This window comes from Ureibacillus sp. GCM10028918 (genome assembly GCF_042666115.1).
Lineage (GTDB): Bacteria > Bacillota > Bacilli > Bacillales_A > Planococcaceae > Ureibacillus.
Genome location: NZ_JBHTFK010000005.1, coordinates 634,385 through 692,055, shown reverse-complemented (window position 1 = coordinate 692,055; position 57,671 = coordinate 634,385). Strand labels below are relative to the sequence as shown.

The window sequence follows — 57,671 nt, the reverse complement described above, 5'->3', positions numbered from 1 at the left end:
TAGCTTTATTTCGAAAGTACAAACCATCTCATTAACAAATCAAAAATTCCCATTCTATATACCAAAGCCTATAACTAAAAATGAATTCGAGCAATTTTGGCTAATTTATCAACAAGTGAAACATAACTATCTACAAGCGAGAGTATTATTTAGGAGAAGTGGTGTTAATGATATTCTTCTAAGAAGTGCCTATGAGCTGCGTATGAATTTGCACTCCTTACCAAAATATATTGGGATTCCTCTTAAAGGAAGCGAAGAATTAAAAGTATTTTCAGTTGACTGGCAATTAGCTCTATTTTATTTTATTCATACGAATAAGATTGAACTCTGCCATATGAAAGGCCAAACGATCTATTACTTTTTAAAATGGGCAAGGATGCCAGAAACAAAAATTGCCTATGAAGTTGTTTCTAATTATTGCACTTTCCTTGAAAAAACATCGATTCAGCATTCCTATCAATCTATTCAAGATGATAAGTTATTAGCGATATTATATAACCAATTTCTTGCAATGTAGACGAAATATTGAGAAAATAAACGTGTTGTTCGAATTTCGAAATAATTGGTATCGGAGGTTTTTTAAATGGCAAAAGAAATTTTAACCCGTGAAGAAGTACCTGTTGAATTAACATGGAATTTAGAAGGGATTTTCCCGTCTGATGATGAATGGGAACTAGAATTTAAGGAGATCGAAAAGCTCATTCCAGAGGCAGAAAAGTTTAAAGGCAAAGTTGCCCAAGGAGCTAAAGATTTATTTGATACATTACAATTTAGCGATAAATTATCAGAACGCTTTGGCAGGCTATACGTATATACCCACCTGAAACATGATCAGGACACAACAAACGGCAAGTATCAAGCTATGGATAGCAGAGTACGATCATTAGCAGCAAAATTTTCTGCTGCTTGGTCATTTGTTACACCAGAAATACTATCAATCGATGAGGAAAAAATCAAAAACTATATTAGCGAGTACGAACCATTAAGCTTGTACAATCAAATGTTAACGGAGTTAAATTTACAACGCCCTCATGTTTTAACTGCTGATAAAGAAGAGTTGCTTGCACAATTCTCGGAAGTGACAGGAGCATCAGGCAATACATTCAGTGCATTAAATAATGCAGACCTCGAATTCCCAAAAATTAAAAATGACAAAGGGGAAGAAATTCAGTTAACGCACGGGAACTATGTTACTTTCTTAGAAAGTGACAACCGAGAAGTGAGAGAAAGTGCATTTAAAGCAATGTACCAAACTTACGGCAAATTCCAAAATACATTTGCTACTACATTAACAGGTAACGTAAAAGCTCATAATGTAAGGGCGAAAATTCGCAAATATGATTCAGCGCGTCAAAGTGCCATGAGTAATAACTATATTCCTGAAAAAGTTTACGATCAACTGATTTCAACAATCCATGAATTTTTACCAGTATTGCACCGATACATTTCACTGCGTAAAAAGGTTTTAGGTCTGGATGAATTACACATGTATGATTTGTTTACACCTCTAGTAAAAGAAGTAAAAATCGATATGCCTTACGAGAAAGCTAAAGAAATTATGGTGAAAAGCTTTGAGCCACTCGGTGAAGAGTATCAAGAGATTGTACAAAAAGGGTTAGACAGCCGTTGGGTAGATGTATTGGAAAACAAAGGAAAACGCAGTGGTGCTTATTCATCAGGTACATTTGGGACAAACCCATTTATTCTAATGAACTGGCAAAATAACTTAAATAATCTTTTTACATTAGCACACGAATTTGGTCATAGCATGCATAGCTACTATACTCGTCAAAATCAACCATATCCCTATGCAAGCTATTCCATTTTCGTAGCTGAAGTTGCCTCAACATGCAACGAGGAATTATTATTTGATTATCTATTAAAAACAACTGAGGATGCTCAGCAAAAAATCTACTTATTAAACCACTGGTTAGATGGATTCCGCAGTACCGTATTCCGTCAAACAATGTTCGCTGAATTTGAGCATATTATTCATGAACTAGACCGTAACGGGGAAGCACTAACGTCAGAACGTTTAACAGAAATCTACTACGATTTAAATAAACAATACTTCGGTGAGGAAATGACGGTAGACACGGAAATTGGGTTAGAATGGGCTAGAATCCCTCATTTCTATTACAATTACTATGTATACCAATACGCTACCGGCCAAAGTGCAGCTACAGCTTTAAGCAAGCAAATTCTAGAAGAAGGCCAACCATCTGTGGAACGTTATCTAAATAACTTCTTAAAGGCTGGATGCTCGAACTTCCCAATCGAAGTATTAAAAGCTGCTGGAGTGGATATGGAATCACCTGCACCAATCCAAGAAGCATGCAAGGTCTTTGAAGAGAAATTAAATGAACTTGAAGCATTATTATTAAAATAAGCTATAATGTTAGATGCCCCACAGTTGACTTTGAACTGGGGGCATTTTTTTGTTTTAACTGTATTGATCCGGTTAAGATACATAAATTGAAGTTGTGAAAAATAGAGGGGAGGGGGTTATGCTAGTAGAATTTGAGATTGGTTCATGAATCTCGTAGAGCATAGGAGAGGAAAAGAGAAGCAACCAGTCCGCGAAAGGGTTCGTGGATTACAGAATGGGAAAGCGGTGTTATTAATCTGCGAGAAGTGATCTCACGGACAATAGAATGGGATAAGCGGTGTTGCTAGTCCACGAGAAGTGGTCTCGTGGACAATAGAACGAGAAAAGTGATGTTCCAAGTCCGCGAGAAGTGATCTGGTAGACAACAGAATGAGAAAAGTGATGTTCCAAGTCCGCGAGAAGCGGTCTCGTGGACAATAGAACGAGAAAAGTGAGGTTCCAAGTCCGCGAGAAGCGGTCTCGTGGACAATAGAACGTGAAAAGTGATGTTCCAAGTCCGCGAGAAGAGGTCTCATAGACAATAGAGGTGGAAAATCACGTTGCGAGTACATGAGGATAATTCAATCTAGTTGCAAAACAAAATATAACGTAAACAAACCTTACCAATAGTTTATAATAGCCTAAAGCATTTGAATCGAAGCCCTCTAATCCGTTGTTATAAATACAATAGCAATTTTGTATTCAATTTTATTTAATCTTTTCACAATCTCAACTTTGTTGGAAGGATTCTATATATAATTAATCTGTGTAAATACTAATAATTAAACTATTAGTGAAAACGGTTACTATTTGACGAATTTGTGAAACTATTTTCATATTGTTGCATAGATAATTATTCCGTGATAAATTAAATACGTGAAATAAATCACATAACAAACATACACCCCTTTGTTTGAACGTGAACATTTCTCCCATCCCCTTTGTAAGAGGCGTCAGTCGATGACGCCTCTTTTTTATTATCGATAGAAGATTAAGTTTCTCCAAAGTCTACGTACTGTGAAAACGATCACTTAACACATCCTGCCTTCATACTCCGCATTTATTAAAAAATACTATGCTGTTTCCCTGGAATCGCAGTATTAGCTCAAACTTCCCTTGAAAATTTACTATAAAAAAAGACAAAGTCAATTTGACTTTGTCTACTAGAATTATAGTAAGGTAATAGATTTGATTTTAAAATATAAGTGCCGATTAATTAATCTTGCGACGCCAAAGTGTAACTTCATCACAATGCAGACGTTCGATTTTTTGTTGAAGCATGCGTTTTTTTAATTCGCGTTCTGCTTCTTGTATGGATATTGAATAGATTTCTGCTACTTCACTTGTAGCTAACGTTTGGAATCGTAAGAATAATTCATCAAAAGTAGGAAGGGGTTTACAAATGATTTCTTCTTCCATCATCTCTTGCAGTATTTGGACATACACTTCATAGGTATACATTCCGCTTACTTTTAATCCCTCGTCTTCGATACATTCATTAAAGAAAACGATGCTGGGAACTTCTTCGATTTCCATTTCACGCGTGATATGTAAATCACATTGAAAAGCACGGGCAGCTTCTTTTGATCCAAAATCGGAAATAAATTCATCTATATCAATATTGGATTCCTTGGCAATTTCAATGAGTGCGGAATAAGAGGTAACTTCCTTCGTCTTTAGCAACGCATGCTCTTGTAATTTTAACAAAAAGCGGGCTGATGCACGTTTACCTTGTAATTCCGCTGCTTTAACCGCAATTGAAGGAAGTGCGGGATGAGTAATATCTAATTCGGTTCCCGTCATACATCCTTTTGTTCGGCGTCCTAATGTATTGAGAGAGGCGAGCTTTGTACTTAATATATAACGCCAAGTAAAATAATGATCATATTCCAATTGAAGCTTACGCAGCACCGTTTGCATTGTTAAGGCTTTTTTACAAAGCGGATCAATAAAAATATATAATTCTATTGGTTTAGTAGTAGATGCTGGGGCAGGTTTCGACAATAATTGAACATTATTCACTATGAACCCTCCTCATCTTCATTTGGCGAGTTAATCATATGATTCGCTGTCAAGACAAGACGTTGGTAGTATATTTCACGGAAATTCCCCTCAAGTCCTACCTCATCCATTGCTTCTTTCATACATTCTAACCAGGCCTGGGCATGATCAGGTGTAATTTTAAATGGAATATGGCGAGCTCTTAGCATCGGATGTCCATGTTCTTCTGTATATATATTTGGCCCACCTAAGTACTGGGTCTGAAATTGAATTTGTCTTCTTGTAGTTTCAGTTAAATCTTCTGGAAAAATGGGTTTTAACTGTGGATGTCTCCCAACACGTTCATAAAAAGCGTGAAGGAGCTCAGAAAGTTTTTCAGCACCAATTTCCTCGTAAGGAATCGTGTATTTTCGATTCATAGGTGTACTCCTTTACTTCTTTTAGTATACACGCAAGAAAATCCATGTATTGTATACTGTTTAGTCTATAACCCCTGTTTAAAAGTTATGTGATAAATACATTCTAACAACGTATTACCTTTTTCTCAAACAAATAGCATAACCGAGTCGTAGGATCATCATAAAAATCATACAGAAGAAGGATGAAAATGCCTCTATAAATCAAGCATTGTAATAATCAAGTACTTTATTCACATAGTTTTTTGTCTCAGTAAATGGAGGAATTCCGCCATATTTTGAAACATTTCCTGGACCTGCATTGTACGCTGCTAATGCCAATTCGACATTTTGACCAAATTTATTAAGCATTTGGCTTATATATTTTGTGCCGCCCATTATATTTTGCACAGGATCTTTTGGGTCATGTACACCAAGGTATTTTGCCGTCCCTGGCATTAGCTGCATTAAACCTGTAGCACCAGCAGAGCTTACTGCGTGTTCATTATAGTTTGATTCCTGTTTCATGATTGCAGCAATCAGCTTCCCTGGCACACCATATTTTTGGGAGGCTTGTTCGATAATATCACTATATGCATTTGCACCTTCTAATACGTTTGTATATCCATCACTATTTATATAATCTTTATTTATGTGATTTGAGAAAACATTTTCTCCAGTTTGCAGCAATTCATTATAGTAGGAATTAGGTAATTTATTACCTTCTCCGGTATAGGCAAAAGATGATAAGTAATTAGTGTCTATAGAATTAGAAGATGTATTATCGAGATTTGAGTAATACCCAAGTAAATTTTCAGTATCTGTCAAAGAAGAAGTAGATGAGCTCATCATTTCTTCGAGTAGCGCAGTAAAAACAGACGGTTCACTCGATACCGATTGAACGCTCTGTTGTGTGTTGCCAATTGATTGAATTGCTTGCAGTTCTAACAACGTTTTCATTGATGATATATCCAATACAATCAACCTTTCTCCGATTTTAATGCATTCATAAAGCGTGCGATTTTCTTATCGGCCACTAGCTTTGGAATGTCGTTTTCTTTCAAAAAGTTTTCAAAGATTTCTTGGCCGAGGACTTCCTCGTCTGTCTCATATTCTACCTCATAATCATCGCAGTTTAAATAAAAAGAATGGTCAAACACAATAGTTCCACCTTTGTAACTTAATTCCACTCGATCTGTCGTTAATGTGCCGAATAGACGTAATTGTTCAATGGGAACTTTTAATTGTAATAATTTAGTTTTGACACTCTCTGCGAAGAAGCCATTTCCCGAAAGCATTAAATCCGCTTGTTCTTTTGAAATAACATCTGTTGTTTCAAGGTGAGTATTCATAGCAGTACGTTCTTTTAATGTACAGACAATCCGATTTTTCGTTTCACGGATTCTAAGCCCACTGAACAACGCCTTTAAACGAAAATCCTTTGTATCAAAATAGTGATTTGTTTGACGTAGTATCATATCATCCGTCACTTGGAATTTTTTTAGTAAAGTTTCATATTGTTGTTTAGTTAAGACATTTTTAAATTCAATTTCTAATTCTTGGGTCATTGTTTTTCCTTTCATAATATGTATTTTCCACATTCTCTTTCTCGAATTGCGAGCAGCTATGTTAAAATATGAGAAGAAAAGTGTAGAAGGGGAAGTTAGTTCATGCGAAATATATATTTTATTGAAAAATATCAATTCATACATAATGATTTACATCTTAGTTTAAACGAAAGTCAAAACAAAATTCAAATCCAGCCGGCAGGACAGATCCTGACTGATTCGGATCATTTAGCATTCATCTATCTAGTTGAAGAAGAGGGCGAGTACAGTTATTTATACTTACCGGAAGATTTGTGGCCAGCATTAGTGCGAGTTTTAAAAACTGAAAAAAACCCTTATCTAGTCTTGAATGAACAAAAAATTGAACTATTAAATTTCACCGAGGAACTAAATATGCTTCTTTTCAATATTGAAGGGAACGAAAACTATGGAAAAACCTTCGTTGAGGCCGTTGAAATTGCCTTTACTGAAATTTTAAAAGGGTAAGCATAGGAAATTTAAGTAAATCTGACTTTTTATTTTTAGAAGATAAGAAAGTATAAATTTTCGAAGTTTGAACAGTGTCTAGCTCCAGGCGCCATCAGCTCGAGGTCATAAGTCAATCGCTTTGGAAGGCAAAGAGCGCCTTCTGTCAGCGCTCGACTTATGCTTGTCGCTGATAAGCGGGCGCCTTGCGCTTTTCTAAGAATGTTGAAAGTCTTTGCATTTGGGAGGAGTCTTCGATGGCAACGTGGGGAAATTTTTTAAGTCCTTATATTCAGGCAGTTGATGAGTTGAAAATAAAATTTAAAGGGATGCGTTCGCAGTTTGGTGCTTCTGGAACAACTTCTCCAATCGAATTTGTGACAGGTCGTGTGAAACCCCTGGCGAGTATATATGATAAAACGCTTGAAAAGGGAATAGCATTTGAACCATCAAAACAATTAGCTACAGAATTACAAGATATTGCAGGGTTACGGATCATGTGTCAATTCGTTGATGACATTTCCACAGTGGTTAATCTAATTCGCCAAAGGGATGATTTGAAAGTCGTTGAAGAAATAGATTATATTACCCACAGTAAGCCCAGTGGTTACCGTTCATATCATATGATTGTTGCGTACCCGGTAGAAACCATCCAAGGTAAAATCGAAGTCCTTGCCGAAATTCAAATAAGAACGTTGGCGATGAATTTCTGGGCTTCGATTGAGCATTCAATGAACTATAAGTATAAAGGGTTATTCCCTGAAGAAATCAAAAATCGATTGCAAAATGCAGCAGAAGCAGCTTTCAAGCTAGATGAAGAAATGTCTTCGATAAGAAGTGAAATACAAGAAGCACAAGTGTATTTTAGTGAGTTTAAAGATTCAACAAATCCCAAAATTCGAATTCAAGCAACCACAGAGGAAAAGGAGCGTGAGTAGTATTGCGTTTTTCAATTCAATCACGTAGAGATTCCCAGTCAAATGAATTAATGGAGCTCGCAAAAACATATTTAACAGATTTTGGACTTGTTCTAGATGAAGAAGAACCGGAAATTGTGATTTCAATCGGTGGAGATGGGACGCTGCTTCACGCATTTCATCGTCACGCTCATCGTTTAGATCAAGTTGCATTTGTAGGTATTCATACTGGTCATTTAGGCTTTTATGCTGACTGGAAGCCCTCTGAATTAGAAAAGTTAGTACTTTCAATCGCAAAGAATGAATTTAATGTTGTCGAGTATCCATTATTGGAAGTACAACTGCATTGCCATCAATCAGAATCGGTTAGATATTTGGCATTGAATGAGGCGACTATTAAATCACCAGACGTAACTTTGGTAATGGATGTTGAATTAAATGGCAATCAATTTGAGCGTTTCCGAGGAGATGGTTTATGCGTTTCCACGCCATCCGGTAGTACAGCCTATAATAAAGCACTGGGTGGAGCCATTATCCATCCAACCTTGCCAGCAATTCAAATTACTGAAATGGCATCAATCAATAACCGAGTATTCCGTACGGTAGGATCGTCTCTTGTATTGCCTGCACACCATAATTGCACATTGAAGCCTGTAAAAGATCAACAATTCACTATGACGGTTGATCATAAACACTTTGTACAAAGTGATTTAAAATGGATTACATTCAATGTGGCCAATGAAAAAGTGCGTTTTGCCCGTTTTCGTCCATTCCCATTTTGGGAACGAGTTCATGATTCATTTGTTTCAAATGAATAATTAGGAGTAAGTATGGATAAAAGATTTAAACTACAATTTCAAGCCGAGAAGGATGGCCAGTTGTTACGTGAGGCAATAAGTAAATTTGGCATCTCCAAAAGGGGATTAACATCCATTAAGTATAGAGGTGGAGCTATATTCGTTAATGGAGAGGAAAGAACAGTTCGACATTTCCTGAAAATTGGCGATGAAATTACAATTCTCTTCCCACCAGAGGAATTCAGTGAAGGACTTATTGTTGAGCATAAAGATTTTCCGATTCTATACGAAGATGATGCATTTTTGATTGTTGATAAACCACCGTTTCTGAATACCATTCCTTCCCGCGAGCATCCAACAGGGAGTTTGGCTAACTATATTAGCGGGTACTTCGAAAAACGAGGAATTCATTCGACGGTACATATTGTCACGAGATTAGATCGTGATACTTCTGGTGTAGTTTGCATTGCCAAGCATAGCCACATCCATCATTTAATGGGACTGCAGCAGAAGCGAAATGAAATTAATAAACAATATGAAGCAATTGTCCATGGACATATAAGGGAAGCGGAGCAAGCGATTGTGGCACCAATCGGTCGCAAAGACACTAGTATTATTGAGCGGGAGGTTCGTTCAGACGGGCAATATTCTCATACTGATGTAGTGGTGTTAAAAAAAGGGTACACTCAAACAATGGACCCTATCACACATGTAAGACTAAAACTTCACACAGGCAGAACCCATCAAATCCGTGTACATATGGCTCATATTGGTCATCCGCTCGTTGGCGATGAGTTATATGGCGGGAGTCGGGAGCTTTTTAATAGACAAGCACTTCATTGTGTATTACTAGAACTGGAGCATCCTTTAACTGGTCAACAGTTACAATTTACAAGTAAAGTTCCTGTACCTATGCGTGAATTGATGAATGATTAGGTGAAAGATGTTCGGAGAATTAGCGAACATCTTTTGTTTTTGGCAAGACTATTATCAACAAGCTATGATGGTTGATTTGTGAATTTCTTAAACTAATTGAATTATTAAAACTTTGTGATGTATTAAAAATACCTTTACGACAAAACATTTTCCACCTATTATTACTTTGAGAGGAGGGGACAGTGTGGTAGAACAACAAAATAATAAAAATGAAGAACTATTTGAAGATGAATTGCGCCAGTATTTAATAGATGAAGATATTGACCAATTTCGAGAAATCTTTTTAGAGCTTCATTCCTATGATCAGGCACAATTTTATGAGAAGGTAGGACCTGATATACGACAAACCATCTATCAATTCTTGTCTCCTCAAGAAATGGCGACAATTTTTGAAACGATTGAATTAGAAGATGAAGAATACGAGCAATTCCTAAAAGAAATGGATACAGCATATGGGGCAGAAATGCTTTCCTATATGTATACAGATGATGCCGTAGACGTTTTAAATGAATTAGATGATGAACAACGTGAAAGCTATCTTGAAATGATGGATAGTGAAACAGCTGAGGAAATCAATGAGTTATTGGCATATGCCGAGTATACTGCCGGGGCAATCATGACAACCGAATACGTTTCGGTATTTGAAAACTCAACAGTGCGTTCAGCTATGACAGTTCTTCGTAATGAGGCACCGAATGCAGAAACAATTTACTATGTATTCGTTGTAGACGACAATCATCGTTTAAGCGGAGTTATTTCTTTAAGAGATTTAATTATAACGGATGAAGATACTTTAATTCGTGACATTATGAATGAACGTGTTGTGTATGTGAAGGCTTCTGATGATCAAGAAGATGTTGCCCAAATCATGAAAGATTATAACTTTTTAGCGATTCCGGTTGTAAATGATGGTCATGAAATGCTAGGAATAATAACAGTCGACGATATTATTGACGTTATTGATGAAGAAGCAACGGATGACTATTCAAAGCTTGCCGGATTATCGGATGTGGATGACGTTGAAGGAAGTCCCTTTAAAGCGGCGAAAAAACGATTACCTTGGTTAATTATGTTATTATTTTTGGGAATGATAACAGCAACCTTAATGGGACAGTTTGAGGCAACACTAGACAAGGTTGCATTACTTGCACTTTTTATCCCTCTTATTTCAGGGACATCCGGGAACAGTGGAACACAAGCCCTTGCCGTGGCTGTGCGTGGTATCGCCACAGGGGAGATCGGTGATAAGAGTAAAGTGAAAATGCTGCTTCGAGAAGTGTTAACAGGGTTAATTACAGGGGTGGTTTGTGGCATTATTGTGGTAGGAATCATTTTCTTCTGGAAGCACAACCTCATCATTGGATTATTGGTGGGTGCAGCAATTAGTACATCTATACTTGTTGCGACAATTGCAGGTTCCTTTATCCCGTTGCTGATTCATAAACTTGGAGCAGACCCAGCCGTCGCATCCGGTCCATTTATTACAACGTTGAATGATGTAACGAGTATTCTGATTTACCTAGGATTAGCATCTATTTTCTTGGGACAGTTAATGTAAATTAGTTGGAGGCTTGCTTCAGATTTCGAATATGGTGAAGTGATTCACGAAAAACTTCGTTTTGCATATTTATAAGTAAAAAAAGGATGTGTAAAATGGAAGAGCCAATACTGTTTATTTCAAGCCCTCCTGTTTATTTTACTGAGATTGTAGAGGTTAAGGAAACTTTCTTGGAAGAGAGTACGTCGGTCTTTGTACCGAATCGTTCTGACCGGATACTTGATCAAGTTATCGCTAGACAGTTAAATTATTTTTCACAGCCGATTAACCAATTTAGAACTTTAGTATTTCATCTAGGCAATGGCGAAAAAGTAATAGGGAAAGTGGAAGAAATAATGGGTAGTGACGTGAGAATTAAATCATCCAACCAAACATTCATGATTAACGGAAATGATATAGAACTAATTACTATCGACAATGAAATATAAAATGTAAAGAGTGATTCGATTAATAGTTGAATCGCTCTTTTTTTGTTGAGAATGAAGTCCGTTTTGAGAACAATTTTAGTGAGTGTAATGTGCACCAGTCAGAGCGAGGAGAGCTTAATATTGTAATTAACAACATTAAGTTAAGGTTAACGAGTAGGGAGAAAATAACCTCAATGCCCCTACAAATCTAAAAGAGTAGTGAATGGGTAGCGAGATGCGATTTCGTTGCTCCTAAACACTGAAAAAAGTAGTTACCGGGTAGCGGGAAGGAATCTCAATGCCCCTAAAAGCGAAAAGAGTAGTGATCGGGTAACGAGAAGGGATCTCGTTGCCCCAAAAAATCTAAAAGAGTATTGACCGGGTAACGAGAAGGGATCTCGTTGGCCTTAAAAACTGAAAAGAGTATTGATCGGGTAACGAGAAGGGGTCTCGTTGCCCCCAAAAATCTAAAAGAGTAGTAATCGGGTAACGAGAAGGGATCTCGTTGCCCCTAAAAACTGAAAAGAGTTTTAATCGGGTAGTGACAAGCAACCCCAATGCCCCTAAAAACTAAAAGGGTAGTTAGCGGGTTGAATTTAGCGATCCTTTGACAAGGAAAGCACCCATCACGTTAACAACTTTCCGAAAATTGCATTAAATACAAATAAAAAGACCCAAAAGCCGTTTATGCCGGCTATTGGGTCGTGATAAGCGATCTTAGTGATGGTGGATGTTTAGGTCAACATCTGCTACACATTGAATCGCAGTGAAGTTATTTAAATCAACTGTTACACAAGTTTCTGTTTTCTTGAATCTAGTTATATCTTCAAATGCTTCAGCTACCAAGTCAGTTGATCCTTCTTCAAATAGTTCCACAGCTTCATCTTCTTCTACTGCAACAACAGCACGTAAAGTCGCGCAGCAATCACCGAATACATCCTCCACTCGGAAGAATGGTGTTAGTGAGTAAGTGCAATCTTTACCTTTCGCTACCACTTTAAATGGTCTACCCAGGTTATCCAATAGCATGAACACTCGAGTATCCGCGTGACCATGTTTAGTTAGACCTCCGATTGGCTCAATGAAACAGCTAGTTCCACAAGTATCGTCATTTCTTACTGCTTGATTTTGTAGCTTTAAAATTGTTTTAACAACTTCACAAATACAACCTACATTCATCATATCTTCTCTTGATGAACTCTCGAATTTATTTTTTCCACAACCCATTTTGTTTCACCCCTCTTAAGTTTAGTTCAATCTACAATATGTAATTTCTAAAATGAAAACCGGGCTTTTGTACTGAAGCCATAAAATTCCTTAAAAATTTGTTGTCATAAATTACCGCTTTACCTATCTATCCGCAATGAATAGTTTGAATTTTTAATGCTCATAATGATTAAAAAAAGGGGGTTGAATCTTGAAAAAATTGGCAGTGTTATTTCTGGGTCCACTTTTTTTAATTGGATGCTCTAATGAACAAACAATTGAAGTATCCGGAGTTAGTGCAGATGAAGAGAAGAGAGTAGAAATCGAAGACATGATACGGAATTCAGAGGAAGTGTATTCGGGAACAGCCATAATGGTTGAAAAAGAATTGTTAGTTGCCATACAGGTCAAACCTTGGCTTGGGTTCAGAGAACAAAAGGTTGAGAAAAAATTACAAAAGGAAATTGAAGAAAAATATCCTGATCTAAAAGTACTTGTTTCCTCAGACTATAAAATGCATTGGGAAACACAAAAACTTCTTGATGAAGAAGATGAAAAAAAAGTAACAGAGGAAGTCAAGAAACTTAAAGATTTAGCGAAGGAGGAGACTTAATGGATCCGCAAGAATATCAACAAATAGAACAGCAAAATACACCTCCTACCCCGTATTTGAAAAACGCTTTAAAAGCATTTTTAGTTGGCGGGATTATCTGTGCAATTGGACAAGCGATAACGTATTTATATATTATCTTTTTTGATTTTACGGATAAAACAGCAGGCAATGCTACAGTTGCGACTATGGTATTTATTTCCATGGTATTAACAGGCTTAGGTTTGTATCGAAAACTTGGTGCATTTGCCGGAGCAGGTAGTGCGGTCCCAGTAACTGGTTTCGGAAATGCCGTAGTATCTGCAGCAATAGAGGGGCGAACAGAAGGTTGGGTTTTAGGTGTAGGAAGCAACATGTTCAAGTTAGCGGGATCGGTTATTTTGTTTGGAGTTGGTTCAGCCTTTTTCATCGCACTGATTAAGCTTATTTTAGTGTCAATAGGAGTGGTAGAATGGTAATTTTATTCACATCGAAACCATCCATTCTTGCTTGTGGCGCAGTAGCTGGTCCTGTCGAAGGTAAAAGTGTTTTTAATTCTTATTTTGACGCTATATCCGAAGATGAAAGATGGGGGCAAAAGACGAATGAGCAGGGGCATTCAAAAATGATTCAAGAAGCCTGTGATATTGTTATGAAAAAAGCTGATTTAAAAAACTTGGATATCGATTACTTTTTAAGTGGAGATCTAGTAAATCAGATGACCCCGACAAATTTTGCAGCGAGAGAGCTTGCTATCTCCTTCATAGGGCTTTTTTCTGCCTGTGCGACTTCTGTTTCGTCAGTTATTGTCGCGAGTCTTCTAACTGAATTAGGAGCCTCAAAATTTGCCATTGCTGGTTCGGCTAGTCAACATAATGCAATTGAACGACAATTCCGTTATCCAATTGACTATGGTGCACAAAAGCCGGCGACTGCACAATGGACTGTGACAGCAGCAGGATATGCACTTATTGGAAAACATGACCCTAAATTACCTTCTGTAATTGCTGCCACAGTTGGAAAGGTTATAGATTATGGGGAGGTAAGTCCATTCCATATGGGCGGAGCTATGGCCCCGGCTGCTTACGATACGATTACTTCCCATTTAAAGAAACGCCATCAAAAAATTACGGATTACGATCTAATTATGACTGGTGACTTAGGGAAGATTGGATTGAAAATCTTGAAGGCGATGTTTGCTCAAACAGACGCAAAACAAGAGGAACTAAATGTATTTCGAGACGCTGGTGCAGAATACTACGGAGAAGATAAAGCGTTCCAAGCAGGGGCAAGTGGCGCAGGTTGTTCTGCTTCTGTCTATTTCAGTTATGTAGAGCAGCAATTGAAAACAGGACGCTTTAAACGGGTGTTATTGGTCGCAACTGGCGCTCTTCTCTCCCCGATGTCCTTCCAACAAGGTGAGACAATTCCTTGTACTGCGCATGCAATTGAAATTACGATGGAGTGAGGAGAAAAATATGCTTTTTTTTAGTTTTTTAATTGCATTTATTGTCGGTGGATTAATTTGTGTGGTGGGCCAGTTAATAATGGATGTTGGAAAGCTGACGCCAGGCCATACATTAGCGATATTAGTCGTATCAGGTGCCATATTAGATGGTCTTGGATTATACGAGCCGTTGATTGATTTTGCTGGAGCCGGCGCAACAATACCGATTACATCCTTTGGTAATTCTTTAACCCATGGAGCCATAGCCGAGGCTGAAAAGCACGGGTGGGTCGGCGTGTTAACGGGTATGTTTGAGGTGACAAGCTCTGGAATAAGTGCAGCGATTGTATTTGGCTTTATCGCAGCATTAATTTTTAAACCAAAAGGAAAAGCAAACTAGACGAATTCCCCAACTTTTCTTTGTGTACTGACATAGTATACAAAGTGAAAGGAGGGGATTTTTATGTGGAATAATTGCGGTCAAGTAAGCCCTGCCTATGATTATTGTGCACCAACTCACTGCATGCCTGCATATGATATGTGTGGAGGCGATAGAGGATACAAAGGTTCTTACTTTGTATTAATCGTTGTACTATTCATTTTATTAATCATTGTAGGAAAGTGCTATATGTAAGGAGGGGAGATAAATGCAAAACCCTTTTTTTAAACAGATAGAAAATAAAACAGGTGTAAGTATGGAGGAAATATTTGCTCTGGCAAATGCAATTCAACATGCTGATTTTACAAACGAAAAGCAAGTTCGTAAAATTATCAGACGCGTAAGCAAGGTGGCTAATAAACCTGTAGCAAAAGAACTTGAGGATCAAATAGTTACATCGATTTTGCAGGATGGAAAGTCACTAGATTTAGGAAAAATTCAAAAAATGCTAGGTTAACAAAGCAAAAGCAGTCGCAAACTATAGCGACTGCTTTTCTATTAGTTATTTGTTTATCTTGGACTTTTAGATGATTTTCTCCATTGCACGATGCGGAATGCCGGCATCTAGAAATTCTGGAGATGTAACTTTATAGTTTAGCTTCTCATAAAAAGGAATGGCATAGCTTTGTGCATTGAGTTTTAGTTTTGTTAAACCAAGTTCTTTAGCATACTCTTCAATATTCTGCATGATGAGTAAACCAAGTTTTTTACCTCTATATGGTTGAAGTACACAAACGCGTTCAACTTTGCCGATGCTTTCTTCTATTTTGCGAAGACGGGCAGCTGCTATCGGTTGATCTTGGTCTTTTACAAGAAAATGGATTGAGGAAGAATCCAGGTCATCCAGCTCTAAGTGCTCGGGTACACCTTGTTCCTCAACAAAAACTATTTTTCTAACAGAAAATGCTAAAGCAAGATCCTTTTCATTTTCTACAATGTTAAAATGATACAATTTTTATTCAGCTCCGGTTAATCGATATGTTTCATAAGTAGTCCAAGAACCGTCTTCAAGTTGATAGACTAAGTGAATTCGATCAATTACTTCTTTTTCGTTTACGCCAATCATGCGTAATTGACCATAAATGTCGTCATGCTCAGTTTCAGTTAAATCCTGTGCAATGGTCACATGTGGAATAAAGACATGTTTCGGTTTGCCAATATTCAATTGTTGCTGAAGGTCTTGATGGATGTTATTTAGTTGATCTGTTGGTTCAACTTTAAAGTAGACTACATTTGTTGTTGGAAAGAAGGAACTAATTTTAGATGCGTGAATATTTAAAGGCGCATGGTTTTGTGCTATCGTAGCAATTGTTTTGGAAATGTTGATAATTTCCTTTTCGTCTGCTTCGAATGCCTCTTTAAGAGTAATATGCGGTGTGATTTTTGAATAGCGCGAATCGTAACGTTTGCGATATGTGTTCGCTAAATCTTGTAATTTTTTTGATGGAAATGCTACAATACCGTATTTCATCATTTTTAAGCCCCCCTAAATTTCATGATACTAAAGATTATAACAGAATTTTAAAAAATTCGACATTTCACTTGCCAATAATTAACTGAAATTTTCAATTAATGCTCTTTTTAGATCAGGCTTCCAATACTTCCATGTATGATTGCCATTGAACTCTTCATAAAATGTCTTGTAACCCTTTGTTGAAAGTAATGAGTGAAGCTGTCGATTTGGCGTTAAAAAGTCTTTAATCTGTTTATCTGTTGTTAGAACTTTGTCTTCCTCTTTGCCAATTACATGATACACTGAAACCGCATTCATATTATTTGATGCTTCAACAATTTCTAGAACATGCTCATCCACATAAGGAGATTGTAACATCGCTTTTCCGAAGATAGTTGGATACCTTAATGCTGCTAATAATGAAACAGTCGCTGCCATAGAATCTCCGATTACACCTCTTGATGAGCCAAGTTGGTAAGTAGAAAATTCATTATCCAAATAGGGAACGAGCTCATGTGCAAGAAAACGTAAATAAGCTTCATGAAGTTCACCGGTAGGAATATATTTTTTTCTGCGATCATTTACACTTTTGTAAGGAATTCCAACTATAATAATGTTTTCGATTTCGTAATCATCGAGTAGCTGATCTGCTAATCGAGTAATACCACCCAATTGAAAATAATCCTTGCCGTCAGAAGCGATTAAGATGTTATATTTATTTAAAGGAGTATAATTTGCAGGAACGTAAATTAATAACTCCTGTTCCTCGTTTAAAGAAGTACTAAAAAACGATACGTCTTTTATGGTTCCATGTTCCATGAAGCGCCCCTCCTTGTCTTCAAACTCATTTAACGAAATTGTATCATAACGAAACTGCAACGTGTACTATGTAGTATGGAAATGAGGAGACTGAGTAAAGGGTTGAAGTCTACATATTCTAAATGAAATGAGGCTTTTTATTATGGAGGATAAAAAAGGGCGAGTTCCATCTGAGGTTGTTGCAAAAGCAACAAAAGAAGCGTTAAAAAGGCGTGGAGTGAAAATTGAAGACATCGCTGAAATTGTGTACCAAATGCAATTGCCTTATAATGCTGGCTTGCTGATGGAGGATTGTATTGATTCAGTGGAACGTGTTTTACGAAAACGGGAGGTTCAACATTCTATACTCGTAGGGATTGAGCTGGATGAGTTAGCAGAGAAGAAAATGCTGTCAGAGCCATTACAATCCATTGTCGAGTCCGATGAAGGGTTATTTGGGGTAGATGAAACCCTTGCACTGGGGGCAGTTATGACATATGGAAGCATCGCTTTAACCACTTTCGGTTTTTTAGATAAGAGTAAAATAGGGATCATAAAACAACTTGATACAAAAATAGATAGTAGTGTTCATACATTTCTGGATGATTTAGTTGCCAGTGTCGCAGCCAGTGCGGCATCGAGAATTGCTCATCGCCAGCGTGATCTTGAAGAGGATGGAAATGTACCTGAAGATGTGCACGCCTTAGTCCTTGAATCCTCATCACATACAAAATAGCTAGGTTATTTAATGTAAAATATAGAATATATAAGGTGAAATTTATCTAGTAAGAGAGGCAAAACCGATGAAACCAAATGATATAAAAACTTTAATTACGAGTGGCACAGTGATATTAGCTGTTATTTTATATTTATTATTTAGATAGAAAAGCGAAGTACGTAGGAGCATGTAATGAAAGTACTATTGAAGTCAATCATTCCGATACAGATGAATATTAAAGAATCAGCTCCCAACTAAATTAATGGGAGCTGATTTTTTTCATCGTTCAGGGTTTACCAATCATTTACATCCTGAGCTAATTACATACCAAGAAATGAAAGAATCCAGCTTTTTATAAATGGTCGAATGTAAACAAATTAATAGACCCTTCTCTATTGAAAAGGGCCTCATTTCTTTTATTAAGTTCCAAAAATTTTGTTAACTACAAACTTAAGAATGATTAGTAATCAACTGGCTGTCCAAAGTCATCTTGTGGCAATCCTTCTTCATCCTCTTTTAAGAATAAAAAAGATTCGTCCTTTAACTGATGTAATCTTTCTTCATTTAATCCAATAGACAAAGGTCCTGAAAAAATTTTCTCCCACCAAGTATCAGTCGAAATCATAATAAATTGCCCCCTTCATTTTGTCTCTTTCCTACTAAATACCATTTATAATGATAAATTAAACATTCAAGAAGGAATTAGACGATAATTTGTAGTAAATTGTACATAGTTATTATGAACAAATAAATTCAAATTATGTATTGAGGGAAGGAATGTAGATGACAAGATATACAGCACAAGACGTTGAAAACATGATAGAAGAGCAGAAGAAATTTTTTTTAACAGGGCATACAAAAAATATAGAATTTCGAAAAAAACAATTGGTAAAGCTTAAAGATAAAATAAAGCAATATGAAAAAGAAATTATAAAAGCTTTAAATTTAGATTTAAGAAAAAGTGAATTTGAAGCTTATTCAAATGAAATCGGAATTGTTTTGGATAGCATTAACAATTTCGTAAAAAATATTGATGAATGGGCAAAACCTGTCCATGTTAAAACACCGATCCATTTCCAACCTGCAAAAAGTTTTATTGTTAGAGAGCCATATGGGGTTGTACTGATTATTGGTCCATTTAATTATCCTTTTCAACTTGTGATGGAACCACTAATTGGAGCAATTATTGGCGGGAATACAGCGATCGTTAAGCCTTCTGAAACAACTCCACACACTACGGAAATTACTAAAAAGATTATTGAAGAAACATTTGATACTTCTTATATCCGGGTGGTCGAGGGAGAGAAAGAGGAAGTAACTTATTTGATTCATGCTTCCTTTGATTACATTTTCTTCACAGGAAGTGTAGCAGTTGGGAAGGTTGTGATGCGAGCGGCAGCTGAAAAATTAACACCGATTACGCTGGAACTTGGAGGCAAAAGCCCCGTGATTGTCGATCAAACGGCCAACCTTGATGTTGCTGCTAAAAGAATAGTCTGGGGGAAATTCAATAATACCGGTCAAACCTGTGTTGCGCCGGATTACTTATTTGTTCATTCGTCAATCTACGATAAATTCATAAAAGAGTTGCAAAAAACCATTGTGCAATTTTATGGCGTAGATGCCAGTGAAAGTGATGATTATGGACGAATTGTCAATAGCCGTCAATTTAATCGCCTACAAGGATTACTGGAAGCTGAAAAAGAAAATATCACATTTGGTGGAAAGGTCGACGCTGATCATCTTTATATCGAACCGACAATCCTTGAAAATATAAATTGGTCCAGTCCTATTATGGAAGATGAAATATTCGGACCAATTTTACCAATCATGAAGTATGACAATTTAAAATATACTCTCCATCAAATCCAAAAGTTGCCTAAACCTTTAGCTGCCTATTTCTTCTCGGAGCATGAAAAAGCGATTGATTGTTTCCTTGAGGAACTGCCATTTGGAGGCGGCTGCATTAATGATACTGTGACACATGTTGCCAACCCTTATTTACCTTTTGGAGGGATTGGACCATCTGGCGTAAATGCGTACCATGGTAAGGCAAGTTTTGATAACTTTACACATCCAAAATCCATCATGAAACGTTCCTCAAAATTGGCCAATAATTTATTGTTCCCACCATATAAACAAAAGTTAAAACTAGTAAGAACAATGTTAAAATAAAAACAATCATACTAAAACATTAACGATTTTCGCTATATTTTGGGCGGAAATCGTGTTTTTCAAAAAATCTATAATTTCCTTATTATTGGAATGCAATAGAAGTGGTATAATATTGTATACAATTATTATCAGAAATGAGCGGGTCTACTTTGAAATAAGATTTTTGAAAATACATACTTAAGAAGGTTGTCGATTTTTGGTGAATTTTGATATCATTAAGTTTATTTAGAAGTTACGGGAATTGAGGGGGCTTTTTAGTGAATAATGTATTTGATGAAAAACGCACAATTGATTTATTGGGTCAATTAGTAAATATTCCCAGTCCATCAGGCTATACCAAAACAATTATGCAATTTATAGGGAATCATTTACATAATCTAGGTATTGAATATAAAAAAACAAATAAAGGTGCCATTATTGCTACGATTGAAGGGGACAATACAAGTGCTCACCGTCTATTGACGGCACATACAGATACACTGGGCGCAATGGTGAAAGAAGTAAAGGCAAATGGGCGATTAAAATTAACGATGGTTGGCGGATTTAAATGGAATGCAGTTGAGGGTGAGTATTGTACAATCCACACTGCACAAGGGAAAAAGATTCGTGGTACCATTCTTCTCCATGAAACTACGGTCCATGTTTACCAAAATCCAGATGCGATTAAAAGAGATGAAAATCATATCGAAGTACGAATCGATGAAAAATGCTTTAATGCTGAAGATGTACGCTCTTTTGGTGTTGAAGTAGGGGATTTTGTTTCCTTTGATCCACGTTTTGAATTAACAGAATCAGGGTTTGTTAAGTCGAGACATTTAGACGATAAAGCTAGTACTGCACTACTCTTGCAATTAGTTCAATACATTAAAGAAAACGATATTAAATTGCCTTACACAACACATTTTTATATTTCTAATAACGAAGAGATTGGCTACGGAGGAAATTCTAACATTCCGGAACAAGTAGTAGAATATATCGCAGTTGATATGGGAGCAATCGGGGATGGTCAAAGCTCTGATGAATACACGGTCTCAATTTGTGCAAAGGATTCGAGTGGACCTTATCATTATGAGTTAACAAGACATTTAGTCGAGTTAGCGAAATCTAATGCTATTGACTATAAGCTTGATATTTATCCTAATTATGGCTCTGATGCTTCTGCTGCAATTCGTGCAGGCTTCGATATAAAGCATGCATTATTTGGTCCTGGCATTGAGGCTTCTCATGCATATGAACGGACACATGTAGATTCACTGAGAGCAACAGCACAATTGTTATACACTTACGTAATTTCACGAATGGATTCGGAGGATTAATATGTATACAGAGGAATTATTAAGTGTCATCCCATTAAAGGAAATAACTGGACATCTGCCAAATACTGTCAAAGATGTTTCGATTGATTCAAGAAGTGTTCAGCCGAAAAGTTTATTTGTATGTATTAAAGGTGAGACAGTTGATGGACATAATTTTGCACAAAAAGCAGTCGATGCTGGAGCAACAGTCATTGTATCTGAACGTGAGCTTTCGCTGGAAGGTGACGTTGCGCAAGTAATTGTAAAAAATACAGAACGTGCATTAGGATTAATAGCATCCAAATTTTTTGAATATCCGTCGAACGATTTGATGATGATTGGTGTAACAGGGACGAATGGAAAGACGAGTGTATCTGGTATTATTCACCATATCCTAGTTGGAATGGGTGAAAGGTCTGCCCTGTCAGGAACGATTGGTTTTGAATTAAATGGTGTGCTATATGAAACAGCTAATACGACAAATGATGTGTTAAGTACTCAGCAAATGATTTTCCGTGCGAAAATGGAAGGCTGCAGAGCAATGGTCATGGAGGTATCCTCGCATGGTTTAGCTTTAGGAAGATTAGCAGGGGTAGATTACGACGTTGCGGTATTTACAAATTTAACTCATGATCATTTAGATTTCCATGGAACGATGGAAGAGTATGGAAATGCCAAAGGGTTATTGTTCTCTCAAATGGGTCAGGATTTTACTAAAAACAAGTATGTTGTATTAAATGCAGATGATCCATGGTCGGAAAAATACGAAAACATGACTTCATATCCAGTTTGGACATACGGTTTAAAAAATGACGCGATTTTCAAAGCGGAAAATTGTAATTATGAAGACGGCTTAACAACCTTTGATATGCTTACACCTGAGGGGAAATTCCCAGTAACCATGCATTTACTTGGCGAATTTAATGTATATAATGTGTTGGCAGCTACTGCGGTTTTCTATGCTAGAGGATACTCAATTGAAGAAATTATTGAACAAATTGAGGATCTAGCGCCAGTACGCGGACGAATGGAACGTGTTAACACAGATTTACCTTTACAAATTTTTATTGATTATGCACACACACCGGATGCCATTGAGAAGGCAATTACAGCGGCCTTGCCTTATAAAAAGGCAGAAAACAAACTGATATTCTTATTTGGAACAGGTGGAAATCGAGATAAATCAAAACGTCCAGCTATGGCCAAAGAAGCCTCTCGAGCGGACTATGTAGTACTTACAACGGATGACCCACGCTATGAAGAGTATGAAAGTATTACAGGTGATCTAGCTAAAGGAATGACTCACCAAAACTATGCTTGCATTGGCGATCGAGCAGAAGCAGTTCGTCATGCCGTATCCATTGCGGAACCAGGAGATATCATTATCTTTGCTGGTAAAGGTCATGAAGATTACCAAATTATTGAGAATACAAAATATCCTCATAGTGATGCTGAAATTGCAATCGAAGCAGGAAGATTAAAGTTCGTATAAAATGCAAAAGTACAATGAAATTTATTTATTGGGCTGTTCGGTAAGCAATCGTTTACTGGGCAGCCATTAAAATTTATTCGGAAGCGTCCGAATAATTGGAGACAAATAAGAATTTTTTCAGCAGTATAAGTAGTAGGTTAGAGGAAAAATGGTTGTACTACTTACGGATAATCTTTTATTATACTGATATGTACTTATAATGAAATCGATATAGGGAAAAGAGCAAGTTGTCATCCTATTGGCGATAAACTTGATTTTCCTTATAGCTTGGGTTTATAAAAAAGGAGAAAAAGAATGACTTCAAAATTAGAACACGACATATTATCACGTCGCACCTTTGCCATTATCTCTCACCCGGATGCTGGTAAAACAACGATAACAGAGAAATTATTATTATTCGGTGGTGCCATCCGTGACGCTGGTACAGTAAAGGGAAAAAAATCAGGTAAATTTGCAACATCAGACTGGATGGACATTGAAAAACAACGTGGGATTTCTGTTACATCCTCGGTGATGCAATTTGACTACCTTGGGAACCGAGTGAATATCCTAGATACACCTGGTCACCAAGATTTCTCGGAAGATACGTACCGAACTTTGATGGCAGTAGACAGTGCAGTAATGGTAATCGACGCTGCAAAAGGGATTGAGGCACAAACATTAAAATTATTTAAAGTTTGTCGTCTACGAGGTATTCCAATTTTCACTTTTATCAATAAACTAGATCGTCAAGGGAAAGAACCTCTTGAGTTAATTGAAGAATTAGAAGAGGTACTAGGGATCAATGCTTATCCGATGAACTGGCCAATCGGAATGGGGAAAGAGTTTCTAGGTATTTATGATCGCTATAATAAACGAATTGAACAATTCAGAACAGATGAATCAAATCGCTTTTTGCCGATTGATGATGACGGAGAGCTAGCGGTCGACCATCCAATGAAAGTGACTTCTTACTATACACAAGCAATGGATGATATTATGTTATTGAACGAAGCGGGGAATGACTTTTCTGAGGAAAAAATCCGACGTGGTGAGTTAACTCCGGTATTCTTCGGATCTGCCTTAACGAATTTTGGTGTGCAAACATTCCTTGAAACGTATCTACAATTTGCACCTACACCACAACCTCGTTTAACAGAGGATGAGCAATTTATTGATCCAGTAGAACATAATGAACTTTCTGGTTTCATATTCAAAATTCAAGCAAACATGAATCCAGCTCACCGCGACAGAATTGCATTCGTTCGAATCGTTTCAGGTAAATTTGAGCGTGGCATGAATATCACGCTTTCACGTACGAATAAATCATTTAAAGTAACGCAATCTACTCAGTTCCTGGCAGATGATCGTGAAACTGTGGATGAGGCAGTTGCTGGAGATATTATTGGTCTTTATGATACAGGAACATACCAAATTGGAGATACAATTGTAGGTGGAAAGAAAACATTCCAATTTGAAAAACTACCTCAATTTACGCCAGAGCTTTTTGTCCGTGTTACCGCAAAAAATGTAATGAAATCAAAGCAATTCCACAAAGGGATTTTACAATTAGTGCAAGAAGGGGCAATTCAATATTACAAAACTCTCCATACGGAAGAAGTAATTCTTGGGGCTGTTGGACAATTACAATTTGAAGTGTTCGAGCACCGTATGAAAAATGAATATAATGTTGAGGTGCAAATGCAGCCTATCGGTTCAAAAATCGCCCGCTGGATTGAAAATGAAGAAGAGGTTAAAGAATCCATGCATTCGACCCGCTCAATGCTTGTAAAAGACCGCTTCGATAACCTGGTCTTCTTATTTGAAAATGAGTTTGCTATGCGCTGGTTCTCTGAGAAAAACGAAGACATTAAACTTTACAGCTTATTATAAAAACTTTCAGAACGTCATTTTTTATGGCGTTCTTTTTAGTATTTGCTACTATTCAAAAGCGACAAATTTTACTTTGCCTAATGCAATGGTAAAATGGAAAAAATTGATAGAGTAACACTATAGGGGATGGGTGAGAAATGATGGGGATTCATTTTTTTACAGGATTTCCTGGCTTCATTACGAGTCAATTAATAAGGAATGTCTTTAAAAAAGAAGTAACGAGTAATGTTGCTGTACTAGTTTTGCAAACGGAGTTAGAGAAAGCACAAAAGGAAATTACCGAAATATTGCATGAATATCCTGGACGAGAGATTAAAATAATTGAAGGAGATATTACCTTAGCTAATTTAGGAATAAAAGAAGAATCTTGCTCCAACATATTATCTAAGATTGAAGTATTCTGGCACCTGGCAGCAATATATGATTTAGCTGTTCCAAGAGAAGTAGCGTGGACTGTAAATGTTCATGGAACTTCCACGGTGAATGATTTTGTTTTATCCTTACCTAATTTAAAACGCTATATGTATTTTAGTACTGCTTATGTGGCTGGAACGAGAGTAGGAAACTTGCTAGAAACAGAGTTGATAAGACCACCGCAATTTAAAAATTTTTATGAAGAAACAAAATTCGAGGCGGAACTTCTAGTGGAAAATATTAAATCACAAGTTCCTTTAACCATAGTTCGACCAGGGATAGTACGCGGGTCATCAGAAACAGGGGAAACAATTAAGTTTGATGGGCCATATTTTTTCTTGAATATGATTGATACTTTAAAAGTACTCCCTTATATTCCGTATATCGGAAAAACTACTGCTACTATAAATGTTGTTCCTGTGGATTATATTATTGAGTCTTGTACATTTCTCTGTACCTCACCAGCTGCTAAAGGAAAAACGCTACACTTGACTGACCCTAATCCACACCCAGTACTGGAAGTATACAGATCGATGGTAAAAGAAATGACCGGTAAATATCCAAAAGGAAGGATACCATTTTCATTAGCACGAATAGTGTTGCAAATTCCATCCGTACGGAAAATATTGGGTGTGGAAATTGAAACAATGGATTATCTTAAGTGGAATGCAACTTTTGATTGTACCCAGGCACAGGACATATTAAATGGAAAAATTCAATGTCCCGACTTTATAGCCACGATGCCTTCAATGGTCCAGTATTATAAGAAAAATAAAGATAATGGCAGCTTTCATATTAAAATAAAATAATATCATTGCTTTTACTATAAACTATGTTATAATTAATTTGAATAATAACTGAATAACCATTTGACTATTGTCAAAGGGGAGTAGCTTATAAGTATTGAAAAATACTTACTTCACAGTCGTCATTACATGGTGGGAACCATCGGGTGTGAAAGCAGATGATTAATCGATTTCAACATTATTTGGAATCATTCCAATTGCTTAGCAAGACCTTTGCCTATTTATTAGGCATGGGTCTTTTCTTTTTGCCCTGAAATGGTTATTCAGTGAAATTTATTTACTTGCAGTTAGGAAAGCAATAATTATTTCAAACTGCATGAGTAAAACGAGCTTATCAAAATGTAGTTTCAGGATAAGCTAATTTTTCTCATAAAAAACCCTTCAAGTGGGTAAACAAATGTTGAGGAGGAAGATGTAGTGGAAATATTTTTAGAGTATGCTTGGGTATTGCTTGTACTGATTGTCTTAGAAGGACTACTTGCTGCTGATAATGCTGTTGTTATGGCTGTAATGGTTAAACACTTACCTCAAGAGCAACAGAAAAAAGCTTTATTTTATGGGTTATTTGGAGCGTTTATCTTCCGTTTTGCAGCACTGTTCTTAATCACGGTATTGGTAAACTATTGGCAAATCCAAGCAATCGGTGCAGCTTACTTGTTATTCATCTCAATTAAAAACATTTATGAACAGAAATTTAAGAAAGAAGATGAAGAAGACGACGGCGTGGAAGAACACAATAAAAAAGGAAAAGGCTTCTGGGCAACTGTTGCTAAAGTTGAAATGGCAGACATCGCATTCGCAGTAGACTCTATGTTAGCTGCTGTTGCAATTGCTGTGACATTACCTGAAGTGGGTAATTTCGATATTGGTGGTATTAATGCTGGACAATTCGGTGTTATGTTCTTCGGTGGGGTTGTTGGTCTGATTCTAATGCGTTTCGCAGCTCAATGGTTCGTAAAAATTTTACACGATTACCCAGACTTAGAAACTGCAGCCTTTTTAATTGTTGGTTGGGTAGGTGTGAAATTAGCTGTATTAACACTTTCTCATGATAAGGTTGCTATCCTTCCGCATGAGTTCCCGCATTCAGCAACATGGAAAATAACTTTCTGGATTGTATTACTTCTTATTGCACTTGGTGGATGGTTCTTGGGAGTTTCGAAAAAGAAAAAACAAGAAGCACAAGAATAACATAATAAAAGTAGGGGAACAGTGTAAACTGTTCCTCTTTCTTTTTGTTCGGATGAAATGGTTGTTTTAAGCCAAACTACAACTGAAGAATCTAGTTACACAGGAGATAGATGGATAAATTAACGTTAAATATATCATAATCCGTTTTAAACTAACAATTAGAGGGTACTACAGAAACCAAATGATTGAAGGTTCACATTATACCCGATTTCCATTATACTTGTAGAACTAGAACAATAAGTAAAAGAGGCGAAACAAGTGGCCCATAATCCGAAAAAAACAAGAACAATTACACCATTTCAGCTTCTTGTAAGTTATTATTTCTTTGCAATTGCTACCTCCTTCCTATTACTGAGAATTCCAGCTGTCTATAAAGAAGGAGTTGAAGTATCTCTTGTCGATACATTATTTACAGCTGTCAGTGCTGTTAGCGTAACAGGTTTAACGGTCTTCGATATATCGGAAACTCTGACTTCATTTGGCCTGATCGTATTACTCGTTATATTACAGCTTGGGGCAATCGGGATTATGTCTTTAGGGACATTTCTGTGGATTATTTTAGGAAAAAGAATTGGGATGCGTGAAAGACAGTTAATCATGATTGATCATAATCAATACAATTTATCCGGTGTTGTACATTTATTGAAGGAAATTGTAAAGATACTCTTTATCATTGAGGCAATCGGTGCAATCATTCTATCGATTCATTTCATTCAATATTTTGATACGTGGGAAGAAGCAATGAAACACGGAATTTTCGCTTCTATTTCAGCAACAACAAATGGTGGGTTTGATATTACTGGCAATAGTCTAATACCTTACCATACAGATTATTTTTTACAATTTGTTGTCATGATTTTAATCGTGTTGGGGGCAATTGGTTTCCCGGTATTAATCGAATTAAAAAAGTTTATATTTCGTAAAGAAGAAACATTCCGCTTTAGTCTATTTACAAAAATTACAACCGTAACTTATGGTTTATTATTTGTAGTAGGCACTTTAGTCATTTTATTAATTGAGTCCTTTCATTCTCTACGAGGCATGGAATGGCATGAAAAATTGTTTACTGCCATGTTTCATTCTATTTCTGCTCGTTCAGGTGGGTTAACCACTTTTGATGTGACATTATTTAGTGAAGCAACCGACATTTTCTTAAGTTTCTTAATGTTTATAGGTGCTTCGCCAAGTTCAGTCGGCGGAGGGATTCGTACAACCACCTTTGCACTTGCCATTTTGTTTTTATATAATTTTGCCAATGGTCGAACAGAAATACAATTGTACGGGCGGGAAATTTATCTAATTGATATTTTCAGATCCTATGTTGTCATTATTTTAGCTTTCTTCATGGTCATGATTTCTACGATGATTCTATTAATAACAGAGCCAGCTGCGACAACTACCCAAATTATCTTTGAAATTACTTCTGCCTTCGGAACAGCTGGAATGTCCTTAGGTATTACAGAACATTTGTCGACAGAAGGAAAATTCGTAATGATGATTCTTATGTTTATCGGTCGGGTCGGATTAATCTCATTTTTATATACACTTGGTGGAAGAGTAGATAAACCGCCATATCGCTATCCAAAAGAACGAGTGATAATTGGATAATTTTCCAGAGGGTCTCATATAACCATATGGGACCTTTTTTTATAGGAATATCAAAAGAAGTTGGAATTTACAGATTTTTAACGTGCAATTTTCAGTGAAATTAGATAAATTAGTATTAGGTACTAAATAATGTAAATTCTATGTAAATAGTTAATCTATATTTTAAAAATAACTAACCATTAATAAAAGTGACTTGAAAATAAAGGGATTTGATAGGTCGAATGAGCTTATAATGTTATTTTATTTTTAGAATAATGGTGTCATTTGACTTAGTACTAACAGCTTATAGAACTCTTAAAAATACTAAATAATACAGAAAAATAATATAATTTAAATTTAAAAACGATAAAAATGATGTCATATACCCATTTATTAAAAAAAAAATCTATGAAATAATTTGTATTGAAAATATATTTTGAATATTTAGTATAATTTTAATTACAAAGTCATAAATAGATAAATTTATTAATAGAATAGATTATAAACAGTTGCGAGGAAGAGAGTATTTTTTCCAAGGGGAAAGGATTGGTGAGAGGTAAATGGTGAAAACTGTTCGACCTATTTTTAGGAAATTGTTTCAAACCGTTAAAGATCCAGTACTAATATTAAATACCTCCTGTCAAATTGAGTCAGTTAATGACTTTGCAGCGCAAATGCTAAATATAGATCAAACATCAGGACAACAATTACAAATGGACGAGTCTTCAAAGTCTAGATGGAGCAACTATCTAGAAAAAATCAAAAGTAATTTAGGTGGTTTTTGTAATCTAAATCTCATGATAGATGAAAATCAATTTAAAGAGTTTAAGTTGATGGGTTATTATCATGAAAAAAAAGACTTAATTTTTGTAAGAATTTCACCGACCTCTGATACAGGATCTATCCTAGAAAGCAGCAATGTTGACATCTATTCCATGTTTAATGATATCTCTCATGGTATTATACTAACTAATTTGAGTGGAGAGATTGTTGATGCAAATACAATAGCATTACAATATATCCAATGCGAAAAAAGTAATATTATCAAAAAACAACATGAAATGCTGTTTGATTCACTAACAGACTACGAATATACTAAACTACAATATTTTGCAGATATAATGAATACTGGGCGTGCATCTATATGTGTGTCGAATGTAGGTGAAAATGGACAGATTAATTATTATAGGATGGATAGTAAATTTAACTATAATATGAATTTAATTGTTACAACAATTACAGATGAAACAGAGAAGATTTTATTAAAACAACAAGTTAATCAACAAGAATCCTTAAATTCAATTGGTCAAATGGCAGCAACTATTGCCCATGAAGTTCTTAATCCAATGACATCTTTAAAAGGGTTTATTGAATTATTAAAACTAAATTATTCTAGCGTTGATAACCTGAATTATCTATCTGTTATGGACTCTGAATTGCAAAGAATGGAATCGATTTTAACCGAATTATTGTACTTATCTAAGCCAATTGAAAGAAGTTATGAGGAAACATCAATTATACAAGTAGTGAACGAGGTTACCGAATTAATGACCCCTCATGCATTGAAACATAATATTTTGCTGAAACTGGTTGATTGTAATGACTATCCAATTATTATGGGGAACCATAACCGGTTAAAGCAAATGCTTATAAACTTGATTAAAAATGCTATTGAAGTAATGTGTAATGGTGGAGTCATAATGATTAAAGTTGAAAATCATAACGAGGGTGTAGAAGTCTCTATAATTGATGAAGGTAGAGGTTTATCAGATATTGAAATGGATCAGTTATTCACACCATTTTTTACGACGAAGTCAACTGGAACAGGTCTAGGACTAGCATTAGTGAAAAAAGTAGTAGAAGAGCATAAAGGTTCTATTAATGTTGAGAGTACATTGGGGTTAGGGACAACCTTTAAGATTTCATTACCAGTTTATGATGGCCAATATTTAAGTCGTGATGGTCATAACAGTATTGAAATGTGGATAGATTATAAATCACTAAACAGATTACCAGTTGTTTGAGTGAAATAAAGATGAGTATTTTGACAAAAGTTTCTTTTTATCGCTATAATTCATTATATAATGATAAAAAGGATGTTTTGTCATGTCTTCTAATGAAATTAAGCAATCGCTTAAATTGTATATTGTCCTGTCTAGAGCAAATAAGGCAATAAATGAAGTGACGAATCAATTTTTTCAACAGCACGGTTTAAATCCGACAGAATTTGCGGTACTAGAGTTACTCTATCATAAAGGTCGCCAACCGCTTCAACAAATTGGAAATAAAATCTTACTCGCTAGCGGATCCATTACGTATGTTATAGATAAGCTGGAAAAAAGAGGATATTTAGATCGGGTCTCATGTCCTTCAGATCGACGCGTCACATTTGCGGAGATAACAGAATCAGGTGCAGAATTTATGAAAAAGTTATTTCCGGAACACGAAGTAAATTTGCATGAGCTATTAAGTGTTTTAACGCCTGAAGAAAAGGATACGGCAATTGAGCTGTTAAAGAAATTAGGACTTTCCATTAAAGATTTGTCATACTAAAAGGAGTTGTCTCATATGAGGCAACTCCTTTAGTTTTTTACAATACGATAATAGTAGGACTATTCAATCGTTAATCCCATTTTAATCATTGCCTCAGACAAATCTACGTTTTCGTGATCAAAAATTGTTAAACGAACGATTTTGTCTGCTTTTTCAAAAACTACCGCTATGACTTCTTCGCTACCGAGGTTAGCAATATACGCTGTTGCGTTTGATAAATCATAGTTTTCTATAAATGCAGAAATATCATATTCTTCATAGTCTTTACTTATTGCAGTCATTGTTTCTTCAGTGTTAACTACTAAGTCCTCAAAAGACGTATCATTTATTGTCAAGGCTTCAATTCGCATGTTATTTGAATCATCTTCATCATAAGACAACACTTCTTTTCCAGGCTCTTCAGGAGTAAGACTGAAGCCAGGAATTACCTGTATTGAATACTGCTCACTTGAAACTGCAGTAAGTTCTTCAGTTTTACTCTCTCCTTTAGAAGAGAATGTAATTGATGAACTGGAATTTGTTTCATCTGTCGATGGCTCTTCCTTTTGTCCATCTTCTGTAGATGGTTCTTCGTTTTGGCCCTCATCAGTAGATGGTTCATCTGTATCCACAGATTCATTCACTTCTTTACCTTCAGTATGTGCAGTACCAGTTTCACTATCTGTTTCTGTTGACTCTTCTGCTGTGCTACATGCTGCTAAAAGTGTAATCGATAAAAATAAAGTTATGATAAACGTAAGAGATTTTGACATATTTTAGCCCCCTTAATATATTAAACGTTTTTTACATATAAATGTTCCACAAATATTTCTAGCCTTACTACTATTTTAACGAATTGGTAATATCATAAATAATAGTAAAATAAATACCACATGAGAGACAATAATCAATGGCAAACTTTTTTTCCATTCATATAGGAATCCCCAAACTAGTCCGGCAATAAAAGCCATTAAGACTCCGAGCCAGAAACCACTAATCGCTACTGATAGTGCAAATAAGATACTGGTAATTAAGACAGCTGCTTTAGGAGACACCCATTTTTTTAAATATTGCTGTACATAACCACGCCAGAATAATTCTTCACCTATGACGATAATAAAAATTAACAATAAATAATGCCAAATATTATTTGGTCCATAAGTTTCTAAAAAACTTGTAATTGTTTTTTCAGTAGTACCATTTAGTTTTGTGATAAGAAAATCGCCAAGTCGGACAATTCCGTATAAAATTGTCCCGTAACCAATACCAAACAGTAAATATTGCCATGTTGGTACTTCATCTTTAAATTTACCATATATAATGGCGACCGCAATTCCTACTAGAAGGGTAAAGGTGTATAGGTACCAGAAGATTTTAATTTCTTCAAAAGTAATATACAACATTACATAAATAAAAATTAAAGAAAGAAGGAGCCCGGCAAATTGTTTAGATTTTTCCATAATTAAAGACCTCCTCCTTAACATCTTATCAAAAAAAAAATCTCCTATCATCTATTAACAAATGAAAAGGAAATTTTTATTTTTGTCTAAAATTTGCTTACCTGCATTGGAGCAAAAGTATTTGCCTTCTATACAATTGAGTTCAATTATTCATAGGATATTGCTAATTTTATTATGGATAAAATTGTAATTATCATGAATCTATTGCCCTCCAGGGAGGCATGCCTTAATTCTAGTTAAGAATTTATCGAGCTTATCCCTGGTAATCTAGGAATATAAAAGACTGTGACATAATTTAAATAGAATCAATGTTCATTTGGGTGGTTTAATATCTTATAGCGTTTATGATTGATAACTGTTTTTTCTTCCATATCCAGATCATGAAAATTATCCATGATCGTTAAGTCTACAATGACAGAGTTTTCATTTACTTTTTCAACTACTCCTTGTAAACCTTCTTTAAACTCGACAATATTTCCAACCTCTGCTATTTTCATAAGAGTCAGCTCCTTATCGATTAATATTAAGAAATTTTGCATGAAAAACTAAAAAAAGTAAAGAGATATTTAGAATTTTTAATTAATTTTAACTAAAAATTTACAATAGAAGGTGATTTTAATGGAAAGCTATCAAAAGATGATTGAACAACTTAAAAACGGAGAGGTAGAAAGTATCGAAATCCCAAAAGAAGAATTTCTACAATTTCGCAGACTTCTTGTAGAGGATGAAATGTTTAAATATTTTCGTGGGGAAGCACAACAGGGAGGAGATGTTACATTCACGTTTTTAAAGGTCCCTAGAAGTTAAAAATAAAATTGTTGAATTTTGTCAAGCGATTTTTATCCTAATTTCTAATGAAAATATTATAATAAAAGCATCATTTTTTTAGGAGGAGTTTAGTGGCGAAGGACCTTTTAAAAGAACTTGAGAAAAAGAGGCAGTTAATGATTCAAAGTGGGATAGAGTATGGTCTTCAAAACCCAGAAACCATTCGTATAAGTAAAGAATTAGATCATTTAATTAATGAATTTGAAGTTAAATATGCAAATGAAAACGAACAATTAGAGAAAAATAATGAGTGCAATTATATTTAGAAAAAAACTTTTGTATAAATTGTTTAAAAAGTAATAAATGAGGATATATTATTTATGAACACAGCAACATTCTCATTTCCCCCTTTTAGAGCAGAAGCATTTGTCTTCTGCTCTCTTTTTTTTGTCTTAATTTCAAAATTCCAAGGGTAGTTTGAAAAGGGGATGTCCTGTTTTTATTTAGATATGCCATCTTTTGTGTTAAATTTATGTAATTATTTACTATTTATTATCAACAATCAGAAAATATTTGGTAAACTATTAGAAAACTTGACTTAACGTAAATTGATCGCGATGAGTAAAAGTTCTACCTACTTGGATAAGTAGAGTAGATAACTTATCTTCGAATAATTGGAACAGGAAAGGGTTGTTATAATGATAGATACAAAAAAAATTGCTTTTATCGGAACTGGGGTTATGGGAGCAAGTATTGTTAAGCATTTATTAAAAGCTAAGTACCAAGTAACCGTCTATTCACGTACGAAGGCGAAGGCTAGAGATTTAATTGATCTTGGTGCAAATTGGGCAGAGACCCCAAAAGAAGCTGCAAGTGAACACGATATCATTTTTACTATGGTTGGTTTCCCGACAGACGTTGAAGAGGTCTATCTCGGCGAAAATGGCATTTTGCAATCTGCAAAAGAAGGATCGATTGTCGTAGATATGACAACATCTGAACCAACTCTAGCCAAAAAAATATATGAAGTTGCAAAACAAAAAGGAATTGCATCAGTTGATGCACCAGTATCAGGTGGTGATATTGGGGCTCAAAATGGCACACTCTCTATTATGGTTGGTGGAGAAAAAGCTGTGTTTGAAGAGTTATTACCGATTCTACAAATCTTTGGTGAGAATATAGTGTACCAAGGGGAAGCAGGTTCAGGGCAACATACGAAAATGTGCAATCAATTACTTATTGCAACTAATATGATCGGCGTATGTGAATCGATATCTTATGCATTAAAGGCTGGATTAGATATCGAGAAGGTACTTCAATCCATTTCCACTGGAGCTGCTGGTTCATGGTCATTGAGCAATTTAGGGCCTCGCATGATTAAAGGGGATTTAGAACCTGGATTTTATTTGAAGCATTTTATTAAAGATATGAAAATTGCCATTGAAGAAGCGGAAAAAATGAACTTAGATCTTCCTGGTGTCAAACTGTCTAAAGAGCTTTATAACACTCTTTTAGAAAAAGGTTATGGGGATAAAGGAACACAAACCTTGATTAAATATTATATAGATTAATTTTTTACTTTAATCCGTTTGACCTAAATCTTATGTTTGTTTATCTAGTTAATAATTGAAAATAATTTATAGGAGCGAACACTTTGGGAAAAACATTCAGTAACAAAAACTCGAATACAAGAGGTCCACTTGCCTTATATCTATCACTACCCATTATTTCATGGGCGTTTTACGATTTTGCCAACACTATTTTTTCATCTAATATCAATACAGTTTTTTTCCCTTTTTATATGGACGAAATATTAGGGACCGATGAAGTTAGACAACAGGTAGCAAGTACATTTATTTCATATGCAAATGCTGTAGCAAGTTTCTTCTTAGTACTCTTTTCTCCACTATTTGGCGTGTGGATTGATAATACAGGTTATAAAAAGCGTTTTATCGTTTGGTTTGCTTCTATATCAATTTTCTTTACATTTATGATGGGGGTTTTTGGCAGTTTAGATTTTAACGTACATTTTTCGGGTGTTCCTCTCAGTTTATTTTTAGTAGTTGTAAGTTTTGTTATTGCAAAATTTTTCTTTAATTCGAGTTTAGTATTTTACGATTCGATGATGGGAGACCTGGGAACAAAAGAAGAGATGCCTCTAATTTCTGGCTTTGGCGTGGCAGTGGGGTATTTAGGAACCATTTGCGGTTTGCTTGTTTATTTGCTTGTTAGTGATGGAGATTTCCACCGTGCATTTATCCCAACAGCAATTCTTTATTTAATCTTTTCATTGCCGCTATTTTTCTTTATGAAGGATAAGCCGGTCCCTAAGGAACAAAGGAAAAAAATAAAATTCTTTGAAGGCTATAAGGAGATAATTCAAACCTTTAAGGAAATGAAAAAGTATAAAGCCATTTTTACTTTTATGATTGCCTACTTTTTCTTAAATGATGCAATTGCGACAACAATCGCTATGATGGCGGTTTACGCTACTGCGATTGTTGGTTTTACATCAGGTCAGTTTATTGTACTATACCTAGTTAGTACAATATCTACTGTAATTGGGTCAATGATTTTCGGATATGTTGCAAAATCGATAGGAGCTAAACGCTCTGTTACTATTGTAGCTTTTATTATGATCATTGCGCTCTTCATCGCTGTTTTTGCAACAGCCCAATGGATGTTCTGGATTGCAGGAAGTTTGTTTGGTGTATCCCTTGGTTCTATGTGGGTAACCTCTAGAACGTTAATTATTGAATTATCACCTGAAGAGAAACGAGGACAATTTTTCGGCTTGTTTGCATTTTCAGGAAAGGTGTCATCAATTATTGGGCCTGCTATTTATGGTACAGTTACATTATTACTTAAAGACTATGGAACAATAGCAAGTAGAGTTGCCTTAGGATCATTAATTATTCTTACAATAATTGGACTTATTATACATCTGCAAGTAAAACCTATGAAAAATAGATGATAGGAGAAAACCTGACCCTATGTTACAATTTACTTAGAAAAAATTGTATCAAAAGTTGCTAAAATCTATACATTTTAGTCGGGAAAGGAAAGAGTGACTTGGAGCATAAAGGTATTTTACTAGAAAGTGGAACAAATGAACTTGAAATTGTCGAATTTGAAGTTGCTAATAATAAATTCGGTATTAATGTAATAAAAGTTAAAGAAATAATTCAACCAATTCCAGTTACTTTTATTCCACATGCACATCACCATGTTGAAGGAATTGTACAACTTCGTGGTGAAGTTTTGCCAGTTGTCAATATGCTAAAAGTGTTAGGAATTTCGAATGCTGCATTTAGTTCTCAACAAAAATATATTGTTGCTGAATTTAATAAACAGAAGGTTGTTTTCCATGTAGATAATGTGACTCAGATTCATCGAATTTCTTGGAATGAGATTGAAAAGCCTTCTGATATGTACCAAGGCGGTTCAAGCCAGGTAATTGGAGTCATTAAACAACAGGACACGATGCTCTTATTATTGGATTTTGAAAAAATTATGGTAGATATCAACCCAGACTCTGGTATTAACGTAGATTCTGTCAAAAAGTTAGGGAAACGTGAGCGTTCTGATAAGAAAATTATTATTGCAGAAGATTCTCCACTCCTTAGAAAATTATTGCACGATACGATGCATGAGGCAGGCTATGTTAACTTAGAATTTTTTGAGAATGGACATGATGCTTATAACTATTTAGAATCACTTCTTCGTACAGGCAGCAATATTGAAGAACATGTACAGTTAGTGGTGACAGATATAGAGATGCCGCAAATGGATGGGCATCATTTTACGAAAAAAATAAAATCGAATCCTTCATTAGCAAAACTTCCGGTCATCATTTTCTCTAGCTTAATTACAGATGATCTTCGACATAAAGGTGAAGTTGTGGGTGCTGAAGAGCAAATTAGCAAACCTGAAATCGCGGAACTAATTCTAAAAGTAGATGAATTAATTTTATAGGAAGTATATTTTAGGGTATCCATCAAACTTATATTTTTATTTAGTAAGGCTCTTCCATGGCGAATTGATTTTAAATTTAGAACACGGTCGGATACCTTCATGGTTAATCGATCGTGTTCTTTTATCTTCTCGTGTTTAAAGGTGGAATTATTTAACCATTCTTTAGGGTATAAGGGAGTGTACCTTTCATATGAAATTTAAAAGAGAGAAGTGGTTACTATAGAAAATATGGAAAACTTAAAAACGGCTATTATCGATATCGGTTCAAATACAATTCGGCTAGTACTTTATAAATATAATAGACTTGAAGGGTTGAGAGAATTCGGAAATATTAAAACAGTAGCAAGATTACGAACATACCTCCAGGCAAATGGTGAAATGTCTGAAGAGGGAATTTGCTTGTTAGCCGAGACATTAAGTTCATTTAAAAAGATTATTGATGATTACAAGGTGACTGATATTAAAGCAACTGCTACTGCTGCAATTCGTCAAGCCAAGAATAATCTAACAATTATTGAGCGCATGGAAAAAGAAACTGGAATTCTCATTGATTTATTGACCGAAGAAGAGGAAGCTTATTTTGGATTCGTTGCTGTTGCACATTCGATGGATACAAAATCTGCTGTCACGATAGATATTGGTGGTGGCTCAACAGAAATTACTTTATTTGAGGATAAGAAGCTGCAAAAAACGATTAGTTTTCCTTTTGGTACTGTCTCCTTGAAAGAAATGTTCGTTTCTGGGGAAGTAATTAGTAAGGAAGAAAAAGAATTATTACAACAATATGTAAGACAGCAATTTAAAAAGCTAGATTGGATTGGGCAAATTGGCCTACCAATCATTGGAATCGGTGGAAGTGCACGAAACATTGCCCAAATTCACCAGCAGCTAGTAGATTACCCTATATCTGGGGTTCATCAATATGAAATTAAAAACGACGAGTTAACGAGGCTAAGTAACTATTTAGAAAACTTAACTTTTGAACAGTTGAAACATTTGGACGGGCTTTCATCCGATCGAGCGGACATAATTGGAATTGCTATAGAAGTATTCAGAGAATTGACTGCTTTTGTCAATGCTAGGGTGTTTCAAATAAGTAAAAAGGGCTTGCGTGAAGGATTAATATATAATCGAGTACTTCAAAGTAATATTAGTGCTTTTGATAAGTACAATGTATTTGAGGAGTATGCTAGACGGATTACCTTTGAATATGGTCGCTCAGAAAACGAGAGTGCATTCTTGCGATTAATTACAGAACAATTTTACAAGGAATGCTGCCGTTTAGGCTTAATCGAATACAACGAAAAGCACCTGAAATTAGTGAAAAGAGCTGCTGGAGTATTTGCGATAGGTGAGTACATTGAACAGGATTCTTCTAGTCAGCATACATTTTATTTGCTTGCGAACCAATCCATTGCAGGTATGAATCATGTAGAGCGTGTGAAACTTGCACTACTCGCATCTTATAAAAATAAGGATTATTTCAGAAGATTTTCAGCTCGTTTTATTACATGGATTTCAAGAGAAGAGTTAAAACTGTTAAGAGATTACGGAGCTATGCTGAAATTTATTTATTCTTTAAATGTTTCTAAACGGAACATTGTGGAATCTATAGAATTAAAAAAAGTAGATGATGTCATTCATGTAATCTTGGAGGCACAGCATCTGCCAATGGCCGAAATCTATCAAAGCGAACGTCAAAAAAAGCATATTGAACGCTTATTTAAACATACAGTTCAAATTCATTTTTATAAAAAGGGTGAAAAGAAATGACTACCGGAATTAAATTAGACTCTTATGGAGACAAAGATAATGAAGAATTACTTGATTATGACACGATCTTGGAAGAAATCGCTAAACCACAATATTACAATAACCGTGAGCTGAGCTGGTTAGCATTTAATGAACGCGTATTGGAAGAGGCGGAAGATGAGGCTAATCCATTACTTGAACGGTTGAAGTTCTTAGCTATTTTCAGCTCGAATTTAGATGAATTTTTTATGGTACGTGTGGCTGGATTACAGGACCAAGTAAGGGCAGGTTTTCATAAACCTGAGAATAAGTCAGGATTAACGCCAAAAGAACAACTGGCAGAAATTGCACAAAAGACACAAGCTCTTGTTCGTAGACAAATGGATGTATTTCGTTATCTCGTATATGAATTATTACCACAAGAGAAAGTGTATGTTCGTAAATTCAAAGCATTAAATGAAAATCAAAAACAATTTGTAAATGAATTGTTTGAAGAGACCATCTTCCCAGTATTAACGCCTGTAGCTGTGGATGCCTATCGCCCATTCCCGACATTGATTGGAAAGACACTAAACTTACTGGTGATGCTCGAAGAAAATATGTACAGTGAGCATAGCGAAAAAGTAGCAATTGTACAGGTCCCTTCCGTTTTACACCGTTATATAGAAGTGCCTAGTGATAAGGGAGAAAAGGTTTTCGTTTTATTGGAAGATGTCATCACTTCTCATATTGACAAACTTTTCTATGGATACAACGTGAAATCTATTCAGGCTTTCCGCTTAACACGAAATGCAGATTTAACGATTCACGAAGAAGGTGCACGAGACTTACTTGTAGAAATTGAAAAAGAGCTGAAAAAGCGAAAATGGGGCGTTGGTAGCCGTTTAGAGGTACGTGACGGCGAAATTAGCGATGAGGTCCTTGATTACTTATTGGAAGAATTTGAGATTCAAGAATCGGATGTATTTAAAATCGGTGGTCCACTTGATCTAACATTTCTATTTAGTTTTGTGAAAAAAATCTCTGTCGGGCGTGAGCATTTAGAGTATGAAAGCTTCATACCGCTTCCCCCAAAAGATTTAGCTTCACATGAAAACATTTTTGAAAAGGCGTTGTCACAGGATATCTTTTTCCACCACCCTTATGAATCCTTTGAGCCAATCGTTGATTTTGTTGCGGAAGCCGCTTCTGACCCATCAGTTTTAGCGATAAAACAAACCTTGTATCGTGTTAGCGGCAATTCACCAATCATCAATGCTTTAAAACAAGCTGCTGAAAATGGGAAGCAGGTAACGGTCTTAGTTGAACTTAAAGCCCGTTTCGATGAAGAAAATAATGTCTACTGGGCGAAGGAATTAGAGCAAGCTGGATGCCTGGTCATTTATGGCATGAATAATTTAAAAACACATTCTAAAATAACACTTGTTGTTCGCCAAAATAATGGAAAGATTGAACGTTTCGTTCACCTAGGAACAGGAAATTATAATGACGCCACTGCCAAGATTTACACAGATATGGGGATTATTACGTCTGTAAAGGAATTTGGTATTGATGCAACAAACTTCTTTAATTATTTAAGTGGATATACAGAAAAACCAAAATTCCATCATCTTGTTGTCGCACCCTTTGATATTCGGGATGAGTTTGTTGAATTAATAGATGAAGAAATTCGTTGCCATAAAAAGTATGGAAATGGATTTATCCGTGCAAAAATGAATTCCTTAACAGATAAAGAGCTTATTATGAAGTTTTATGAAGCATCCATAAATGGTGTCAAAGTTGAACTTGTCATTCGTGGGATTTGTTGTTTGCGCCCAGGAATTAAGGGGATAAGTGAAAACATTACAGTAACAAGCATTGTTGGTCGCTTCCTGGAGCACACAAGAATCTATTGGTTCCACCATAATGGTGAAAATAATATCTATTTATCTTCAGCGGATTTAATGACACGCAACATGGTCAAGCGTGTTGAAATATTATTCCCTCTTTATTCTAATGACATAAAGCAAAGATTAATGGATATTTTGATGACACAATTAGCGGATACTGTTAAAGCCCGTATTCAAGATTCAACAGGCAAATATCATTATAAAGTAGTAAACAATTCAGATATTAGATTGGATTCACAAGAACAGTTTTTACTTGAAGCGATGAGTACAGTAGTAGTAGAAGAATAATATAATCATATTAAAATGAGAATTTATTTTCATAAAATGTTGTCTCCCGCCTATTCTGGTGGGAGATGTTTTTGTATAGGTAAATACTCATGTTTGAGCGAAAGTTTTTACAGTAAAGTTGGTATAGTTATACATATGTCCTAAAATTTGAATGAAATATCAATACATAACGAAATATAGTGTTATAATATAACTATATATTATTTATTTGCATCACGTCATGTAGCCAATGGGGGATTAAAATGATTACTTTTCCAACGATAGAGTTTGAAAACTTCTTGCAAGATATGATGAAACTAAACCCATTTGATTCTGTTGCCATATTAAAAAGGCAGAATGGAAGAGAGTTTACTGTAGAAATGATAAATTCAAATGCCTCAATTATTTCCCCTGTTCCTTATATGAAAGGAATGGATGCAAGTGTCTTTTTTCAATGGCTAGATTGGGGAGAGTTGCTGGAGGTTCTCCAAAGTCCAAAGGAAGAAGTCGAATTTATTTCCATTAATCATAACAAGCAATTATTTCTTTATATTCAACCTATTGCGAAAAACACAGAACAATACTATGCATTAATTATGAAAGAAGTAAATGAAGAAAAGAACCCTCATAGCCTGTATACTTTTCAAAACGAAAATACTGGCCTATTAAATAAAAGGGCTTTAAATATTAAATGGTCGGAGCATTATCAGCACTATAATGATTCTCGGAATATTTCATTGTTATTAGTAGATTTGGATCGCTTTAAAAAATACAATGAATCTCTAGGAAAGCAAAGAGCCGACGAAATGATTAAGCAAATAAGTGACCGCTTTAATCAAGTCAGCAGTGAATCATGTGAACTTTATCATTATAGTGGAGACGAGTTTGTGTTTTTAGTTCGTCATACACTTCGTGAAGAGGTAGAGCTAATTGTAAACAAGATTTATGATCAGTTAAAGGAGCCTTTTTTGATTGATGTTCATGAATATTTTGTCACTTGCTCGATAGGAGTTTCAACTATATCTTCTGATCAGGGGCGAGATTTGGAAACATTATTGCATCAAGCTGAACAAGCGCTTTTTTATGTGAAAAAACATGGGCGTGCCCACTTTAGATATTATCGCGAGGAAATGAGTCATACATTCCAGAATGAAGTGTTAATGGAAGCTCATTTAAGAAGAGCTATAGACCTGGAGGAACTGTCCCTGCATTTACAGCCGCAAATAGATTTTGATACATATGAGATTGATAGTTTTGAAGCGTTGATTAGATGGAATAATCCAAAGTTTGGTTTCGTGCCTCCTTCTCAATTTATTCCTATTGCTGAATCGTCAGGGCAAATTATCCAAATTGGGGAATGGGTATTAGAGCAGGTTTGCAAGTATCAGCAGGAATGGAAGGCAAAAGGATACAGACCGGTTCGTATTGCGGTTAACATCTCACCGAAACAATTCAAACAAGAAAACTTTGCTGAAAAGGTAAAACGAGTAATCTTAAAATACAATGTCGAACCAAAGTATATTGAATTGGAAATCACCGAAAGTTCAATGGTGAACGTGCATGAAACCGAAAGCATATTAAAAAATTTGAAAGCACTAGGTGTATATGTATCTGTTGATGATTTTGGGACAGGCTACTCTTCATTAAGTTATCTAAAGAAATATCCAATTGATATTATCAAAATAGATCAATCCTTTATTGCAGATTTAAACAAGGACGACAAAAATGAAGCGATTGTAAAAGCAATCATCACGCTCTCTCAAAATTTAGAGATGGACGTTATCGCTGAAGGGGTAGAAGAAATCTCGCAAGAAAATTTCCTCAAACTTCATCAATGCAAAAAAGGCCAGGGCTACCTCTATAATAAACCTCTGCCGGTTGAAGAAATTGTAGAAAAATACCTAGTCAAATAGTACATGCCAACAAATTTTATGGACAATAGAATTTGTTGGTTTTTTTGTTTTGGGGAGCAGGTATTATGTTGCAAAGGTAGTTGATATAGGTATATAGGTATCTATTCGTAATAAATCCACCGGTTTGTACCAATTTTCTTAAAGTTCTTTTTGAGAATCCTACCTATGGTTTTTTGAGAGATTTCGATGTTAAGCCATTCATACATTTTAGTAGTTGTTATTTTTTCTTCAGGGAATAGAAATTGGAACTCTCTTATTGTACGTAAAATTGCGGATTCAAGTACTTCTTTCTTTCCACAATGTTCACAAACAACTTCTAATCCATGATTAGTTGTTCTAACTGAAAGAGATTCACATGCCAGACATTTTATGCCTTTTTGTATATGATAATAGTTATAAGTTGGAAATGGCTGTAAGGGATGTTTTGAGATATGAAGAGACTTTAACTTTTCTGCTAGATTTTTATGTTGTTCATTTAACTCTAATTGTTCTAAATTTAGATTCTTAATGAATTGGTTAAGTTGAGTTGGAAAAATAAAAGGCATATTTAAAGGAGCTTGGTATAATGTGAATTCGGGGTTTATGAAGATAACTGAAGATTGCACTGGGATAGAGAAATTATATTTTGTTAACAATTGGCGAAGCAAGGATTCTGTTCGTTGTAATTGAATTAGGGGATTGGAAATTTCGAATCGGTCTTTTTGAAAAAAACGATTGGAATCAAAATAGAAATCACCAGAATAATTTTTAATCTCTAACAGATGAATTCGATTCTTTAATATTATTAAAGAGTCTATTTGAAATGTTTGATTATTAACTTTTAATAGTAGGTCATTTAGAACTAAACAGTCACACGTTATTGCTTGTAGCAGTACATCAAATTGTAGTTCTCCTTCATAGCCTTTTTTTAGATTATAATAATTTTGCTCATCATTTTTTGACAGTGTGAATCTTGATTTTAGATTTTTTAAGACAGTTAATAAAGAAGGTTCTTGCCTCGATTTATATATCAGAAGAGTCATCCTTTCTTACTATTTGTTTTCTATATTTAGTTGAAAAATATAAAATTTTCTATTACCTAAAAAATTAAATTTAGCATGGATAGGAGGATCTTCTTTAATAGATTAGGTAAGTGAGACTTATTTATGAGGTCTTTTCAAGGTCAAATCTTGATAATGGTAGTAAGCAGTCTGGGAGAAGCGATCTCGTGGACAGCAAAGGAACAAAGAGGGAAGCAGCAGTCCACGAGCAGAGATGTCGCGGACAGCAAAGGAACAAAAAGGGTAGCAGCAGTCCACGAGAAGAGATCTCGCGGACAGCAAAGGAACAAAAAGGGTAATACCAGTCCACGAGATGAAATATCGCGGACAGCAAAGGAACAAAAAGGGTAGCAGCAGTCCACGAGAAGAGATGTCGCGGACAGCAAAGGAACAAAAAGGGTAATACCAGTCCACGAGATGAAATATCGCGGACAGCAAAGGAACAAAAAGGGTAGCAGCAGTCCACGAGAAGAGATCTCGCGGACAGCAAAGGAACAAAAAGGGTAATACCAGTCCACGAGATGAAATACCGCTGACAGCAAGAGAACAAAAGAAGTATAACCTGTCCACGAGAAAAAACCCCTAAAGACCAATCAATTAAACAATCAAGAGCGCAAACCTTTCCTTGGTAAACTATCACACACACTCTACCAAATCAAAAATCCCCACCCCACATTTATCAATAAATTCTGAAAACTGAATGACTTTTTTGTAAATTTATTGTAAGATGAAAATGAATGAACATTCATTAAAGGGGTAGGGGGAGTTTTCATGTTGAAGAATGAGACGATCATCATTACAGGTGGTTCTAGCGGAATGGGACTGGCTATGGCAAAACAGTTTGTCAAAGATGGTGCGAATGTTGTTATTACTGGTCGTGATGGTGAACGGTTACAAAATGCGAAGAATGAAATTATAGCAATTGGTAGCACTGTTGAAACATTTCAAATGGATGTACGTGATGTCGAACATGTGAAAGCCATGGTTCAATTTACTGTTGAGAAATTCGGGAAAATAGATGGCTTGGTCAATAATGCAGCCGGGAATTTTATTGTGGCTGCAGAAAAACTTTCACCAAATGGGTGGAAAGCGGTAATCGATATTGTCCTAAATGGAACATTCTACTGTTCATCTGAAGTTGGTAAGTATTGGATCGACAATGGAACTAAGGGTAAGATTCTAAATATGGTTGCTACATACGCTTGGGGTGCAGGTGCGGGTGTGGTCCATTCTGCGGCTGCAAAAGCTGGGGTATTGTCATTAACCCGCACTTTAGCTGTGGAATGGGGTCACAAATATGGAATCCGAGTAAATGCAATAGCTCCTGGTCCAATCGAAAGAACGGGCGGGGCCGGGAAGCTCTGGGAATCGGAGGAACAAGCGAAACGAACGGTGAATTCGGTGCCTTTAAAGAGACTTGGAACTCCAGAAGAAATTGCTGACCTTGCTGCATTTATTATGTCCAATAAGGCTTCCTATATGAATGGAGAATGTGTCACATTAGATGGAGGACAATGGTTAAATCCATTTCCATTTTAATAATTAATAATAGTTCCAATAAATTAACAGTCATGTCAATTTAGAAAATCCTGACATTCATTTCAATAAAGAATAAACATCACGGTATTAGTTGCATACTAATTACACTTTCTGAATTTAGAAAAAAGGGGAGGTGTAATGATGGGCATGTGGACAATACCGACGATTATTGTCGGGGCACTCATTGTTGTTGTATCATACTTATTGACAGCAGGTGTAATGAAAAAGACAAGACATCGTGAATCTGCAGCCGATGTGCCAATTAGTAAACTTGTAAGAGACCATCCTGTCGCAATGAACCCAATTATAATTATGTATATTATTTTCGGGTTATTTACTGGAATAATTATCTTTTATTATTGGTCAATTTATGGATATTAGTATGTGATCCTTTTAAATAAATCATCCTTCTACTCTAAAATACTGTTCCATATCATGGTCAATTGTGAACAAATTGTGATATGATAGTAGAAGAGTGTAGTTTCCCTGTTAAGAAAGATATTGACAGGCAAAGGAGTAGAAGGTCATGATTTCAACTAACACAAGAGCATTATTAGAGACACCAATTAGTGACTTTATTATTTCATCAGAAAAAGTTGCACATGTTCAAATTGGTAATAGTGCCGAGCATGCTTTACTCGTTTTAACCAAGACAGGTTATTCTTCTGTGCCAGTATTGGACATTAAGTATCGCTTACATGGTCTATTAAGCAGTAAGATGATTACAGAGTCCATCTTGGGATTGGAACGAATTGAATATGAAAAATTAGCGAATATTAAAGTTGATGATTGTATGGACTCTAATGTCACACATTTAAACATTTCCGATAATTTCCAGAAGGCATTGGATTTAGTCATTAATCATGCTTTTTTATGCGTCGTTGATGATGAAGGAACATTTGTGGGTATTCTAACACGTCGCGTCATTTTAAAACAGTTAAAAAAATATATTTATCAAGTAGAAGATTAATAGAATTGCTCAACAATTAGACTCGACAAAATCCTGTAATAGGGTTTTGTCGTTTTTTATACTAGACCTATCTAAAGGGGGAGTTAGATGACTGCAACAGAAGCAGAAATCGTTAAGGTATTAGCAGAAGAGAAGAATATGAGGAAAGCAGCTGAACGATTATTCCTAACACAGCCTGCCCTCTCCCAAAGATTGCAATCAATCGAAAAAGAATGGGGTGCACAGCTATTTATACGTTCTCAAAAGGGTCTTACGCCAACCCCGGCTGGAGAATTAGTCATCCAATATGCAAATGAAACAATCATAAGGAAAGAGCAAGTCTTTGATACAATTCAAGCGCTTAATTCGAAAGTACATGGTACATTAAAAATCGCCTGTGCCTCAATTGTAGGTCAAAATTGGCTTCCCAAAGTATTAAAGGAGTTTGTCACAATCTATCCTGATGCTAAAATTTCATTAATTACAGGCTGGAGCTCAGAAATTGTCAAAGCGTTATACGAAGGAGAAGCACATGTCGGAATTGTGCGTGGGCAAGTTGAATGGAAAGGGAAAAAAGTTCACTTATTTAGAGATATGATGTACCTCGTCGATCAAGAAATCGAAAATATTGATGATATCTTGACGACGGATCGGCCATTTATTCAGTTTAAAAGTGATTCGAATTACTACCAAGAGATACAATTGTGGTGGCAGCGTCATTTCTCTTCAAATCCGAAAAGGCAAATAATTGTAGATCAAATAGAAACTTGTAAACAAATGGCTATGAATGGTATAGGCTATGCAATTTTGCCGTCCATTACATTAAATGGGGAAGAAAATGTTAATAAAATTCCGCTAACCCAAAATGAAAAAGATACTGGCCTAACACGAGATACATGGTTGATTGGCTATGATTCATCTTTTGAATTAAGACAAGTAGCTGCTTTTATGGATGTCGTAACACAACACGCAAGTTGCCTTTATGATTATACGAAGTGATGTATAATTATTTAGTTGAACCTAGTCAATTATGCGTGCTATTTATTAGAAAATTTAGTACAATCATATATGTGAGTATATTTTACATAGATAAGGAGATTTAACAAACAATGACTAATAAATTAAATGCACAAGAAATTATTCAATTTATCTCAGATTCTAAAAAGGTAACACCAGTGAAAGTTTACGTTAAAGGTGAAGGTGTCGCTTCTTTATCATATGGAGAAAATACAAAAGTTTTCGGTGAAGGAAATAGCGCTGTTGTTTTCGGTGAATGGAATGAAATCGAAGCAAGCTTAAAAGAACATGCAAGCCAAATCGAGGACTATGTGGTTGAAAATGACCGTCGTAACTCGGGTGTTCCTTTACTGGATTTAAAATATCAAAATGCTCGTATCGAGCCAGGTGCAATCATCCGTGATCAAGTAACAATTGGTGATAATGCAGTTATTATGATGGGTGCGATTATTAATATCGGCGCTGAAATCGGTGAAAAAACAATGATCGATATGGGTGCTGTATTAGGTGGCCGTGCGACTGTTGGTAAAGGGTGCCATATTGGAGCGGGAACTGTTCTTGCAGGAGTGATCGAACCACCATCTGCAACTCCAGTAATTATTGAAGATGATGTTGTTATTGGTGCAAACGCAGTAGTACTAGAAGGTGTACGTGTAGGTCAAGGTGCCGTTGTTGCAGCAGGTGCAATCGTAATTAGCGATGTTGAGCCATACACAGTTGTAGGTGGAGTACCTGCTCGCGTATTAAAGCAATTAGATGAGAAAACAAAATCTAAAACTGAAATTATCGATGCTCTAAGAAATATTTAAGAAGGTGTTATGATGGATACACTTGTTCAAATTCGTAGAGAGTTACATCAAATACCTGAGTTAGGTTTTCAGGAATTTAAAACTCAAAAGTATTTACTGGATAAAATCTCTCTTTTTCCACAAGACCACATAAGTGTTACGACATGGGAAACAGGTATTGTGGTGAAGATTGAAGGTAGTCATCCATCTAAAACAATTGGTTGGCGTTCGGATATTGATGGTTTACCTATTATCGAGGAAACGGGTCTACCTTTTTCATCTACTCATGAAGGAAATATGCATGCTTGTGGCCATGATTGCCATATGACAATTGCACTTGGCATGGTTGAATCCTTAGCGAAAAATCAGCCAACACAAAATGTGGTTGTGTATTTCCAACCTGCTGAGGAAGGTCCTGGAGGTGCAGAGCCGATGCTAAATTGGTTGAAGGCGGAGCGACCAGACCTTATACCAGACGAAATCTATGCCTTGCATATAGCGCCAGAATATCCAGTTGGAACAATAGCAACACGTCCAGGTTTATTATTTGCTAATACATCAGAGCTCTTTATTGATTTAAAAGGTTTGGGTGGGCATGCTGCTTACCCGCATAAAACAAGGGATATGACTGTTGCTGCTGCTAATTTAATAATGCAATTGCAAACAATTGTGAGTCGCAATATTAACCCGATGGATAGTGCTGTGGTGACAATCGGAAAACTAACTTCAGGTACAGTTCAAAATATTATTGCTGAGAATGCAAGATTGGAAGGAACTATTCGTACACTCAATGCTGAGGCAATGGCTGATGTGAAAAAACGGATTGATGCAATTTGTTCTGGAATCGAAGCTTCCTTTGAATGCGATCTACACATTGATTATGGTTCTATGTATTATGAAGTAAATAATGACTCTGTATGTGCAAAGAAATTACTCTCTTTTGCTGAAACATTCGGGGGAGCAAACCCTTATGAATGTCCAGCAGCAATGACGGGTGAAGACTTTGGATATTTTCTAAGAGATATTCCAGGTGCGATGTTTTGGACTGGGGCAAATTGTGAATATGGCTTGCACCATGCAAAAATTAACCCTGATGAAGAGTTGCTATCCTTTAATGCAAACTTCGTTGAACAATTTATTCGAAGCTTATAATAAAAAATGGAAATGCCCATTATGGACATTTCCATTTTTATTTTACTTTGTTTCAGTTTCAGCTGTTGGATGTAGTAATTGAGGGGATTTTTTCAATGTCCATCCATAGGCTAATCCAAAACAAGCTAATAAAATTACTGCCCCTAATATGAATGGAATAGATAAATGCCATTCCAATAATACACCCGCAAGTGCAGGACCAATCATGTTTCCTAAACTCATGTACGCATTATTCATACCGGCTGCAAAGCCTTGCTCGTTTCCGGCGAATTTTGATATCAATGTATTTACTGCAGGTCGGATAAACACCGTTGCGATTTGGAATAGGGTTGCAATCGTTAGAATGATGAAGAAACCTCCGACATAAACCATTAAGACCATAGTAATTGCTGCCACAACTAAATTGACTAAAATGACTTTCATCTCGCCAAACCGTTTAAATAATTTATCAATGATAAACATTTGGAGAACGACTCCGGCAAATCCACCTACTGTAATAACAATGGCAATATCGGTTGGTGAATAGTCAAATTTGTAAGTCAGAAACATGGATAGTGTTGACTGGAAGTTTGAAATCCCAAAACTAAAAGTGAACACGACAATTAGAATGACAAAATAAGGCGTTTTTACGGAACGCACTAATTGACTTAAGAGATTTTCCCGAGGTGCATTTTTTACTGCTTCATTTACCTGTGGTTGAACATTTGGCAATACAATGAACGAAAGTAGGGCTGCAATTAAAGCAACGCCACCAGCTAGAAAGAACGGGAAATGTAAATCCACTTTTGCCAAAAATCCTCCTAATCCAGGTCCAATCATAAAGCCTAGTGATATGGCAGCTCCAATTAATCCCATGCCTTTTCCACGTTCTTCAATCGTTGTGATATCCGCAACATAAGCCATTATTGTTGTCATAATGAAGGCAGCTCCGAATCCACTTAGAAAACGTCCCAAGTATAAAATCCAAACTTCACTAGCTAAACCGAAAATGATTTGTGAAATGCCATAGATGATAAGTCCGCCGATGATAAATATTTTGCGACCGAAGCGATCTGATAAACTTCCTGCATGCGGAGAAAATAAAAACTGGGCCAATGCAAAAACTGCGATTAATGTACCGTAGACTTCGCCACCTACACCGAAAATATCTAAATAGGAAGGCAGAACAGGAATAACAATTCCTACCCCACCCATGGTAATAAACATATTAAGCATTAAAATTGTTAAGGCTATTTTTTTCTTTTTCTGTGACATTACAGTCCACCTTTCCCCTTATCTATATCCCCAAAAAAATACAAATTAATTCGTGTATCTAAAAGCTTATCATATTGTATATCGATACACTAGATTTAAATAGGAGTCTTTAGGCTGATATTCGGCATAAAAGGTTCGAAACACCCCTTTGCTCTAAGGGGGTACATTTTGATGTTCCCGACCAGGAGCGCAATTTTCTTCTGAACATAAGAAGATTGAAAGGGTGTCCAAGTAATATAACTTCTTGGACACCCAAAAAAATTGATTATCGTATGCTCATTTTAAATTCCAAGAAGTATTCATTATATTTACCTAACCATTCAAGTCCAAGGTTTTCATAAACTTCTAATTTTTCACGAATCTCTTCAGTTGGATAGAAGCGTTCATCTTCTATAACTTCTGGGTCCATTAATTCCATTGCAGCAGCGTTTGGTGTAGAATACCCAACATAATCATTATTTTGAGCGGAATTTTCCGCATCTAACATGAAATTGATAAAGGCGTGAGCTCCGTCTATATTTGCAGCTGTTTTAGGAATTACAAAATTATCAAACCATAAATTTGAGCCTTCTTCCGGGACCGCATAGTCAAGTTCTTCGTTTTCCCACATCATATCAGCTGCTTGTCCAGACCAGGTAAGGGCAACGGTTGCTTCATTATTAATCATTAGAGGTGTTATTTCATCCCCGATCACCGCTTTTATGTTAGGTGATAATGTAATCAATTTATCCGTAGCCTCACGAAGGAGAGCATCGTCTTTTGAATTAAGTGATTCACCTAAAGAATTTAGACCCATTCCCATCACTTCACGAGCTCCATCAACCAGGAATACTTTTCCTTTTAGTGAGGCGTCCCAAAGATCCACCCATGACGAAAAATCTAAATGTTCGTCAACTAAGCTTGGATTATAAACAATTCCGACCGTACCCCAAAAATAAGGAATCGAATATTTGTTTCCTGGATCAAAGGCTAAATCTAGGAAGTAGGGGTCAATATTATTAAAGTTAGGAAGCTTTGAATGATCAATTGGTAAAAGTAAGTCTTTTTCTTTCATCATCTCAACCATATACTCTGAAGGTACAGCAACATCATAAGCTGAACCGCCTTGTTCTACTTTTGTCATCATGGCCTCGTTTGAGTCGAATGTTTCATAAATCACTTTAATGCCAGTTTCCTCTGTAAACTGATCAATTAATCCCGGATCGATATACTCGCCCCAGTTATAAACTGTAATGGTATCCTTACTGCCGGCAGAACCAGCTGATTGCAGGCGGTCTACCGCAAAAAATAGGAAAGTACAGACGACTATGATGGCAATTGCAGCATGAATTAATGATTTCATCGTTGTACCTCCTCACTTACACGTTTTGCACGATTTGTTACGAAGTAGTAGCCAATGACAACTAAAATAGTAACAAAGAAGACAAGTCCTGAAATTGCATTGACTGTTAAAGATATTCCAGCGCGTGCCATTGAATAAATTTCAATAGATAACGTGGAGAAACCATTACCAGTTACAAAAAATGTAACAGCAAAATCATCTAATGAATAGGTTAAGGCTAAGAAGAACCCTGCGAAAATCCCTGGCTGAATATAGGGAAGAATTACGCGAGTTAACACATCTCGTCTTGAGGCACCCAGGTCACGTGCAGCATCTATGAGCGAAGTGTTCATTTCTAGTAGCTTTGGCAATACCATAAGAACAACGATGGGGATACTGAAGGCTACGTGTGAAACTAATACAGAAGTAAAACCTAATTTTACGCCAATCATTGTAAATAAAATTAAGAAACTTGCCCCGATGACAACATCAGGACTCACAATTAATACATTATTTAGAGAGAGTAATGTGTTCCGCATTTTTTTATCTTTGATCGAGACGATTCCAATGGCACCTAGTGTACCAATAATTGTTGCTATTAATCCTGATAATAAAGCGACAATCGCTGTATTCAGCAAAATTGTTATCAGTCTTGAATCTTCAAATACTGCCTTATAATGCTCAAATGTAAAAGACTCAAAGTTGTTCATAGAGCCGCCACTATTAAATGAATAGAAAATGAGGTAGAAAATTGGAGCATATAATATGACAAAAACTAACAATAAATAGATTTTTGAGGCAGTTGATAATTTTTTCATTATGCACGGCCCCCCTTCTTTTGACCTGTCAGAAGCATAATAATGACCATAATAATAATCAAGAATACTGCAATAGTTGACCCCATACCCCAGTTTTGGGAAACAAGGAATTGCTGTTCAATCGCAGTACCTAAGGTAATCACCTGATTACCTGCAATTAAGCGCGTTATCATGAATAATGATAGGGCTGGAATAAAAGTTACTTGAATACCAGACTTCACACCGTCAATCGTTAAAGGAAAAATAACACGGCGGAAGATTGTAAAACTTGAAGCACCTAGATCTCGTGCTGCATAAACTAGTGTCGGATTCAATTTATCCAGCGAATTGAAAATCGGAATGATCATAAATGGAATAAAAATATAAACTGAAACAAAAATGAAACTAAAATCTGTAAATAAAATTTGCTGTGGATCTAGTCCAAATACCTCTAAAAATGCGTTAATTGGACCGTATAATCCGAAAATCCCAATAAAAGCATAAGTTTTTAATAATAAATTAATCCATGATGGAATAATAATGAGCATCAACCATAAATGCTTATGTTTTGTTCGTGTTAAGAGATAAGCTGTTGGGTAGGCAAACAATAATGTAAATAAGGTAATTAAAAATGCATACCAAAAGCTTGTTAAAGTCATTTTTAAATAAACAGGTGAAAAGAAATTCTGATAATTAGCTAATGTAAAATGCCCGTTTAAATCCAACATGGAATAATAAACGATTAAGATGATCGGCGCGATGACAAATAAGGCTATCCAGATAGTATAGGGAACTAGCGAACCCTTTGAAGCTTTGTTAAACATTTTCTTCTTCTCCGTAAGACTCCAGACGTTTATCGAACTCTTCTTCTGTTTCGTTTAAACGCATAACATGAATGCTTTCAGGGTCAAAGTCTAAGCCAATTTGTTCGCCTACATCTGCCTTTTTAAGTGAATGAACGAGCCATTCATTGCCATCTTTATCATAAGTGGATAGCTCATAATGAACACCACGGAATAATTGTGTATCAACAGTAACGATAAGTTTACCTCTGTCAACTGTTGTAATTTCGAGATCCTCTGGACGAATGACGATATCAATTTTCTCATTCGGTTTCATGCCCTGGTCGACACAATCAAAAGTTTTTCCGGTAAATTGAACCTTAAAGTCTTCAACCATGACACCATCGACAATATTGGATTCACCAATAAAGTCTGCTACAAAACGGTTAATTGGCTCATCATAAATATCTACCGGCGTTCCGGATTGTTGAATTTCACCATCATTTATGACGAAAATTTCATCAGACATGGCTAAAGCTTCTTCTTGGTCATGTGTCACAAAGACAAAGGTTTTGCCTAAGCGTTGCTGTAATTCACGAAGCTCATATTGCATTTCTGAACGTAGTTTTAAGTCAAGTGCAGATAATGGCTCGTCTAAAAGAATGACCTCAGGATCATTTACAATCGCACGGGCAATCGCTACGCGTTGACGCTGACCACCAGACATTTCAGAGATTTCGCGATTACTGAAGCCTGCTAAGTTAACGAACTTCAATGCTTCTAAGACGCGATCCTGAATTTCTTTTTCTTTTAGCTTTTTAATACGTAGTCCAAAAGCGACATTTTCAAAGACATTTAGATGGGGAAATAATGCATAGTCCTGAAAAACAGTATTTACTTGGCGTTCGTTTGCAGGAATTTGATTCATTTTTTTATCATTGAAATAGATCGAACCTTCAGTCGGATCTGTAAATCCAGCAATAATACGAAGAATAGTCGTTTTACCGCAGCCTGATGGGCCCAATAAGGTATAAAACTTTCCTCTCTCAAGTTCAAAATTAATATTTTTTAATACAACTGTTCCATCATCATAAGATTTTGAAACATTCTCGAATCGGATAATTGTGTTGTTCATTCTCGAGCCTCCTAAACTATAAATAAGATTCTGTTGCTACTAACAGCAATTCGGTTATGCCATTGTTAGCATTGAAGATTTGATGATCGGTGGATGCTTCATAGTAAATAGCATTCCCTTCACAGGCAATATACTCATTTTTGCCTAAGACAACTCGTATACGGCCTTTTAATATATAGATAAATGTCTCAGCTAAAGAAGGTTCGAACTGTTTATACTCGCCATTCTCCTGAAGAGTTATAAGTACCGGCTCCATATCCTTTTCATTCGAAGTGGGTATCAGCCATTGAATTTTATAATTCTTTTCTTCATCAACATGAGAGGTTTGGTCATCTATGTTATAGACTACTTTTTGTTCTTGTAACGAGTCGTCAAAGAAATCCTTTGGGGTTGTTCCCAACACTTCTAAAATAGAAAATAATGTTTCAATTGATGGCGAATTTAAATCACGTTCTAGCTGAGAGATATAACCTTTCGTTAAATCAGTTCTTTCACCTAACTCTTCCTGAGTAAGTCCTTTTTTAAGTCGTAATGCTTTAATTTTCGCACCAATTTGCATTTAATAACTCCTTATCAGTTTAATATACATAAACTTAAAGTATGAAAGTTTACTATTTTATAACTTAATGTTTACTATTACCGATACTATTATACAGAATCATGTAAGCAATTCAATAGGCGTTTATGAAATATTTTCCTGCAGGGGGAACTTTTTCCCCTTATTATTTCTTCTGGTGATGAAAAGAATTCTTCAATGTTGATTTCAATATGAATTTCTAAATTGGAGGAAGAGAATATGCATGTTTTAATGGTAGGCAGAGCAGCACCAAAATTTGAAATGGATGCCGTGATGCCAGATAAGTCTTTTGGAAAAGTTTCTTTGGAAGAAAACATTAAACTAAAAAAATGGACGGTATTATTTTTTTACCCGATGGATTTTACCTTTGTTTGCCCTACAGAAATAACAGAAATGTCGGATTATTATGATGAATTTGATGAACTTGATGCAAGACTAATAGGTGCTTCAACGGACACAATCTATACGCACTTAGCTTGGATTAATACAGACCGAACAAAAAATGGACTCGGTCAACTACAGTATCCTTTAGCAGCTGACCATAATCATCAAGTGGCAAGGAAGTATGGAGTCTTGGTTGAAGAAGAGGGGATTGCCTTAAGAGGGCTATTTATTATTAATCCTGAAGGGGAACTTCAATACGTGGTTGTCCATCACAATAATATTGGTCGTGATACCGAAGAGGTGCTGCGTGTTCTTCAAGCACTTCAAACAGGACGCCTTTGCCCTGCGAGTTGGAGACCAGGTGACGATACGATATAACGCTAAAAGTGAGTTCCTTATATATTTTTTAAGGGGGAAGTTTCTTGAAATTACGTTCACAAATGCCTAAGTTCAATGGTGAAGCCGCCTGGTTAAATGGAAGTGTCAAACAGGAAGAATTAGTGGGTGAAAAGCCAACGATCATCCATTTTTGGTCCATGAGCTGCCATGAATGTAAAGAAATCATGCCGCAATTCAATCAATTTAGAGAGAGATTTGGTGAGCGTGTGAATTTTATAGCAGTTCATATGCCTAGATCGAAAGAGGATACGGATATAGGAAAAATAAAAAAAGCAGCCCGTAGATATAAAATAACACAACCTATATACATCGATAATCAATTGACGCTTACAGATACTTTTAATAACCAATATGTACCTTCTTATTATCTATTTGATCAAAAAGGAGTGCTCCGTCATTATCAATCTGGAGGAAGTGGCATGAAGATGCTGGAAAAACGAGTACTTCGAGTTTTGAATGAAGAGTAAAGAAAAAATAAGAAGTGTAGACGCATTGTTAATAGTCTACACTTTTGTAACTTATACCGACTGTGATTGTGCAAGCTTCATTAAATAATATTGTTCTTCCCTTGCCATATGATCAGCCATCAAAGCAGAAAATATCCCTAAACTTTCCGCATTGAGCTCCATTTCCTCCAGTTCATTTAAAAATGTTTTAAAAAGATTCATCTCTAATTCCACATCTTTATTAAACTTGGCAAGCGCAGGAAATTTATGGATGTTTGTTCGTAAAAATCCAGTTAATTCCACAGCTTTTAAATAAAAATGGTCAAAATGCTTTGTAAAAGTTTGACTCTTTTCTTTCAGTCTTCTCTCCACACCATCTAGGCGGTCGTTAATAGCGCCTGCATGGCCAGATGCATCTATTAGCCAAAGTAAATGGTGGTGAAGTTCATGGAATATGGGTGGTACTTTTCCTAGCTTAAGGTAACTAATAATTCGTTGATATTCTTCCAATTCATTTACCATGTGATTAACAAAGCTTGGAGTAAGATGGATTTTCATTTCTCCAGTAATATGGCGTCCAATAATTGACAGTTTAAATGCTTTTAATTGGTTCACTGGTTCTTCCACTTGGTTTGTGTAAG

Annotated in this window: 61 protein-coding genes (2 of these 61 running past the window's edge); 41 read left to right on the top strand and 20 right to left on the bottom strand. The window is 35.8% G+C overall.

The annotated features are described in order from the left end of the window. Both ACFQU5_RS06570 and pepF read left to right on the top strand, forming a co-directional pair. Positions 1 to 517, top strand: partial view of a competence protein CoiA gene (locus ACFQU5_RS06570; protein ID WP_390285954.1) — the end only. The gene continues 611 nt to the left of window position 1, outside the view; 517 of the gene's 1,128 nt are visible here — the last part of the coding sequence; its start codon lies beyond the left edge, outside the window; its stop codon occupies positions 515 to 517. Positions 518 to 583: 66 nt separating this feature from the next. After that, positions 584 to 2,389 (top strand): oligoendopeptidase F, encoded by a 1,806-nt coding sequence (gene pepF, locus ACFQU5_RS06565; RefSeq protein ID WP_390285952.1) that lies wholly within the window; start codon positions 584 to 586, stop codon positions 2,387 to 2,389. Between the two features lie 1,191 nt (positions 2,390 to 3,580). Here pepF and ACFQU5_RS06560 read toward each other — a convergent pair. From ACFQU5_RS06560 to ACFQU5_RS06545, 4 genes are all read right to left on the bottom strand, one after another. Beyond that, positions 3,581 to 4,390: a DsbA family protein gene (locus ACFQU5_RS06560; protein WP_390285950.1), complete on the bottom strand. Its 810-nt coding sequence runs from the start codon at positions 4,388 to 4,390 to the stop codon at positions 3,581 to 3,583. Then, entirely contained in the window at positions 4,390 to 4,788 is a 399-nt protein-coding gene (locus tag ACFQU5_RS06555) for a globin domain-containing protein (protein WP_390285948.1), read from the bottom strand. The genes ACFQU5_RS06560 and ACFQU5_RS06555 overlap by 1 nt, the downstream gene beginning before the upstream one ends. Before the next feature lie 201 nt (positions 4,789 to 4,989). Continuing rightward, positions 4,990 to 5,724: a lytic transglycosylase domain-containing protein gene (locus ACFQU5_RS06550; RefSeq protein WP_390285945.1), complete on the bottom strand. Its 735-nt coding sequence runs from the start codon at positions 5,722 to 5,724 to the stop codon at positions 4,990 to 4,992. A 20-nt stretch (positions 5,725 to 5,744) separates the two neighbouring features. After that, the gene (locus ACFQU5_RS06545) at positions 5,745 to 6,347 is read right to left on the bottom strand and encodes a CYTH domain-containing protein (RefSeq protein ID WP_390285943.1); all 603 of its coding nucleotides are present in this window, start codon (positions 6,345 to 6,347) and stop codon (positions 5,745 to 5,747) included. 87 nt (positions 6,348 to 6,434) lie between these two features. Between ACFQU5_RS06545 and ACFQU5_RS06540 the strand changes: the two genes are divergently transcribed. The 6 genes from ACFQU5_RS06540 to ACFQU5_RS06515 all read left to right on the top strand — a co-directional run bounded on the left by ACFQU5_RS06540 (position 6,435) and on the right by ACFQU5_RS06515 (position 11,433). Beyond that, entirely contained in the window at positions 6,435 to 6,818 is a 384-nt protein-coding gene (locus tag ACFQU5_RS06540; protein WP_390285941.1) for a UPF0738 family protein, read from the top strand. A 236-nt stretch (positions 6,819 to 7,054) separates the two neighbouring features. Continuing rightward, on the top strand, positions 7,055 to 7,735 hold the full coding sequence (locus ACFQU5_RS06535) for a GTP pyrophosphokinase (protein ID WP_390285939.1): 681 nt from the start codon (positions 7,055 to 7,057) through the stop codon (positions 7,733 to 7,735). A 2-nt stretch (positions 7,736 to 7,737) separates the two neighbouring features. Beyond that, positions 7,738 to 8,532 carry an NAD kinase gene (locus ACFQU5_RS06530; RefSeq protein WP_390285937.1) on the top strand — a complete coding sequence of 265 codons (795 nt, stop codon included), beginning with the start codon at positions 7,738 to 7,740 and terminating at the stop codon, positions 8,530 to 8,532. A 12-nt stretch (positions 8,533 to 8,544) separates the two neighbouring features. After that, positions 8,545 to 9,447 (top strand): RluA family pseudouridine synthase, encoded by a 903-nt coding sequence (locus ACFQU5_RS06525; RefSeq protein ID WP_390285935.1) that lies wholly within the window; start codon positions 8,545 to 8,547, stop codon positions 9,445 to 9,447. Between the two features lie 232 nt (positions 9,448 to 9,679). Beyond that, on the top strand, positions 9,680 to 11,005 hold the full coding sequence (gene mgtE, locus ACFQU5_RS06520) for a magnesium transporter (RefSeq protein WP_390286544.1): 1,326 nt from the start codon (positions 9,680 to 9,682) through the stop codon (positions 11,003 to 11,005). A 95-nt stretch (positions 11,006 to 11,100) separates the two neighbouring features. After that, positions 11,101 to 11,433, top strand: a complete 333-nt coding sequence (locus ACFQU5_RS06515) for a 4-diphosphocytidyl-2C-methyl-D-erythritol kinase (protein ID WP_390285933.1) — start codon at positions 11,101 to 11,103, stop codon at positions 11,431 to 11,433. A gap of 696 nt (positions 11,434 to 12,129) precedes the next feature. On the opposite strand, the gene ACFQU5_RS06510 is transcribed toward ACFQU5_RS06515, so the two are convergent. After that, complete coding sequence (locus ACFQU5_RS06510; protein WP_390285931.1) at positions 12,130 to 12,639, bottom strand: CotY/CotZ family spore coat protein; 510 nt, start codon at positions 12,637 to 12,639, stop codon at positions 12,130 to 12,132. Between the two features lie 190 nt (positions 12,640 to 12,829). Here ACFQU5_RS06510 and ACFQU5_RS06505 point away from each other — a divergent pair, with 190 nt between their 5' ends. The 6 genes from ACFQU5_RS06505 to ACFQU5_RS06480 all read left to right on the top strand — a co-directional run bounded on the left by ACFQU5_RS06505 (position 12,830) and on the right by ACFQU5_RS06480 (position 15,550). After that, the gene (locus tag ACFQU5_RS06505; protein ID WP_390285929.1) at positions 12,830 to 13,231 is read left to right on the top strand and encodes a hypothetical protein; all 402 of its coding nucleotides are present in this window, start codon (positions 12,830 to 12,832) and stop codon (positions 13,229 to 13,231) included. Further along, positions 13,231 to 13,686, top strand: a complete 456-nt coding sequence (gene spoVAC / locus ACFQU5_RS06500) for a stage V sporulation protein AC (RefSeq protein ID WP_390285927.1) — start codon at positions 13,231 to 13,233, stop codon at positions 13,684 to 13,686. Before ACFQU5_RS06505 ends, spoVAC begins: the two co-directional genes overlap by 1 nt. Further along, entirely contained in the window at positions 13,680 to 14,675 is a 996-nt protein-coding gene (locus ACFQU5_RS06495; RefSeq protein WP_390285925.1) for a stage V sporulation protein AD, read from the top strand. The genes spoVAC and ACFQU5_RS06495 overlap by 7 nt, the downstream gene beginning before the upstream one ends. Positions 14,676 to 14,685: 10 nt before the next feature. Next, positions 14,686 to 15,054: a stage V sporulation protein AE gene (gene spoVAE / locus ACFQU5_RS06490; protein ID WP_390285922.1), complete on the top strand. Its 369-nt coding sequence runs from the start codon at positions 14,686 to 14,688 to the stop codon at positions 15,052 to 15,054. Between the two features lie 63 nt (positions 15,055 to 15,117). Then, positions 15,118 to 15,288, top strand: coding sequence for a YjcZ family sporulation protein (locus ACFQU5_RS06485; RefSeq protein WP_390285919.1), 171 nt, complete (start codon positions 15,118 to 15,120; stop codon positions 15,286 to 15,288). Between the two features lie 13 nt (positions 15,289 to 15,301). Next, positions 15,302 to 15,550, top strand: coding sequence for a stage VI sporulation protein F (locus ACFQU5_RS06480; RefSeq protein ID WP_390285917.1), 249 nt, complete (start codon positions 15,302 to 15,304; stop codon positions 15,548 to 15,550). 66 nt (positions 15,551 to 15,616) lie between these two features. Here the strand turns inward: ACFQU5_RS06480 and ACFQU5_RS06475 are convergent, their stop codons facing one another. From ACFQU5_RS06475 to ACFQU5_RS06465, 3 genes are all read right to left on the bottom strand, one after another. After that, positions 15,617 to 16,045 (bottom strand): GNAT family N-acetyltransferase, encoded by a 429-nt coding sequence (locus ACFQU5_RS06475; RefSeq protein WP_390285915.1) that lies wholly within the window; start codon positions 16,043 to 16,045, stop codon positions 15,617 to 15,619. Positions 16,046 to 16,048: 3 nt separating this feature from the next. Further along, complete coding sequence (locus ACFQU5_RS06470) at positions 16,049 to 16,564, bottom strand: YjcG family protein (RefSeq protein ID WP_390286542.1); 516 nt, start codon at positions 16,562 to 16,564, stop codon at positions 16,049 to 16,051. A gap of 81 nt (positions 16,565 to 16,645) precedes the next feature. Then, a complete protein-coding gene (locus tag ACFQU5_RS06465) occupies positions 16,646 to 17,365 on the bottom strand; it encodes an alpha/beta hydrolase (RefSeq protein ID WP_390285913.1) in 720 nt (239 codons plus the stop codon). A gap of 142 nt (positions 17,366 to 17,507) precedes the next feature. Between ACFQU5_RS06465 and ACFQU5_RS06460 the strand changes: the two genes are divergently transcribed. After that, positions 17,508 to 18,080: a phosphatidylglycerophosphatase A family protein gene (locus tag ACFQU5_RS06460; protein ID WP_390285911.1), complete on the top strand. Its 573-nt coding sequence runs from the start codon at positions 17,508 to 17,510 to the stop codon at positions 18,078 to 18,080. A gap of 442 nt (positions 18,081 to 18,522) precedes the next feature. Here the strand turns inward: ACFQU5_RS06460 and ACFQU5_RS06455 are convergent, their stop codons facing one another. Next, positions 18,523 to 18,687 (bottom strand): hypothetical protein, encoded by a 165-nt coding sequence (locus tag ACFQU5_RS06455; protein WP_390285909.1) that lies wholly within the window; start codon positions 18,685 to 18,687, stop codon positions 18,523 to 18,525. A 158-nt stretch (positions 18,688 to 18,845) separates the two neighbouring features. Here ACFQU5_RS06455 and ACFQU5_RS06450 point away from each other — a divergent pair, with 158 nt between their 5' ends. From ACFQU5_RS06450 to ACFQU5_RS06410, 9 genes are all read left to right on the top strand, one after another. Then, positions 18,846 to 20,237: an aldehyde dehydrogenase gene (locus ACFQU5_RS06450; RefSeq protein WP_390285907.1), complete on the top strand. Its 1,392-nt coding sequence runs from the start codon at positions 18,846 to 18,848 to the stop codon at positions 20,235 to 20,237. Between the two features lie 257 nt (positions 20,238 to 20,494). Then, on the top strand, positions 20,495 to 21,553 hold the full coding sequence (locus tag ACFQU5_RS06445; RefSeq protein ID WP_390285905.1) for a M42 family metallopeptidase: 1,059 nt from the start codon (positions 20,495 to 20,497) through the stop codon (positions 21,551 to 21,553). Between the two features lies 1 nt (position 21,554). Continuing rightward, a complete protein-coding gene (locus ACFQU5_RS06440) occupies positions 21,555 to 23,024 on the top strand; it encodes a UDP-N-acetylmuramoyl-L-alanyl-D-glutamate--2,6-diaminopimelate ligase (protein ID WP_390285903.1) in 1,470 nt (489 codons plus the stop codon). A 294-nt stretch (positions 23,025 to 23,318) separates the two neighbouring features. Next, complete coding sequence (locus ACFQU5_RS06435; RefSeq protein WP_390285901.1) at positions 23,319 to 24,896, top strand: peptide chain release factor 3; 1,578 nt, start codon at positions 23,319 to 23,321, stop codon at positions 24,894 to 24,896. A 140-nt stretch (positions 24,897 to 25,036) separates the two neighbouring features. Beyond that, positions 25,037 to 26,119, top strand: coding sequence for an SDR family oxidoreductase (locus ACFQU5_RS06430; RefSeq protein ID WP_390286540.1), 1,083 nt, complete (start codon positions 25,037 to 25,039; stop codon positions 26,117 to 26,119). A gap of 414 nt (positions 26,120 to 26,533) precedes the next feature. Next, positions 26,534 to 27,307, top strand: coding sequence for a TerC family protein (locus tag ACFQU5_RS06425; protein ID WP_390285899.1), 774 nt, complete (start codon positions 26,534 to 26,536; stop codon positions 27,305 to 27,307). A 258-nt stretch (positions 27,308 to 27,565) separates the two neighbouring features. Then, positions 27,566 to 28,915 carry a TrkH family potassium uptake protein gene (locus ACFQU5_RS06420; protein ID WP_390285897.1) on the top strand — a complete coding sequence of 450 codons (1,350 nt, stop codon included), beginning with the start codon at positions 27,566 to 27,568 and terminating at the stop codon, positions 28,913 to 28,915. A gap of 539 nt (positions 28,916 to 29,454) precedes the next feature. After that, positions 29,455 to 30,918 carry an ATP-binding protein gene (locus ACFQU5_RS06415; protein WP_390285895.1) on the top strand — a complete coding sequence of 488 codons (1,464 nt, stop codon included), beginning with the start codon at positions 29,455 to 29,457 and terminating at the stop codon, positions 30,916 to 30,918. Between the two features lie 82 nt (positions 30,919 to 31,000). Further along, the gene (locus tag ACFQU5_RS06410) at positions 31,001 to 31,447 is read left to right on the top strand and encodes a MarR family winged helix-turn-helix transcriptional regulator (protein WP_390285893.1); all 447 of its coding nucleotides are present in this window, start codon (positions 31,001 to 31,003) and stop codon (positions 31,445 to 31,447) included. A 59-nt stretch (positions 31,448 to 31,506) separates the two neighbouring features. Here the strand turns inward: ACFQU5_RS06410 and ACFQU5_RS06405 are convergent, their stop codons facing one another. The 3 genes from ACFQU5_RS06405 to ACFQU5_RS06395 form a co-directional block, all read right to left on the bottom strand. Beyond that, positions 31,507 to 32,199 (bottom strand): hypothetical protein, encoded by a 693-nt coding sequence (locus ACFQU5_RS06405; protein WP_390285891.1) that lies wholly within the window; start codon positions 32,197 to 32,199, stop codon positions 31,507 to 31,509. 75 nt (positions 32,200 to 32,274) lie between these two features. After that, on the bottom strand, positions 32,275 to 32,886 hold the full coding sequence (locus tag ACFQU5_RS06400; RefSeq protein WP_390285889.1) for a CPBP family intramembrane glutamic endopeptidase: 612 nt from the start codon (positions 32,884 to 32,886) through the stop codon (positions 32,275 to 32,277). Between the two features lie 305 nt (positions 32,887 to 33,191). Beyond that, the gene (locus tag ACFQU5_RS06395; RefSeq protein WP_390285887.1) at positions 33,192 to 33,383 is read right to left on the bottom strand and encodes a YkvS family protein; all 192 of its coding nucleotides are present in this window, start codon (positions 33,381 to 33,383) and stop codon (positions 33,192 to 33,194) included. A 121-nt stretch (positions 33,384 to 33,504) separates the two neighbouring features. Between ACFQU5_RS06395 and ACFQU5_RS06390 the strand changes: the two genes are divergently transcribed. The 8 genes from ACFQU5_RS06390 (at position 33,505) to ACFQU5_RS06355 (ending at position 43,450) form a co-directional block, all read left to right on the top strand. Then, the gene (locus ACFQU5_RS06390) at positions 33,505 to 33,693 is read left to right on the top strand and encodes a hypothetical protein (protein ID WP_390285885.1); all 189 of its coding nucleotides are present in this window, start codon (positions 33,505 to 33,507) and stop codon (positions 33,691 to 33,693) included. Between the two features lie 92 nt (positions 33,694 to 33,785). After that, positions 33,786 to 33,980, top strand: coding sequence for an aspartyl-phosphate phosphatase Spo0E family protein (locus tag ACFQU5_RS06385; RefSeq protein ID WP_390285883.1), 195 nt, complete (start codon positions 33,786 to 33,788; stop codon positions 33,978 to 33,980). 372 nt (positions 33,981 to 34,352) lie between these two features. Further along, positions 34,353 to 35,225, top strand: coding sequence for an NAD(P)-dependent oxidoreductase (locus ACFQU5_RS06380; protein WP_390285881.1), 873 nt, complete (start codon positions 34,353 to 34,355; stop codon positions 35,223 to 35,225). 83 nt (positions 35,226 to 35,308) lie between these two features. Beyond that, a complete protein-coding gene (locus tag ACFQU5_RS06375) occupies positions 35,309 to 36,628 on the top strand; it encodes an MFS transporter (protein ID WP_390285879.1) in 1,320 nt (439 codons plus the stop codon). A 98-nt stretch (positions 36,629 to 36,726) separates the two neighbouring features. Continuing rightward, the gene (locus ACFQU5_RS06370; protein ID WP_390285878.1) at positions 36,727 to 37,629 is read left to right on the top strand and encodes a chemotaxis protein; all 903 of its coding nucleotides are present in this window, start codon (positions 36,727 to 36,729) and stop codon (positions 37,627 to 37,629) included. Between the two features lie 228 nt (positions 37,630 to 37,857). Next, on the top strand, positions 37,858 to 39,402 hold the full coding sequence (locus ACFQU5_RS06365; protein ID WP_390285877.1) for a Ppx/GppA phosphatase family protein: 1,545 nt from the start codon (positions 37,858 to 37,860) through the stop codon (positions 39,400 to 39,402). After that, positions 39,399 to 41,558 (top strand): RNA degradosome polyphosphate kinase, encoded by a 2,160-nt coding sequence (locus ACFQU5_RS06360; protein ID WP_390285874.1) that lies wholly within the window; start codon positions 39,399 to 39,401, stop codon positions 41,556 to 41,558. The genes ACFQU5_RS06365 and ACFQU5_RS06360 overlap by 4 nt, the downstream gene beginning before the upstream one ends. Positions 41,559 to 41,800: 242 nt before the next feature. Then, positions 41,801 to 43,450, top strand: coding sequence for a putative bifunctional diguanylate cyclase/phosphodiesterase (locus ACFQU5_RS06355; RefSeq protein ID WP_390285872.1), 1,650 nt, complete (start codon positions 41,801 to 41,803; stop codon positions 43,448 to 43,450). Positions 43,451 to 43,551: 101 nt separating this feature from the next. Here the strand turns inward: ACFQU5_RS06355 and ACFQU5_RS06350 are convergent, their stop codons facing one another. Then, complete coding sequence (locus ACFQU5_RS06350; RefSeq protein WP_390285870.1) at positions 43,552 to 44,472, bottom strand: nuclease-related domain-containing protein; 921 nt, start codon at positions 44,470 to 44,472, stop codon at positions 43,552 to 43,554. A 123-nt stretch (positions 44,473 to 44,595) separates the two neighbouring features. On the opposite strand from ACFQU5_RS06350, the gene ACFQU5_RS06345 reads away from it, so the two are divergent. From ACFQU5_RS06345 to ACFQU5_RS06315, 7 genes are all read left to right on the top strand, one after another. Continuing rightward, positions 44,596 to 44,841 carry a hypothetical protein gene (locus ACFQU5_RS06345; RefSeq protein ID WP_390285868.1) on the top strand — a complete coding sequence of 82 codons (246 nt, stop codon included), beginning with the start codon at positions 44,596 to 44,598 and terminating at the stop codon, positions 44,839 to 44,841. A 420-nt stretch (positions 44,842 to 45,261) separates the two neighbouring features. Next, positions 45,262 to 46,029 (top strand): 2,4-dienoyl-CoA reductase, encoded by a 768-nt coding sequence (gene fadH / locus ACFQU5_RS06340; RefSeq protein WP_390285866.1) that lies wholly within the window; start codon positions 45,262 to 45,264, stop codon positions 46,027 to 46,029. Positions 46,030 to 46,170: 141 nt separating this feature from the next. Then, positions 46,171 to 46,410, top strand: a complete 240-nt coding sequence (locus tag ACFQU5_RS06335) for a short-chain dehydrogenase (protein ID WP_390285864.1) — start codon at positions 46,171 to 46,173, stop codon at positions 46,408 to 46,410. 145 nt (positions 46,411 to 46,555) lie between these two features. Then, a complete protein-coding gene (gene cbpB / locus ACFQU5_RS06330) occupies positions 46,556 to 46,999 on the top strand; it encodes a cyclic-di-AMP-binding protein CbpB (protein ID WP_390285862.1) in 444 nt (147 codons plus the stop codon). A gap of 87 nt (positions 47,000 to 47,086) precedes the next feature. After that, positions 47,087 to 47,977 carry a transcriptional regulator CcpC gene (gene ccpC / locus ACFQU5_RS06325; protein WP_390285860.1) on the top strand — a complete coding sequence of 297 codons (891 nt, stop codon included), beginning with the start codon at positions 47,087 to 47,089 and terminating at the stop codon, positions 47,975 to 47,977. Between the two features lie 110 nt (positions 47,978 to 48,087). Then, positions 48,088 to 48,804, top strand: a complete 717-nt coding sequence (gene dapD / locus ACFQU5_RS06320; RefSeq protein ID WP_390285858.1) for a 2,3,4,5-tetrahydropyridine-2,6-dicarboxylate N-acetyltransferase — start codon at positions 48,088 to 48,090, stop codon at positions 48,802 to 48,804. A gap of 12 nt (positions 48,805 to 48,816) precedes the next feature. Further along, entirely contained in the window at positions 48,817 to 49,935 is a 1,119-nt protein-coding gene (locus ACFQU5_RS06315; protein ID WP_390285856.1) for an N-acetyldiaminopimelate deacetylase, read from the top strand. A gap of 42 nt (positions 49,936 to 49,977) precedes the next feature. Here the strand turns inward: ACFQU5_RS06315 and ACFQU5_RS06310 are convergent, their stop codons facing one another. From ACFQU5_RS06310 to ACFQU5_RS06285, 6 genes are all read right to left on the bottom strand, one after another. Further along, positions 49,978 to 51,189: an MFS transporter gene (locus tag ACFQU5_RS06310; RefSeq protein WP_390285854.1), complete on the bottom strand. Its 1,212-nt coding sequence runs from the start codon at positions 51,187 to 51,189 to the stop codon at positions 49,978 to 49,980. Between the two features lie 265 nt (positions 51,190 to 51,454). After that, on the bottom strand, positions 51,455 to 52,531 hold the full coding sequence (locus ACFQU5_RS06305) for an ABC transporter substrate-binding protein (protein WP_390285852.1): 1,077 nt from the start codon (positions 52,529 to 52,531) through the stop codon (positions 51,455 to 51,457). Beyond that, the gene (locus ACFQU5_RS06300) at positions 52,528 to 53,328 is read right to left on the bottom strand and encodes an ABC transporter permease (protein ID WP_390285850.1); all 801 of its coding nucleotides are present in this window, start codon (positions 53,326 to 53,328) and stop codon (positions 52,528 to 52,530) included. The genes ACFQU5_RS06305 and ACFQU5_RS06300 overlap by 4 nt, the downstream gene beginning before the upstream one ends. Beyond that, a complete protein-coding gene (locus ACFQU5_RS06295) occupies positions 53,328 to 54,131 on the bottom strand; it encodes an ABC transporter permease (protein ID WP_390285848.1) in 804 nt (267 codons plus the stop codon). Before ACFQU5_RS06295 ends, ACFQU5_RS06300 begins: the two co-directional genes overlap by 1 nt. Further along, positions 54,124 to 55,224 carry an ABC transporter ATP-binding protein gene (locus tag ACFQU5_RS06290; protein ID WP_390285846.1) on the bottom strand — a complete coding sequence of 367 codons (1,101 nt, stop codon included), beginning with the start codon at positions 55,222 to 55,224 and terminating at the stop codon, positions 54,124 to 54,126. Before ACFQU5_RS06290 ends, ACFQU5_RS06295 begins: the two co-directional genes overlap by 8 nt. Before the next feature lie 16 nt (positions 55,225 to 55,240). Next, entirely contained in the window at positions 55,241 to 55,783 is a 543-nt protein-coding gene (locus ACFQU5_RS06285; protein ID WP_390285844.1) for a helix-turn-helix domain-containing protein, read from the bottom strand. Positions 55,784 to 56,020: 237 nt separating this feature from the next. On the opposite strand from ACFQU5_RS06285, the gene ACFQU5_RS06280 reads away from it, so the two are divergent. Then, the gene (locus ACFQU5_RS06280) at positions 56,021 to 56,563 is read left to right on the top strand and encodes a peroxiredoxin (RefSeq protein ID WP_390285842.1); all 543 of its coding nucleotides are present in this window, start codon (positions 56,021 to 56,023) and stop codon (positions 56,561 to 56,563) included. Positions 56,564 to 56,607: 44 nt separating this feature from the next. Then, entirely contained in the window at positions 56,608 to 57,051 is a 444-nt protein-coding gene (locus tag ACFQU5_RS06275) for a TlpA family protein disulfide reductase (protein ID WP_390285840.1), read from the top strand. Between the two features lie 51 nt (positions 57,052 to 57,102). Here ACFQU5_RS06275 and ACFQU5_RS06270 read toward each other — a convergent pair whose 3' ends face one another. Then, positions 57,103 to 57,671, bottom strand: partial view of a DUF2935 domain-containing protein gene (locus tag ACFQU5_RS06270; RefSeq protein ID WP_390285838.1) — the 3' portion only. Its footprint extends 193 nt past the window's final position; the window shows 569 of its 762 coding nt (coding positions 194-762); its start codon lies beyond the right edge, outside the window; the stop codon is at positions 57,103 to 57,105.

Excerpts from the sequence above, each read along its gene's own strand:
- pepF (WP_390285952.1), top strand. The coding sequence starts at position 584 with ATGGCAAAAGAAATTTTAACCCGTGAAGAAGTACCTGTTGAATTAACA.
- ACFQU5_RS06555 (WP_390285948.1), bottom strand. The coding sequence starts at position 4,788 with ATGAATCGAAAATACACGATTCCTTACGAGGAAATTGGTGCTGAAAAA.
- ACFQU5_RS06550 (WP_390285945.1), bottom strand. The coding sequence starts at position 5,724 with ATGAAAACGTTGTTAGAACTGCAAGCAATTCAATCAATTGGCAACACA.
- ACFQU5_RS06545 (WP_390285943.1), bottom strand. The coding sequence starts at position 6,347 with ATGAAAGGAAAAACAATGACCCAAGAATTAGAAATTGAATTTAAAAAT.
- ACFQU5_RS06540 (WP_390285941.1), top strand. The coding sequence starts at position 6,435 with ATGCGAAATATATATTTTATTGAAAAATATCAATTCATACATAATGAT.
- ACFQU5_RS06535 (WP_390285939.1), top strand. The coding sequence starts at position 7,055 with ATGGCAACGTGGGGAAATTTTTTAAGTCCTTATATTCAGGCAGTTGAT.
- ACFQU5_RS06525 (WP_390285935.1), top strand. The coding sequence starts at position 8,545 with ATGGATAAAAGATTTAAACTACAATTTCAAGCCGAGAAGGATGGCCAG.
- ACFQU5_RS06515 (WP_390285933.1), top strand. The coding sequence starts at position 11,101 with ATGGAAGAGCCAATACTGTTTATTTCAAGCCCTCCTGTTTATTTTACT.
- ACFQU5_RS06510 (WP_390285931.1), bottom strand. The coding sequence starts at position 12,639 with ATGGGTTGTGGAAAAAATAAATTCGAGAGTTCATCAAGAGAAGATATG.
- spoVAC (WP_390285927.1), top strand. The coding sequence starts at position 13,231 with ATGGATCCGCAAGAATATCAACAAATAGAACAGCAAAATACACCTCCT.
- ACFQU5_RS06495 (WP_390285925.1), top strand. The coding sequence starts at position 13,680 with ATGGTAATTTTATTCACATCGAAACCATCCATTCTTGCTTGTGGCGCA.
- spoVAE (WP_390285922.1), top strand. The coding sequence starts at position 14,686 with ATGCTTTTTTTTAGTTTTTTAATTGCATTTATTGTCGGTGGATTAATT.
- ACFQU5_RS06485 (WP_390285919.1), top strand. The coding sequence starts at position 15,118 with ATGTGGAATAATTGCGGTCAAGTAAGCCCTGCCTATGATTATTGTGCA.
- ACFQU5_RS06480 (WP_390285917.1), top strand. The coding sequence starts at position 15,302 with ATGCAAAACCCTTTTTTTAAACAGATAGAAAATAAAACAGGTGTAAGT.
- ACFQU5_RS06470 (WP_390286542.1), bottom strand. The coding sequence starts at position 16,564 with ATGAAATACGGTATTGTAGCATTTCCATCAAAAAAATTACAAGATTTA.
- ACFQU5_RS06465 (WP_390285913.1), bottom strand. The coding sequence starts at position 17,365 with ATGGAACATGGAACCATAAAAGACGTATCGTTTTTTAGTACTTCTTTA.
- ACFQU5_RS06460 (WP_390285911.1), top strand. The coding sequence starts at position 17,508 with ATGGAGGATAAAAAAGGGCGAGTTCCATCTGAGGTTGTTGCAAAAGCA.
- ACFQU5_RS06455 (WP_390285909.1), bottom strand. The coding sequence starts at position 18,687 with ATGATTTCGACTGATACTTGGTGGGAGAAAATTTTTTCAGGACCTTTG.
- ACFQU5_RS06450 (WP_390285907.1), top strand. The coding sequence starts at position 18,846 with ATGACAAGATATACAGCACAAGACGTTGAAAACATGATAGAAGAGCAG.
- ACFQU5_RS06440 (WP_390285903.1), top strand. The coding sequence starts at position 21,555 with ATGTATACAGAGGAATTATTAAGTGTCATCCCATTAAAGGAAATAACT.
- ACFQU5_RS06435 (WP_390285901.1), top strand. The coding sequence starts at position 23,319 with ATGACTTCAAAATTAGAACACGACATATTATCACGTCGCACCTTTGCC.
- ACFQU5_RS06430 (WP_390286540.1), top strand. The coding sequence starts at position 25,037 with ATGGGGATTCATTTTTTTACAGGATTTCCTGGCTTCATTACGAGTCAA.
- ACFQU5_RS06415 (WP_390285895.1), top strand. The coding sequence starts at position 29,455 with ATGGTGAAAACTGTTCGACCTATTTTTAGGAAATTGTTTCAAACCGTT.
- ACFQU5_RS06410 (WP_390285893.1), top strand. The coding sequence starts at position 31,001 with ATGTCTTCTAATGAAATTAAGCAATCGCTTAAATTGTATATTGTCCTG.
- ACFQU5_RS06405 (WP_390285891.1), bottom strand. The coding sequence starts at position 32,199 with ATGTCAAAATCTCTTACGTTTATCATAACTTTATTTTTATCGATTACA.
- ACFQU5_RS06400 (WP_390285889.1), bottom strand. The coding sequence starts at position 32,886 with ATGGAAAAATCTAAACAATTTGCCGGGCTCCTTCTTTCTTTAATTTTT.
- ACFQU5_RS06395 (WP_390285887.1), bottom strand. The coding sequence starts at position 33,383 with ATGAAAATAGCAGAGGTTGGAAATATTGTCGAGTTTAAAGAAGGTTTA.
- ACFQU5_RS06390 (WP_390285885.1), top strand. The coding sequence starts at position 33,505 with ATGGAAAGCTATCAAAAGATGATTGAACAACTTAAAAACGGAGAGGTA.
- ACFQU5_RS06380 (WP_390285881.1), top strand. The coding sequence starts at position 34,353 with ATGATAGATACAAAAAAAATTGCTTTTATCGGAACTGGGGTTATGGGA.
- ACFQU5_RS06365 (WP_390285877.1), top strand. The coding sequence starts at position 37,858 with ATGGAAAACTTAAAAACGGCTATTATCGATATCGGTTCAAATACAATT.
- ACFQU5_RS06360 (WP_390285874.1), top strand. The coding sequence starts at position 39,399 with ATGACTACCGGAATTAAATTAGACTCTTATGGAGACAAAGATAATGAA.
- ACFQU5_RS06355 (WP_390285872.1), top strand. The coding sequence starts at position 41,801 with ATGATTACTTTTCCAACGATAGAGTTTGAAAACTTCTTGCAAGATATG.
- ACFQU5_RS06350 (WP_390285870.1), bottom strand. The coding sequence starts at position 44,472 with ATGACTCTTCTGATATATAAATCGAGGCAAGAACCTTCTTTATTAACT.
- ACFQU5_RS06345 (WP_390285868.1), top strand. The coding sequence starts at position 44,596 with ATGAGGTCTTTTCAAGGTCAAATCTTGATAATGGTAGTAAGCAGTCTG.
- fadH (WP_390285866.1), top strand. The coding sequence starts at position 45,262 with ATGTTGAAGAATGAGACGATCATCATTACAGGTGGTTCTAGCGGAATG.
- ACFQU5_RS06335 (WP_390285864.1), top strand. The coding sequence starts at position 46,171 with ATGGGCATGTGGACAATACCGACGATTATTGTCGGGGCACTCATTGTT.
- cbpB (WP_390285862.1), top strand. The coding sequence starts at position 46,556 with ATGATTTCAACTAACACAAGAGCATTATTAGAGACACCAATTAGTGAC.
- ccpC (WP_390285860.1), top strand. The coding sequence starts at position 47,087 with ATGACTGCAACAGAAGCAGAAATCGTTAAGGTATTAGCAGAAGAGAAG.
- dapD (WP_390285858.1), top strand. The coding sequence starts at position 48,088 with ATGACTAATAAATTAAATGCACAAGAAATTATTCAATTTATCTCAGAT.
- ACFQU5_RS06315 (WP_390285856.1), top strand. The coding sequence starts at position 48,817 with ATGGATACACTTGTTCAAATTCGTAGAGAGTTACATCAAATACCTGAG.
- ACFQU5_RS06310 (WP_390285854.1), bottom strand. The coding sequence starts at position 51,189 with ATGTCACAGAAAAAGAAAAAAATAGCCTTAACAATTTTAATGCTTAAT.
- ACFQU5_RS06305 (WP_390285852.1), bottom strand. The coding sequence starts at position 52,531 with ATGAAATCATTAATTCATGCTGCAATTGCCATCATAGTCGTCTGTACT.
- ACFQU5_RS06300 (WP_390285850.1), bottom strand. The coding sequence starts at position 53,328 with ATGAAAAAATTATCAACTGCCTCAAAAATCTATTTATTGTTAGTTTTT.
- ACFQU5_RS06295 (WP_390285848.1), bottom strand. The coding sequence starts at position 54,131 with ATGTTTAACAAAGCTTCAAAGGGTTCGCTAGTTCCCTATACTATCTGG.
- ACFQU5_RS06290 (WP_390285846.1), bottom strand. The coding sequence starts at position 55,224 with ATGAACAACACAATTATCCGATTCGAGAATGTTTCAAAATCTTATGAT.
- ACFQU5_RS06285 (WP_390285844.1), bottom strand. The coding sequence starts at position 55,783 with ATGCAAATTGGTGCGAAAATTAAAGCATTACGACTTAAAAAAGGACTT.
- ACFQU5_RS06280 (WP_390285842.1), top strand. The coding sequence starts at position 56,021 with ATGCATGTTTTAATGGTAGGCAGAGCAGCACCAAAATTTGAAATGGAT.